This is a genomic window from Pseudomonas sp. VI4.1 (assembly GCF_002029345.1).
Taxonomy (GTDB): Bacteria; Pseudomonadota; Gammaproteobacteria; order Pseudomonadales; family Pseudomonadaceae; genus Aquipseudomonas.
The window spans coordinates 114,631-172,301 of sequence record NZ_MULM01000185.1; the positions used below are offsets into that span (position 1 = coordinate 114,631).

The following is a 57,671-nucleotide window of genomic DNA, read 5'->3' on the forward strand; positions in this document are numbered from 1 at the left end:
CCCAGTTGATCCAATAACCGGCCGGGATCTGCACCTCTTGATCAATGGCGCTGCTGGCTTCCTGAACAAACGAGCCGATATCTCGTCCACGCACGTTGGCGCTGACGATCACCAGACGCTTTCCGTTCTCACGACTGACCTGGTTCGGCCCAAGCACCAGATCAAGGGTCGCCACTTCTGAAAGGGCAATGAAACCAATCTGATCGGCATTGCCATTGAGCAGCGCCGGCACTGGAATCAGCAGCGTGGACAATCCCTCAACGTCCTTGCGCATGGCGTCGGATAAACGCACCACCATATCGAAGCGGCGGTCTCCCTCATACATCGTACCGGCCTGGCGGCCACCGACCGCCACCGCAATGGTGTCTTGTACGTCGCCAACATTCAGACCGTAACGTGCGACTTTGTCACGGTTGATGTTGATGGTCAGCACCGGCAGCCCCGTCGTCTGCTCGACTTTGACCTCGGAGGCGCCATCGACCTTCTGCATGGACGCGGCAATTTTCGCAGCGGTGCTGTTAAGCACCGCCATATCATCACCAAAAACCTTGACCGCCACATCACTGCGCACGCCTGAAATCAACTCGTTAAAACGTAGTTGAATAGGCTGCGAAAGCTCATAGTTGCTACCGGGCATAGCGGCCGCAGCTTTCTGGATCTCGGCTATCAACGCTTCCCGGGATTTATCCGGATCAGGCCATTGATCCTTCGGCTTGAGCATCACATAACTATCAGAGATGTTCGGTGGCATTGGATCGGAGGCAATTTCTGCGGTACCGGTACGAGCAAACATCCGCTCGACTTCAGGCACTTTTTCCAGCACAAGTTTTTCCAGGCGCTGCTGCATTTCCACCGATTGCGTCAGGCTGGTACCCGGTACTCGCAATGCTTGCAGGGCAAAATCCCCTTCGCTGAGACTCGGCACAAACTCACTGCCCATTCGACTAGCGAGTACGCCGCACACCGCGATGATGCCGAGTGCCATGGCGAATGCCAGCGATCGATGGCCCATGACCCAATCAAGCGCGGGTGCATACACCCGACGCGCCCCACGCATAATTACGTTCTCCTCTTCCTTGACCTTGCCAGTCACAAACATGGCAATTGCCGCAGGAACAAAGGTGACGGACAGCAGCATGGCGCCGAGCAAGGCAATCACGACGGTAAACGCCATAGGGTGGAACATTTTCCCTTCAACGCCGGTCAGGGCGAAAATTGGCAGGTAAACGACCATGATGATCAATTGGCCAAAAATCAGCGGTCGACGGGCTTCCTTGGCTGCTGCAAACACTTCATGAAAGCGTTCTGAGCGCGTGAGGATGCGTCCGTGGTGCTGCTGAGAATGAGCAAGACGCCTGATGGCGTTCTCGACAATCACCACCGCACCGTCGACGATGATGCCGAAGTCCAGTGCGCCAAGACTCATCAGATTGGCGCTGACTTTGTTGGTGAACATGCCGGTGAAGGTGAACAGCATGGCCAACGGAATGACCATCGCCGTAATCAGCGCAGCACGGATGTTGCCCAGGAACAGAAACAGAATCGCGATCACCAGGATCGCACCCTCAATCAGGTTCTTCTTGACCGTGGCAATCGCCTTGTCTACGAGGTTGGTACGGTCATAGACGGTGACCGCCACCACCCCTTTGGGCAGTGAACGATTGATTTGTTCCAGCTTGACGGCAACGGCCTGAGACACGGTACGGCTGTTCTCGCCGATCAGCATGAACACTGTGCCGAGTACGACTTCACGACCGTTTTCGGTAGCCGCGCCAGTGCGCATTTCACGGCCGATATCCACGGTCGCCACATTCTTTATGCGGATAGGAGTGCCATCGACGTTGGCCATCACAATATTGGCGATGTCGTCGGTGGTCGCCACTTGGCCGGGGGCACGGATCAGTAGTTGTTCGCCACTGCGCTCAATGTAGCCTGCGCCGACGTTGGCGTTGTTGCGTTCCAACGCTGTCACGAGGTCGGTCAGAGTAAGCTTGTAAGCCGCCAAGCGTTTTGGATCGGGAGCAATCTGGTACTCCTTGGCGAACCCGCCAATGGTGTTGATTTCGGCGACCCCAGGAACGTTGCGTAGCTGAGGTTTGATAATCCAGTCCTGGATCACCCTCAGGTCGGTCGGCGTATAGGGGCTGCCGTCCTCCTTGACGGCACCTTCCTCAGCCTCGACCGTCCACAGGTAAATCTCACCCAGGCCGGTAGAGATCGGCCCCATGACGGCTTCCACGCCCTCGGGCAGTTGTTCCTTGGCCACCTGCAATCGCTCATTGACCAATTGTCGGGCGAAAAACAGGTCAGTGCCTTCCTTGAAGATCACCGTGACTTGCGACAGGCCCGAGCGTGAGAGCGAACGCGTCTGCTCAAGAGCTGGCAGGCCTGCCATGGCGGTTTCGATGGGGAAAGTGATGCGCTGCTCGGTCTCCAGCGGCGAGAAACCTGCGGCACCGGTGTTGATTTGCACCTGAACGTTGGTGATGTCGGGTACGGCGTCGATCGGCAGTTGTTGGTAGCTGGCTATACCGAGCCGGCCATAAGGAGAACCGCGAGCAGCACGATGATGCGCTGCTCGATGGCAAATTGGATCAGGCGTTCGAACATGAGAACCTTCTCGTGGAAGTGGCGGATCAGTGGGCGTGTTCAGCCGAGGCTTTACCCAGTTCTGATTTCAGAATGAAGCTGCCGGCAGCAGCGACTTGAACACCGGGCTCCAGACCCTCTGTGATCTCGACCAAACCCGCCGCACGGCTACCTATTTCCACCGGTTGTGCCTTAAACCCGTCATCAGTTCGAACGAAAACGGTTGGCTTATCTTCAACCGTCTGAATCGCCGCTTCTGACACGGCGACTTTCGTCTGTCGAGTATCCGTGGCAACTAGCACGGTCACGAACAGCCCAGGGCGCCAGGCGCCTTGCGGGTTGGCCAGGGTCACACGGACCGTGGCGGTACGGGTCTGCTCGCCCAACAAGTTCCCAACATAGGCCACGGTGCCTGTGACTTCGGCGTTCAACTCCGGGGCACTGACCGTGACGGCCTTGCCCACCAGCACCTTGTTCAAATCCTTGGGAGAAACGCCGAAAGTTACCCAAACACGCGACAAGTCCGAGAGGGTGAAGGCATTGGTGGTTTCGCTGACTACCTCACCGAGACCCAAGTGTTTTTCGACCACGACGCCGTCGAACGGCGCACGTAACTCATATCGATTACCGCCGCTGGCCACCGAGCTACCACTGAGTACGCTGATTTTTTGACGGGCATTGATGAGGGCGATTTCAGCTTCTTGCAGCGCCTGTCGGGCCTGAAGAAAATCCTGCTCGGCGGAGATTTTGTCCTGCCATAACTGGCGCTCACGCTCGTAGGTGGTGCGCGCCAACTCCAGACGACGTTGCGCTGCGGCTTGCTCACTACGCTGATCAGAAATTTGTTGGCTGGCGATCACGGCCAATAGCTGACCTTTTTTCACCGGTTGGCCAAGATTGACATGTACTGACTCGACGACACCGGGCACCCGTGGCACCACATGCGCAGTGCGATCTTCATCGAAACGGATTTCTCCAGGAAAGGGTAATGAAAGGCTAATGCTCTGTGCCTTAGCTTCGACCAACTGGATGCCGGCCGAACTGATCTGCTCGTCGCTCAGTATCAGATGACCTTCTTCTGTCTCGCCTTCGGCATGTTCGCCTTCAGCTGACTCCTTTGCGGCACCCTCGTTGCCGTGCGCGTCATGATCGTCGTGGCCCTGTTCTTCTTGTGCCTGAGCCTCAGTGGACGGTGCTGACGTGCTACCCATCCAGAACGAACCGATTCCCATGCCTACCGTCAGGGTCAGTGCGGTGACGAGGATTTGTTTTTTATCCATGGAGACTCCCTGCGCAGCTCAGTGGGCAGTCACGTATTACCGTGGTACTGCGTGGTTGAGCAGCGAGAAAAAGTGTTAAATGAAATTCAAGGGGTACGAGTGAGCTGATCAACATCACCGAAAATTCGCTCGATTCGCACCCAGGCGTCTGTCGCCTCTGCAATGGCCTGAATGTATTGGGTGCGTGCGCTGATTAAAGTGCGCTGGGCATCGAGCACGTCCAGGAAATTGAATTTGCCCATTTCGAAACCTCGGGTGGCGGTGTCGACGGCACTTTGCGCAGCAGGCAGGATAGTTTGATTGAACGAGGTAACTTCAGTGTTCGCCGTCATCCACTGATCCAGAGTGGTTTGGATTTCTGTGCGCAGGCGCAACTCACTGGCATTGCGCAGATCACGGGCCTGATCAGTTCGGCGGGCGGCTGCAAGTACATTGCCCTGGTTACGATTGAACAACGGAATGGGCATCGACAGCCCCACGACATTCACCCGCTCGCGCTCCCTTTCATCGTATTGGCTGCCGACACTCACGGTGAGGTCCGGAATACGCTGAGCTTTCTCCAGGCCAAGAGAGGCTTCACGCTGATCGATTTGCAGCTTTGCCAACCGTAGTTCTGCGGTTTCACCAATGCGATTTAGCAGCAGTGAAGGGTCCGGCACCGTTGGCATCGACCGGCCTGAATCACCCACAGACGCAAATGCAGGCAAAGGTGCCCCCATGACCTGAGCGAGTTGTTGATAGGCATTTGCCTCGTCTCGCTCAGCTCGTCTCAGCTCGAGGCGCACTTGCGATATCTGAACCTGTGCTCGCGTACCTTCCACGGGAGATGACTTACCGCTATCGATACGCCCCCGAGCGACACGTAATCCTCGTTCGGCGAGCTCAAGGGATTGACGTGCCAAGAGCAACCTTTGCTGTGCGGTCGTTGAGTTGAAGAACGCCTGGATGACATCGGCACGCAAAACATTACGTTTGCGCTCCAGTTCAATTCCAGCCGCATCCTGGGCTCGGCTGGCAACGTCTATCCTGGCCCCGCGCTTGCCACCAAGCTCGATCGGCTGGTTGATCATCACCGTCGTAGTGCGTGAACTTCGTCGAGTATCTTCAGCCTCCCAGGACAGCTCAGGGTTAGGAATCAAGCCCGCTTGTTGTCGATCTCCTTGAGCGATACCAATTTCCCACTGTGCTGCCGCCAAGTCGGGATTGTTCGCAAAGGCCGTTTCCAGTGCTTGATCTATGGTTAGCGTCTGCGAAGACGAAACTGCGGCAAAACAGGTGCCAGCCAGTGAGAACACACCACTTAAGCCTACTACCAGTAAGGCCTTTTTTATGCTCATGGGTGCAGTTAACTTTCTATGCCGACGCAATTTCAAAATTCCTTTAACGCTAATATTCTCTATACATAAATGTAAAGTTTTCAACTTATCAGCAAGGTGACTGAAAAATTACAAATACGTTATCCGACGATCCGTCTGTGTTTTTTGCACTAACATAGGGAAATCAAAAATAGACGCATAAGGTCGGCAATATGACGAAACAAATCCAGAGCCGATATCTGCTGAGTAGCACTTGTCGGAGCTCAATAATTATGTGCGTCCATCGTTGTGGCTAAATTCAAGAGCTCTTTGTGCGACACATCGTCGCAAGATGCTGCTTTGATGGCTCAAGAGCGGGGCTTTTGCTTGACCCTATAGCAGCTACAGGCTTTAGAGTGATGATCAATAGCTAGCAGCTGCACAGTGAGGCCAGCAACAATTGAAGAGTGAAAAATTCGTTTTGTTTTTGTCAGAAGCCAATAAAAATAATACTTATTTTTCTGTATCAACTAATTATCTTTTTCTTATTAAAAATGGTGATATATCATGCGAATCCTTGTAGTTGAGGACGAGCTTAAAACTGCTGAATACTTGCATCAGGGGCTGACTGAAAGTGGCTATGTTGTTGACCGCGCAATTACTGGCTCGGATGGACTTCATCTGGCGCGTCAACATGTCTATGACTTGGTGATACTTGACGTTAATCTTCCAGAACTTGATGGTTGGGGTGTTCTTGAACGTCTGCGCCAAAGCAGTAATGCCCGGGTCATGATGTTGACGGCCCGAGGGCGCTTGGCGGACAAGATCCGCGGACTGGATTTAGGCGCCGATGACTATCTGGTAAAACCGTTTGAGTTTCCTGAGCTACTGGCACGGGTACGTACCCTGATGCGTCGCAGTGAGCACATTCCCGTCCAGCAGGTACTCAAGGTAGCCGATCTGGAGCTCGACCAAGGACGCCACCGTGCTTTTCGTGGTGATCAGCGCATAGATCTGACGACCAAGGAGTTTGCGCTTCTACACCTGCTGATGCGTCACACTGGCGAAGTGCTCTCCCGCACCCAAATCATTTCATTGGTCTGGGACATGAACTTTGACTGCGACACTAACGTTGTCGAGGTCTCAATTCGTAGATTGAGAGCCAAAATCGACGACCCCTTCGATAACAAATTGATCCACACCCTTCGCGGTGTTGGTTACGTATTGGAGGCACGCGAATGAAGCCGGCCAGCCTGTCAATGCGACTAGGTTTGACGGTGAGTATTCTGGGGGCGTTATTGGTAGTACTTTTGGCTATCTTGGCTTTTTTCGCGTTAACGCATGAGTTGGACAAGCTGGCGAAAAGCAGCCTGGGCCAGAAAATGCAGCAAATTGAACACAGCCTCTCACTTTACGAGGACACAGCCGACGTAAACTCAAACCCACACTCGCTGCTGGATCAAGTCATGGGGCATGACAATCTGAATCTGGCCATCTATGACCTGAAAAACCTCAGGACGCCCTTACTGAGATTCGGGGCTGGTTTGTTGGACCCGCGCTTTGAGTTGAAGGCTGCGAATGCTGCCTCCGACAAGATTTTATATTCCGCCACTTCCGATGGTGAGGGTCGACACTTCCTTACCGCGTCCAAGCTCATCCGATTAAAGAACGGTATGAGCGTTCCTATATTGCTGTCGATGGATTGCGCAAACGACGAAGCGCTGCTCAGCGCGTATCTTCGGTCGACGATTATTGCTCTACCACTTTTGCTGATACTCATCGGAATAAGTGCATGGGCCGTGGTGCAGCGAGGACTTTCTCCACTGAGAGAGTTCCGGAAGATCGCCGCCATGATCTCGGCTCAAGACCTCAGTCATCGACTCTCCGTGGTCAAAATGCCTCAGGAGCTCAGCGAGTTGGCTCATGGCATCAACTTTATGCTGCACCGACTCGACAGCGGTATTCAGCAGCTGTCGCAATTCTCCGATGACTTGGCTCACGAACTGCGATCCCCCATCACCAATTTGATGGGCAAGGCCCAGGTGACCCTTTCCCGAGAGCGACCGGCAGAAGAGTACAAAGCGGTGCTGGAGTCATGCACCGAAGAGTTGGGCCGTGTCACTCGAATTGTCTCGGATATGCTCTTCCTTGCTCAGGTCAGTCACCCAGCGGCGCTCGTCCCGTTTGAGACAATAACTTTAGAAGATGAAGCATTGAAGGTCATCGACCTGTTTTCACTGTCTGCGGAAGAGAAGCGGGTCAACCTGAGCGTCACCGGAAACGGCAAGACAATTGGCGACAGGTTGATGATTCAACGAGCAATATCAAACCTGTTGTCCAACGCGATACGCCACTGTCCAGCAGGACAATCCATTTCAATTGTTATCGAAAACCATGCCGAACAAGTCTCGCTCCTTGTAGGCAACCCAGGCCCTGGGATCGAGTCTCAGCATTTCGCGCACTTGTTCGACCGCTTTTATCGAGTTGATAACAGTCGCGCGCGCGCGGAAGGCGGTACCGGTCTTGGATTGGCTATTGTTCGATCGATCATGAGCCTCCATCAGGGAACGGCGGAGGTTCAAAGTGTGCCTGGCAGTATCACCGTTTTCAGACTGAGTTTTCCAAAACTCGACGGACAGACCACCTGGCAGCAGGCAAGAAAGGCTCAGGGGTAAATTTCTACATCAACCTTGCATAACCCGCACTCAATATCCTCCTGTACTGCTGGAAATGCTCCGGTGGTTTAGGGGCTTATTGTCCGCTGGGGTTTCAGCACATTGCGGCTGACCCTACCCCTGACATGGGTTGTTCGCGAGGAGTCTTTCTAGTGCTGCATACCTTCGTTTTCTTCGAGCCCGGCATGAAACTGCGAGTTCTCTAATTGAAGAGTCGTATGGCTAATATGGAATGTCTGGCTCATCAGTCGCGTCACCTCAGCCAATATATCCTGCTCGGTACGGGAGGAACGTTGGACGACAAGGTGTGCACTCATGACATTCTTGCCGCTGGTCAAAGCCCAGATATGCAGATCATGGATATCCTCAACGCCTTCAACCGCCCTGATTCTCGCCTCCACTTCAGCGATATCGATACCCTCTGGAACCCCCTGCAACAGGATGTTCATGCTTTCTTTAAGCAAAACCCAAGTTCTGGGTAGAACCCACAACCCGATAGCTGCGGCAACAATCGAGTCAACCCAAGTCCATCCGGTAAAGCGAATGATCAATGCTGCCCCTATCACGCCTATGGAGCCCAGCATGTCACTCCAAACCTCCAGGTACGCGCCTTTGACATTGAGGCTTTCGTCACTGGCAGACATCAGCAAGCGTATTGAGACAAGGTTCACAACTAGCCCTATCACTGCGACGATCAGCATGCCTGTCGATTGTATTTCTGTCGGAGTCTTAAACCGCTGGTAGGCCTCGTACAGGATGTACACTGCCACCATGAACAACAAAATCGCGTTGAAAGCAGCTGCTAGGATCTCAAATCGTGCATAGCCAAATGTCCGTTTTTTATCCGCAGCGCGCTTGGCGATCTGAATAGCGACCAATGAAATAGCCAGGGCAGTGGAATCGGTCAGCATGTGAGCTGCGTCGGATAACAACGCCAAGCTGCCGGTAATGAAAGCCCCAATGACCTCCGCGATCATAAAGCTTGTCGTTAACGCCAGAGCGATCCACAATTTTTTCTCGTGTCCTGCACGTGCTTGACCGTGACTATGACCAGCGCTCATATGTCTCTCCATGTGTGTAAGCGGATGTGACTACGACTCAGACGTCGCCGAGGGAGCACTCTTCGCTAAGAAGAGATGCCAGCTCTTGAGAAAGAGGCATCACCTGAAAAGCACTGACTCGGGCACGACCAGTATTCCCCGATGGCACCCATACTTTAGAAAATAGCAGTGCAGCGATGACACGTGGTATTTGTCCCAAGACCTCCCGAGGATCTTGTGCCCTGATGCCCACGTACAACATCAAGACGTGGGACTTTGCATGTAGCAAGGTGCGGCGTTGCGTAAGGATGTGGGTGCGTTCGAGCCAAGAGTAAGCGCGCCCATAATCTCGGGACCGAATCGCGATACGAGCCTCGTCGAAACCCTCAATAATTGCCCGGTGCAACATCTCTTTCATACTCAGCCTCCGGACTATTTTTTCAGCAAGCGCAGCCCATTCAGCACTACCAACAGGCTGACACCAACGTCTGCAAACACTGCCATCCACATGGTGGCCAAGCCCATCAAGGTGAACACCAGAAACACTGCCTTGACGCCCAGGGCGAAGAAAATATTCTGCTTGAGAATCGCAGCAGTCTGTCGTGACAGACGGACAAAGGCCGGGATCTTTCGCAGGTCATCATCCATCAGCGCGACGTCTGCCGTTTCAATGGCTGTTCCTGTACCCGCAGCAGCCATGGCGAAACCGATCTGCGATTTGGCCAAGGCCGGTGCGTCGTTGATCCCGTCACCGACCATGCCGACCACCTGGTTACGGTTCTGCAACTCACCAATGGCAGCCAGCTTGTCGGCGGGCAGCAAGTTTCCTCGCGGCTCATCAATTCCGACTCGTTGAGCAATGGCCTGCGCCGTGTGGGCGTTGTCCCCCGTGAGCATCATGGTTTTAATGCCCAGCTCGTGCAGTTCTTTAATCGCGGTCTGGCTGGAATCCCTCACTGTATCGGCCACGGCAAACAGCGCAAAGACCTGAGTGGTGCTGGTCAACGCCACCACGGTTTTGCCCTGACGCTCCAGCTGATTCAGTGAAGCCTCCAGCTGCGGCGTAGCGAGCCCCAGTTCATTGATCAGCCGATGGTTTCCAAGGTGATAGAGCTGCCCTTCAATCATGCCCTTCACCCCACGACCGGGAAGTGCCTCAAAGTTATCTACTTGCTTGAGCGTTGATGTGTACAGGGCCTCGTGCTTGGCTATCGCCTGCGAAACCGGGTGATCCGAGCGCGCACCGAGACTGGCGGCAATGATTTGCGGCGCGACGTATGAAGTCTCGGAGAGCGGGAGGTAATCGGTTTGCACCGGTTTGCCGTGGGTGATCGTCCCGGTTTTATCCAGCGCGACGAAGCTCAGCTTCGCGCCAATTTCCAGGTAGACGCCGCCCTTGACCAAAATCCCCTTGCGAGCCGCTGCCGCCAGACCGCTAACGATCGACACCGGCGTGGAAATGACCAGCGCACAAGGGCAGGCAACCACCAGAAGTACCAGGGCGCGATAGATCCAGTCAGTCCACAATCCCCCCATAAACAAGGGCGGGAACACAGCAATGGCGACGGCGAAGAAGAACACCGCTGGCGTATAAACCTTGGCGAACTGATCGACGAACCGCTGGGTCGGTGCCCGCGAACTTTGCGCTTCTTCAACCGCGTGAATGATTCGCGCCAGGGTCGTATGGCTGGCCTCGGCCGTCACCCGGTACTCGAAGGAGCCTGATTCATTGATGGATCCGGCATACACAGGATCATCGACCTCTTTCTCGATTGGCAGGCTCTCCCCCGTGATAGGTGCCTGGTTGACCGTAGAGTTGCCCGAAGTGACTTCGCCATCCAGGCCGATGCGTTCACCGGGGCGTACCCGCACCAGTGCGCCGATCTTGACCGTTTTCACGTCGACTTCCAGCCAGCTGCCATCCGGCTGGTGCACGGTGGCCCGATCCGGGGACAAGTCCATCAAGCCCTTGATCGCATTGCGTGCGCGATCCAGCGACTTTGCCTCGATCATTTCGGCAACGGTAAACAAAAACATGACCATCGCCGCTTCGGGCCACTGGCCAATCAATACGGCTCCCGTCACCGCGATGCTCATCAAAGCGTTGATGTTAAGGTTGAGGTGTTTAAGCGAGATCCAGCCTTTCTTGTAAGTCGTCGGCCCGCAGAGAGCGATGGCGAATAAGGCGACGACCGCTACTACCCATTCAGGGGCCGTATTGGTGAAGTGCAAGACTTCCGCGCCTACAGCTGCGACACCGGACAGCGCCAATGGCCACCAATAGTTTTTACGGTGTGGTGCATCCTGCACCCCGACTTGTGGCGTATTGGCGTCGGCCACCTTGCCATCATCGGTCAACGGTTCGGCGTGCATGCCCAGCGATGAAACGGCCGCCTCGATACCCCTGGTATCCGGCAGTGCGTGCCAGACCCCCAGAGTGCGATTCATCATGTTGAATTCCAGCTTCTGTATTCCCCTCATCTTGCCGAGCTTACCCTCGATCATCGTCTGCTCGGAGGGACAGCACATTTGCCCTATACGAAAACTGCTGAAGCGAGCGCTATTGCCGGCATCCGCTGGAGAAGCTTTTGCTGCACAAGCGCTTGCGCCTCCCGCGCCGGATGGCGGGCAGCAAGCGTCGGTAAAGAGATCGTTATCAACCGGGGCGGCAGATTTACTCGATTCAGCCAGGGTGTACAAGGTGGATGCCGGTGTTACGGCAGCACAGCTTGATTTGCTGCCATCCGCAGCAGGAGAGCAGCAACCGGCGCCTTCTGCCTTGGTTGGCTCCGGGCCGACGTCCAAGGTTTTCGCAGCGCAGCAACTGCCCTTGGGTGGGTTCTGGACTGCATTCGTATCGCCAGTCGTTGCGGCGGGTGTACAGCAACCTGTCAGCGCTTTCGGATCAAATGCCTTCACGCTGGCCTGACTTTCAGGTGTTTGCTTATCACCGCAACAACTTTTCATAAGGACACTCTCCACAAGTTATGGTGAAGAGTGAACACCCTATAGCCACTATAAGGTCAAGCGCATTATCGCGACTGCCAAACTTTTTTCAGCATTGCCGCTCGTGACTAGCGCGATTGGTTGATCTCGCTCCAAATCAGATCATAGAGCTGCTGGGCACCGAAGTTGGTCAGCGGCTTACCGTTGACGAAGAATGTCGGTGTCCCGCGTACGCCTACGGTTTTCGCATCGGCGGCATCCCGTTCAATAGTGGCTGTGATTTCTGGGGACACCATTTCTTCACGAGCCTTGGCCACGTCTAAGCCTGCTTGAGCAGCAGCGTCCCATGCGGCTGAAGCCTGTGCATCATCATGCCACTGCGGTTGGGCCTCTAGGACAGCTTCAAGTACCGGTGCAAATACGCCCTGTTTGCGTGCGGCCTCCAAAAGCCGGATGGCTTCTTCAGAACCTTTGTGAAGCTTCACATAACGCAGCACAAGACGAACGTCGGTTGGGTGCTGGGACATCATCTTTTTGACGATGGGATAGAAGGCACGACAGCTTTCACACGACGGGTCGAAAAATTCGACAATCGTCACCGGGGCGTTGGCAGGACCGAAGCTTGGCGAATTAAAGCGCTCCAGAGCGCTGTTTTCCGGCACGGGCGCGGTGGCCTGAGGCACAGTGGAGGCACGATCATAAAAAAATGCAGCGACTGCGAAGCCGACTACGGCAAGGACGCTGATGGCGATGACGACGGTGCGTCTGCTCATACGGTAAATCTCCGGCGGATAAGAACAAGAAGAACAATCAGGAGGCTGAATACGCCCAGCGATAATAATGGCAGCGGAACACCACTGAAGATGGTCATATCAGCGCCAGAGCAAGACGGGCCTGCTCCACAGGGTTTGATGGTTTCGGGGATCAATCCGAAATAAAGCAAGTTGTGATACAGCGCGATGAGCCAGCCCATAACGGCTAATGGCAATGCATAACGCCAGACGCCCGCGTCCGACATGCAGCAAGCAACACCCAGCACCAGAACGAGGGGAAACATGAATGCTCGTTGAAACCAACAAAGAACACAGGGCACTTGCCCCATGACTTCGCCGACGAACAACACGGCAAGCGTTGATACAAGGGCAAGCAGCCATGCGCAAAGTAGGAGTGTCCATACCCCGGATTGACGTGGTTGGTGTGTGGTTTCCATCGGATCAAAGCCCTTTATGTCGGGGTGGTATAGGCGCGCACGGATTTGCTTATCGCCTGAAGCGAGTAGAATGAAGGTTCTAGCGACTATAAGGTCAAGCGAAATGAGTGCGGCCACTTACACGGTCGGTGCCTTGGCGAAGGCGACCGATACCAAAGCAGTAACCATCCGCTATTACGAGCAGTCAGGACTGCTGCCTTCTGCCGGAAGATCACCTTCCGGCTACCGCTTCTACACGGATGAAGAGCGCAACCGGCTATTGTTCATTCGCCGCAGCCGCGCACTGGGTTTCAGCCTGGATGACATTCGTGAGTTGCTGGGCCTTGCTGATCGACGCGACGCTTCCTGCGCTGCGGTGGACGCAAAAGTCGAAGGGCAATTAGAGCAGGTTCGAATGCGTATTCGAGACCTAAAAGGTTTAGAAGCCGAACTGATACGACTGAGCGTTTGCTGTCAGGGTGGCGTGATTGAGCAATGTCGCATCATTGAGTCGCTGTCGAGTCGCAGTTAACTGACGAAGCTCTTCGTCAAAATGAAGACAGCAGAATGGCGGCATCTAGTGCCGTCCGAAATAGACCAAACGACTATTTCAGTGACTGGCGGGCCGAGGCAGGGCTATAGAAATCAAAGCGGCGAGTGCACGAATGCACTCGATATCCATAAGCACGCACCCAGCCCATACACCTGATAAATCCAACCGGAAAGCACTGTGCCTATCAACCGTCCCATGGCGTTCGACATGTAATAAAAACCCACATCCAGCGACACGCCATCTTTCGCGCCAGTGGTGAAAGTCATCCACGAGAAGCTGGGCATTCGCCACGGTGCGACAGCGATGTGGTCCGCATTGAAGCCAAATTTCGATGAGTACGTGTGGGTATAAGTGACTAGAACGGATAGAAACGTAGACAATAATTCTCCGGCGCAGAAAAGTGGATCAGGATCTACCGCTCTAAAGGGGATTTATGCTATCAGTATTGTGCGACTACTGGAGGCTCAGGTTGTAATGGCAGTAAAAGACCTGAGCAAGGATATAGACCTGGAACATTGATAAATATGTCAACAAGTATTTTATTCTTTCCCGCTTCAATGCCAGACGAAACACTCCAGTCTCGTATCTCAAGATACCACATGCTATCTGGAAACCGATCCGAGAATGAAACATTTAGGGATATCTTCGACACCGCTCCCTTTGCAATGCGAATCATCCCAAATAGGATTGATGATCTGGCTTCTCGCTTACCTGGAGACAAAGACCTCAATCTTAATGAGTTACTTCTTTTCAACACCATATTGCCTGTATACAAACCGTTTTTGGGCATATCAAAAGGCAATGATGAGCTCCGTGATGAAAGTATTATTTCTGCGGTAGCAAGAATTCCTCGAAGGGAAGTCAGCGCTCATAGCATGGCAAAAATATGTCTCTCATGTGTGCAAGATGACCTTATTGAAACAGGTCATTCGTTTTGGCACCGCGCGCACCATATACCTGGAGTAACAGCTTGTTGGCGACATGGAGAAGAGTTGCTTCAGGCTTGCCCAAAATGCTCGCATCCATTTTATCGTTCGAATAAATTACTACCCAGTCTCTCCGCTCAATGTGTCTGCGGATGGAGCCCATTAAGCTCACACTTACCCAAAACTGGGCTAGAACTCGAACAGAATTTTGCGCTATTTGCTAAGGAACTGCTTGATCGCAATCTCCCAGCAGTAAAAAGCGAAGTCTTGGCGGCATTTTATACCCGGCAAGCAAAAAAAATGGGTTTTACCCATGGGCAGTTCATGTCTCGTGCCAAATTATTTGAAAGTATCCAATCAACATTTGGACCTGAATTGTTGGCAAAAATCGATAACGCATATGCCGCAGGTAAGCATAATCAATGGATCCGAACTACGACAGTTAATGGCTTGCTCGATATGCCGATCACACGGCATCTCATCATGGCTTACCATTTATTTAAAACTGTGGATAGCTTTGAGAAAAAACTCGCAACTGAGTCATTACTCTTTAGTTGTAATAAAGGGCTACAGACACAACCAAAGGCCCCTTCGTTAAGCAAGCGAAAACTTCACCGCCAAAAAGTGACTCAGCTCATCGAGGCGAGACCTGGACTGAGCTTAGACTACTTGTGGGCCAATGCATATCAGGCGACGCTCTGGCTTATTGCTAACGATAAACCATGGCTTACGGAAATCCTTGCGAATGGCCCTGTAACAAAAGCAAAGACAGAGCAACACGCAGATCGTCGTGATGAAGAATATGCGAAGATCATCGCTGAACGGGTCGAAGAGCTCTATAATTTCAGCCAAAAACAGATTCGAGTTAATATAACCAACATGATTGCTTTATTGCCGAGTAGGGTTCCACCGAGCCCTGCAGATCGGAAAATTCTGTTTCCGCGCGTAGCTCAACAGTTGGAAATCCATCACGAATCTTCATGGCATTTTCACTTAAGAAGAGCCATTTGGGCTTTGTCGGAAATGTCCCGTTTAAAGCTCCCCCCTAATACATCCAGTCTACAATTATTGACCTCCGTACCTATCCAGGCTTGGAATGCATTAATCAATCATTTCGAGTGGGATCTAGAAAAATTTATGAGCACAGGTGTCAATCCCGAGTCACTACTTGCAACAACCAATGTTAGCCGACAGTGGAAAGGCCCTCCTGGTCACCATGGGCCTATGGGGGGTAGGTCTTATATTGCGATAAAATCAGGGAAGGAAGGTGCTCCAGACTATTTTTAACGGTAAGTGCAATAATTTATGCAAGAAATCGCTTACGCCATACGCCTGTGATTTGATTTCCAATCAATTAGGTCTAATGCACGCAGTTTTGTAGAGCCATGCTGTAGTGACCGGTTTACCTTCTCGCATTAATTGCTGTTCCGCCCATTGCAATCGGCGCTGATGAAAGTTGTCACGGCTCTCGCAAACTGACGTCAGTGCAGCCGCGCACATCGGAAGTTTCTTAAGCTGCTTCTCGAATCGAGCAATGGTATCTAGTTCTCGACCAATCCGGGTTTGAGTAATCCGAATCGGCTTGCCGGGCAGCGCGCGAAGACTTTCTGCACAATCAAAGATTTCGGATGCAAGGTAAGGGTCAAGCTGACGAAACGGACTATTCCGTCGCCGATTGCTTCCATGACGACTAAGCAGATTGCACCGCTGGGTAAGCCATGCCTGATCATGCCTGTATAGCCACATATAATCAGAACACTCATGAGCCAGACGATCTTGATACTGGCTCTCAAAACGATCCCGCCGTTGAGCAAGACATCTTTCAAATTTGCACTTTTTCCACCGCTCAGCACCCTGCTCGTGCGCTCGAATGCCGCGATAAACACTGGCAAGGGACATATCCAATTTTGATGCGATTTCTGTCGCTTCCATTCCTTTTTCCGCCCATGCCCAAATCGAATGATGAAAAGCAGTTTCAGTACCAGATTTACATTGCGCAGCTTGTTCGCAAGGTAGATAGGGAATCGGTAAAGGGAGTGGCGACGGAATTCCCATGGCCATCGCGTTTAGAGCAATGTCTTCCCTGATGAAAAGTTGGGTGACGTCTACGTTCAGCGCACTGGCAAGGAGGATGTACTTCAGAGGATGGTGAGTGCCTCGCGGTTTTCGCAGAAGCTTGGTCACCCAAGACGCAGGAGTTTCATTCGGATCGCTTGCAAGAATAGAGAATTCGCCGGTGGTTGGAAGACGGTGGAAATACGCGTCCATGTGTCGCGCCAGCGGCCCCAAACGCAGCCGACCATGATGGACCAGCTCCAGAGCTGCCGCACCGTCTAGAAGTAACTTTCGAACTCTGTTCGCAGACTGCGGGGACGCATTGGCCTGAAGCACCTCAAGTGAAAGTTGAGCAATCTCTAATAGCTCGCGGCGTCGATCTGTGGGGATTTCTAAGGGCAAAGCGCGCGATTGGACGGCATCGTCCTCGGGAAGCAAGAGCCTCTTCCTGCAACAAGTCAAACTGCGGTGATCCAGGACCACCAACGGCTCCACGTGATGAGGACAGATAAAGACGCCTGGAAGCTGGTGTACACGATGCCAATATGCGACCCCCATAATCGCATCGTCCTGATCTAAGCAGGTGGGGCAAAATCGAACTCTCGACGCATTTTCAAGGCGACTTGCGATCAACCCCAACCTGAGTTTGAGTCCTCCACCTCCCCGATGTGCCATCTGCTCTTGGGCATGTTGAAGCTGATGTACAGACAGGAAGGGCTGGTAGTACGGCAGGAGAGTGTGACGTTCAATTACTTGGGCTACGGACAAGCCGACACTGTGTGGCAATTCGTCCACGAGCTTAGCGAGGTGACAGGGAAAAGGGACATTCTCCGAAAAGCTCCCTTCCCACAGAGTATTGGCGAATATCTCGCTGCGTGCCCCTAAACCATAAAGCCGCACGTACCTGGACAAAACGCTGTGCAGCGTTTCGTCAGGGAAGGGCTCAGGAAAGAAATGAAAGCTGTGCTTCATTTCACATCCCCTATTGTTTACCCCTTGCGGTACAGCGGCGAAAACTCAAACAAGTCCTGATTCAGCCATCCTGCATTTTGCATTGCCCTTAGTGGGTCTTCGCTGCTGCTTATAGTTCGGGCCATTGATGTTTCAGTAACCACAGCAGCGGCGAGTGTGTTCGTCTTGGTGACGCTCTTCGCTGCATCAGGCGTGCTTGGTGGAATACTAGGCCTCTGCTTCTTGACACTGCGCAGCAATGCCAGACGATCCGGCCGTGGCACAAAGTCGAAAGCCATCATGTCAGCCAGCTGTTCGTCAATCGGAAGCAGATCTTCAAACTGACTCATCCGCTTTGGGTCGCGACTGCGCAACGCAGACAGCGCGGGCTTCAGTATCTGCATCTTGGAGTCGCTGACGCGCCTTATGTCTGCTGCCGTTATGCACTCCGAACCGCTTTGAATCACGTAGCGTTGTGTGAGCACAAGCAGCTTCACCAGAAAATCCGTTACACCCTGCGTATGGTCGTAGAGCGTATCGTAGATGTCGTCAGTCAAGTCAGCTCGCTGTTGGCACCATTGGTAGCTCCAAAGGTTCTCGACCAGCATTTTCCACTCGTCATCTTCCTTTTCAAATCGCTTGAATTCGATGATTCCAGCATCGCAGCAGCGGCGTGCGTTTCTCAACACACCTGAGAAAAGGCTGACCATCGAATTAGTGCCGATGAAGACGACCGGTATACCGATGTTATTTACTAGGTGCAGAAAGAAATTCAGCATGCTGTCTTTGCCGCCTGTCTTGGCAAAATGCAGATTCTGAATCTCATCGATGAGCAGCGCGCCAATGAAGAATGTACTCGCAACCTGGGCCATCAGCTGCAGCGAGTCATTAATGTTCCTGGCTCGAAACCGCTGATGGTAATCCTCATCGCCCAACGCTTTCCCAACAGCGATAAAGAACTCCTGACAGAACCCGGCAAGAGAACCGTCCCGAGGACAATCAAGCTTCAACCAAGTGATCTGTGTATGAACGAACTGTTTACCCTCGTAGCGTTCATGCCTGATGGTTTGGGGGTAAAGGCTGAGGATGGCCCATAATGCTGTCGATTTTCCGATGCCGCTCAGCCCAACCAAGCTGAATGTCTCCGCAGTCGATTTAAATCCATCATGGTACCGCTGAGCTCCAGAGAGCGAGTGAAGGTGCCTGACAGTCGCTGGTGAGGTCGGGTTGCGCCCCACATAGCCTCGCCGGATCAACAGTGAGATCAACGACTCAAGTTCCAAGTGAATCAGCATTGGCTGGATGACAGACCGCAAGCGATCGATGCAATGGATTCGCGTTGAGCGTTCCAGTGCCAGCTCCTCTGGAGTCGCTTCATATGGAAAATTAGCGATGAGCCCCATCGCCGCTTCATCCGAGAGGATTGGCGGCAATGCTTCGATGAGCGGGTTGCCTGCATACTCCGGAATCGGTTGCTTGGTGTAACAGGCAAAAATTTGGACGCCGTTCATGGCTTCTTACCTGGGCGAATTCGTTTGAGCATATCTATCACTTGGGCGCTGCGAGCACCGGCGTAATGCTCAGGAGGATCTTTAGGAGACTGCGGCGCATTTACACCGACGCTGCGGACGCCCTCCGGAACCTGAGCCTCTGCTCGTTCCCGGAAACGCTCCTCCGCCCGATTCTCACGAATATTGCCGATGTGCTCAGCTTTCGTTTTAGGAGCTGTCGCCTCGTTTTTCTCTTTCAAGGCAGTGTTTACCAAACCATCAATCTCATCGTTAAGAGAGATCCTACTCTCTAGCTCAAACCGTTTATGCGTCGGCGGAGTTTGACGATAGGCCTCGAGCATATCGTAGATTTCATCAGTGCGATAACTCGCATATTTTCGATCTGAATATCTTAAATCGCAGCGAACAAATTGTTTATCATCCCCTTGAATCCAAATGTGGTCCGCTGAGTTTGGATCGTACCAACATTGAATCGACCAGACACCTTGACTTCGCGCTTTTGCAAGCCAGTTCTTATCAACGACCATGTCGCTTATGTAATACATACCCTTGAACAACACACCTCCCTTTTGAACCGTCCCATTGTCCCTAGGGAGTAAATGTAGATAAATCAGGTCATCGGACCGATAATTAGGCTCAACAAAATCATTTTCCAATGCCCAGTTCCAAATGGACAAAGGGGTAGGTGCAACATTGTCAGCAACCATTTGCTTTGTGAGTCTTTTAGGCTGGCGATTGAATCTATTGTAATGCAGCACACACTTAATGATGATTTTGGTGAATTCTTTCATATTAAGGGTCGCGTCCAAGCGGTAATCCCGCTCACCTCTTTCTTTCTCCCGTGCTGCCACGCCACCGGGCAACCACCGGATGCCCGTCAAAGAGTTCAGGATGTTGAACCTGCTTTCCACCATCGACTTCCAATCTGGGCGATACGGCGGTGCGATACCCAGTTCGATGCCAAGGCCCATAGCAAGTCCCTCGGCTGCTGTCCCAAGCATTTCCCCCCGGTCGGCGAACACCTCGTGAGGTAGGTGGTGGCAGGGCCAATCAGCAGGTTCGATTGTGACGCCATTCAGAGCACAGAAGTCTTGCTTTGACGTAAAAGCATTGAAAAGCGCCTGGCGCGCACCGTTCCAGCTCGGACCTTCCAAACCGACATAGAGGCCGACAATCAGGCCAGAAAAGCTATCGATGACTACATAAATCACTGGACGCCCGATGAGCATGTGGCGAGAGTAACTGTTCACCAAGTAGACGTCGGCAATCGTCGCATCAATCTCAAACTGATGACATGGTCCGCGAAGCTTATCCTGGACGGCACCTGATAAAGGGCGACGGTCTTTCAACCATTTTTTTTCCCCCATCCGACCGCGTTCAGTCGCCACCACATCGAAGAATTTCTTGCCCTGATAATCGAACTGGCGAAAAGAAGGTATTTCTGTTGAAGGTAATAAACGTGAGCCAGCTTCAGGATTCTTAGAAAGATCCTTCTCTGTATAAAACTTGGCTAGCATTTTATGGTAAGCATCAGTTAGAGATGCTTCTTCATTGTCTACATAGAGCGCATAACCTACCTTGATGCAGCACTTATCCACAGGCTCCAAAAACTTGTTCCGCGGCAACTCAATTTCCTGAAATTTGGGTTTCCTGCCTGGGGGTCTCTCTGGATTGTACACTCGCTCGGACTTTCCGACGCTTGTGTAATTTTTCAGAAGAGCATTTCGTATTTGACCATTTATCCAGTACTTACATAGAAGCCGATAAATTTGTTTGCGATGTATCTTAAGCTCGACTGCGCGTGCTGCCACGAGCCGTACCAGTTCGTCGGAAAAATATACTTGACCCGGGACCTCAGAGATAATCAGCGGTGAAATAACATTCCATTTATTATCCCTATCTGACTTTTGTTTCTCGTCGAGAGACTCTTCTAGCACCAGTAAATATTCCGGTGTTTTTATCGTAGCAGTCTTCGTATCTCCAGCTAAAATAGATGCCTTTATTTGTTGCAATCCCAATATAAAGGGTAACCGAGGTGGATTTGCCGTCATCTCGATAAGGCAAACTGCGTCTTGCATCTCATCTAGCCACAAAACCCGAACCAAAGCAGCTATAGCTGAGTGCTCAGTTACAGGTTCCAAAACGTCATTGATTTTGATTTTCATAGTGCGCCCTCCGCAGTCTTCCGATAGGGAGATGTATCCTCGACTATTAGCAATTCTGGGAGAGGTAATCCCATCTGTAAAGGCGCACGTATCAAGTCGAGTTTAATACGCTTATGCCAGATCAAGTAATGATATAGAGCTCTTGAGTCCTGATACGAAATGAACAATTTCGTTGCAACTTTTTTCAAAACTTGAGCGGTGGTCCAAGGATAACCTTGAAATCCCCTTAGACTGAGGAGAAAGTCTATCACCACCGTAGGTTGTGTTAATGCACGAGGTATCTGGGCAAATTTTCGCAGTAAACCTAGATTTTGAACCAGCTCAACGGTAAAGCCAGCTTCCGTAACGATTGTCCAATCCACGCCTTGTGAATTCCAAAACTCCTTTTCGATCTCTAGCTTCTCGCGTGTCCTGTCGGCCCTTTCACCCACAAGATCGCTTTCGTATTTGACTGTGCGGGCTACAGTACCAAAGCTTCCATCTGGCTTTATGACCGTCAAGAGAAAATCCGTCGTCATCACATATGGAACTGAGCTCTTTGGGAAGTTGGGGTACTTCAAGCCCATCGCACTGGCCTGGGCCTGTGCGCTACCTCTTGGGAGCAAAGGGTATTGTTCACGGATGTCGACAACGTCTTCCGAAAATTCGCAGACTAAAAAGTAGCCGTATTCGAGATTAGAAAGTAGGTGGTGCAGACGATCGACCTTGATCCCTTGAACTTTTCGAGAATGTCCTTGAGAGGGTACATCCTGCACGCGTAGCCACGGGACGTAGCTGGCTCCAGCCCCTTGGCCGAATCCATTTGAAATGTGCCGATCAACGTCGGCTTCTGTGGCAAACCTGCGACCGCGCAACCCCGACCTCCTGCGCTCCCTGCCGCACTGCAAACCTTTCGTCTCGAAAATAGGTATAGGAAAAAATCTGCACCATCTCGAGATGGTGATCAGCGTTCTCCAGCTTACCCCTTGAGTGAAATGAAGCAGTGAATCTGGACAAATGGCGCTTTAAGAAAAAGAAAACCCCCTGAATTCAGGGGGTTAGCCATTGTGACAGACTATGTTGTTCGGAGACACACTATGTTGTCTGGAGACAAACTATGTTGTTCTCAACCAGCTAACGTGACCTGTGGATAACTTATTCCACCGTCACCGACTTCGCCAGGTTGCGCGGCTGGTCGACGTCAGTGCCTTTCAACACCGCCACGTAGTACGAGAGCAACTGCAGCGGAATGGTGTAGAGGATCGGCGACAGGATGTCGTGGATGTGCGGCATCTGCACGACGTGAGTGCCTTCGCCGTTGGTCATGCCGGCCTGCTCGTCCGCGAAGACGATCAGCTCGCCGCCACGGGCGCGAACTTCCTGGAGGTTGGACTTCAGCTTCTCCAGCAGTTCGTTGTTTGGCGCCACCGTCACCACTGGCATGTCGTTATCCACCAGCGCCAACGGACCGTGTTTCAGCTCGCCAGCGGGATAGGCTTCGGCGTGGATGTAGGAGATTTCCTTGAGCTTGAGGGCACCCTCCATCGCGACCGGGAATTGCGCGCCACGACCGAGGAACAACGTGTGGTTCTTCTCGGCGAACAGTTCGGCGATTTTTTCCACTGTGCTGTCCATCGCCAGGGCTTCACCCAGGCGGCTCGGCAGGCGACGCAGTTCTTCGACCAGGGTGGCTTCAACACCGTCGGCCAGCGTGCCGCGGACCTGGCCCAGGGACAGGGTCAGCAACAGCAAGCCGACCAACTGAGTGGTGAAGGCTTTAGTCGAGGCCACGCCGATTTCGCGACCGGCCTGAGTCAACAGCGTCAGGTCCGATTCACGTACCAACGAGCTGATACCGACGTTGCAGATCGCCAGGCTCGCCAGGTAGCCCAGCTCTTTGGCGTTACGCAGGGCGGCCAGGGTGTCGGCGGTTTCACCGGACTGGGAAATGGTCACGAACAGGGTGTCGTCCTGCACGACGACCTTGCGATAGCGGAATTCGCTGGCGACTTCGACCTGGCAAGGAATACCCGCCAGCTCTTCGAGCCAGTAACGGGCAACCATGCCGGCGTGGTAGCTGGTGCCGCACGCGACGATCTGCACGTTGCGCACTTTGGCGAACAGTTCGGCAGCCTGTGGGCCAAACGCCTGGACCAACACCTGGTTCTGACTCAGGCGACCTTCCAGGGTGCGCTGTACCACGGCCGGTTGCTCATGGATTTCCTTGAGCATGTAATGGCGGAATTCGCCCTTGTCGGCGGCTTCCGCCCCGTCACGATATTGCACGGATTCACGCTCGACGACTTGGCCGTCAACGTCCCAGATCTGCACGCTTTCGCGGCGAATTTCCGCGATATCGCCTTCTTCAAGGTACATGAAACGATCAGTGACCTGGCGCAGCGCCAATTGGTCGGAGGCGAGGAAGTTTTCCCCCATGCCCAAGCCGATCACCAACGGGCTGCCGCTACGGGCTGCGACCAGACGGTCCGGTTGCTTTGCACTGATCACCGCCAGGCCATAAGCGCCATGCAGCTCTTTGACAGTCGCCTTGAGGGCCACGGTCAGATCGCCCAGATCCTTGAGCTTGTGCTCCAGCAGGTGAGCGATGACTTCGGTGTCGGTGTCCGAGGTAAAGACGTAACCCAAATCTTTGAGTTGTTCGCGCAGCGCTTCGTGGTTCTCGATGATGCCATTGTGCACCACCGCCAGATCACCGGAGAAATGCGGGTGAGCGTTACGTTCGCAAGGCGCACCGTGAGTCGCCCAGCGAGTGTGGGCGATGCCCAGTCGACCGACCAGAGGTTCGCTTTCGAGGGCCTGTTCCAGCTCACTGACCTTACCCGGGCGACGCGTGCGCTCAAGCACTTCGTTGTTAGTGAAGACTGCTACACCCGCGCTGTCATAGCCGCGGTATTCCAGGCGTTTGAGGCCTTCGAGCAAAATGGCGGTAATGTTACGTTCTGCGACTGCACCAACAATTCCACACATGCTATTTCTCCTGACTGACAGCTGCGCAAATCAGCGCGATGCCGCGGGCCTGAATCTGATCCCGTGCCTCGAGCGGCAAGCGATCATCGGTAATTAGGGTATGGATGCTGCTCCATGGCAGCTCCAGGTTGGGAATCTTGCGGCCTATCTTGTCGGCTTCCACCATCACCACCACTTCACGGGCGACCTCGGCCATGACCCGGCTCAGTCCCAGCAGTTCGTTGAAGGTGGTGGTGCCGCGTACCAGGTCAATGCCATCGGCTCCGATGAACAACTGGTCGAAGTCGTAAGAGCGTAGTACCTGCTCGGCAACCTGCCCCTGAAAGGATTCGGAATGCGGGTCCCAGGTACCACCGGTCATCAACAGCACCGGCTCGTGTTCGAGTTCGCTCAAGGCATTGGCGACATGCAGCGAATTGGTCATCACCACCAGGCCCGGTTGTTGGCCGAGCTCCGGGATCATCGCCGCAGTCGTACTGCCACTGTCGATGATGATTCGCGCATGCTCACGAATCCGCATAACGGCTGCGCGAGCGATTGCCTGCTTGTATCTGGAAATCGGTTGACCGAGATCGGCCACCAGTTCCTGAGGCATGGTGACGGCGCCGCCGTAACGGCGCAGCAGCAACCCATTGCTTTCGAGCGCCGCCAGATCCTTGCGGATCGTAACTTCTGAGGTTTCGAAGCGTTTGGCCAGCTCATCCACACTGACTTCGCCCTGCTCATTAAGCAGCGCGAGGATGTTGTGACGGCGTTGAGGAGTATTGCGCTTCGACATAAGTTTCGATTCGAAAGATAACGGAAGCAATCAAAACCTATTGTCGAAACTTCGTCAAGCGGGAAGTGATAAAACGACCTGTGGATAACAGGCCTTGTGGATAAAATCACTGCGGGTAAGTCGGGTCGCCGTATCGCTCGTGCCTATCAAGTTAAAGTGTTCACACACGCTGTGGATAACCAGCGATGTGGATAACTCTAGGCGGCAGGAGCAAGCGGGCCGGTGGTCAGACTTGCCCGCGAGGACAATTTTATCCACTGTGGATAACTTAGCTCTTCTTCTTTTTCTCTGGCCGCTTCCAACCGTCGATGTTTTTCTGGCGCGCTCTACCCACAGCCAATTGTGAGTTATCCACATTCTGCGTAACGGTCGAACCGGCCGCCGTGGTTGCCCCGGATCCGATATCCACAGGCGCCACCAACGAGTTATTGGAACCGATGAACACATCTTCACCCAACACGGTCTTCCACTTATTGGCGCCGTCATAGTTGCAGGTAATGGTACCGGCGCCGATATTGGTGCGTGCACCGACCTCGGCATCGCCCAGGTAAGTCAAATGACCCGCCTTGGCGCCTTCACCCAGATGAGTATTTTTCAGCTCAACAAAGTTACCCACATGTGCCCGGGCCTCCAGTACCGTGCCTGGACGAATACGGGCGAACGGACCGGCATCGCTGCCTTCACCGAGCATAGCGCCTTCGATATGGCTGTTGGCCTTGATCACCACGCCTTTGCGCAGGGTACTGTCCTTGATCACGCAGTTCGGACCGATCACAACGTCGTCTTCAATGACGACCTTGCCTTCGAGAATCACGTTGATATCAATCAGCACATCACGACCCACGGTCACTTCACCGCGCACATCGAAACGTGCCGGGTCTCGCAACGTCACACCCTGAGCCATCAAGCGGCGACCCGCGCGCAATTGATAATGGCGCTCAAGCTCGGAGAGTTGCTTGCGATCGTTGGCGCCCTGCACTTCCATTGCATCGTGAGGCTGTTCGGTAGCCACCACTAGACCATCGCTGACCGCCATGGCGATCACGTCGGTGAGGTAGTACTCGCCCTGGGCATTGTTATTCGACAGACGGCTCATCCAGTCGCCCAGTTTTGCGAAAGGCAGGGCCAGGATGCCGGTGTTGCCTTCGCTGATCGCGCGTTCGGCTTCGTTGGCGTCTTTCTGCTCGACGATGGCCGTCACCTGGCCAGCGGCATCACGGACGATACGGCCGTAACCGGTAGGATCGTCCAGCTCGACAGTGAGCAAGCCCAGCTGTTGCGGCGCTACCTTGGTGAGCAGGCGCTGGAGGGTTTCGACCTCGATGAGCGGCACGTCACCGTAGAGAATCAGAACAGTGTCGGATTCGATGAACGGTACGGCCTGGGCCACGGCATGGCCGGTGCCGAGCTGTTTGTCCTGAAGGACAAAATTCAAATCATCGGCGGCCAGACGTTCACGCACCGCTTCAGCGCCATGGCCGATCACGACGTGGATACGCTGCGGATCAAGTTGCCGGGCGCTGTGGATAACATGGCCGAGCATCGAATTGCCTGCAATTGGATGCAGGACTTTTGGCAATGCCGAACGCATGCGCGTGCCTTGACCGGCAGCGAGGATAACGATTTCTAGGGACATGACTGGCTACCAATCCTGGGTGGTCAGCGGCTGCGACCAAGTTATGAATGTCGGAAAAGAAAAAAGGGTAGCCGAGGCTACCCTTTTTAATCAATCGCGCAACAAGCTATGGCCTTTTAGTGGCCGAACTTCTTGCGGATCTGCTGGACGGTGCGCAGCTGAGCTGCAGCCTCGGCCAGACGTGCGGCGGCAGAACCGTAATCGAATTCCGCGCCCCGCTCATGCAAGGCCTTCTCGGCAGCCTTTACGGCTTCCTGAGCGGAGGCTTCGTCCAGGTCGGCAGCACGTTGCACGGTGTCGGCAAGAACCTTGACCATGTTCGGCTGAACCTCGAGGAAACCGCCGGAGATGTAATACACCTCCTCTTCCCCGCCCTGCTTGATCAGGCGGATCGGGCCCGGCTTGAGATTAGTGATCAGCGGCGCGTGACCCAGGGCGATACCAAGATCACCCAGTGCACCGTGCGCAACCACCATCTCGACCAGGCCGGAGAAGATTTCCCCTTCCGCGCTGACGATATCGCAATGGACTGTCATAGCCATCTGATTGCCTCAACCTAAATTAGCGCCCGTTGCCGAGCGCCGGGATTACAGTTTCTTGGCTTTCTCGATCGCTTCTTCGATGCCGCCGACCATGTAGAACGCTTGTTCTGGCAGGTGGTCGTAGTCACCGTTGAGGATGCCTTTGAAGCCAGCAATGGTGTCTTTCAGGGAAACGTATTTACCCGAGGCACCGGTGAAGACTTCAGCCACGAAGAACGGCTGCGACAAGAAACGCTGGATCTTACGAGCACGGTTTACCAACTGCTTGTCGGCTTCCGACAGCTCGTCCATACCCAGGATCGCAATGATGTCCTTCAGTTCTTTGTAACGCTGCAGAACATACTGTACACCGCGAGCGGTGTCGTAGTGTTCCTGGCCGATCACGTTCGGGTCCAGCTGGCGCGAAGTCGAGTCGAGTGGATCGACCGCCGGGTAGATACCCAGGGAAGCGATGTCACGGGACAGAACGACGGTGGCGTCCAAGTGGGCGAAGGTGGTCGCTGGCGACGGGTCAGTCAAGTCATCCGCCGGTACGTATACCGCCTGGATCGAGGTGATCGAACCGTTTTTGGTCGAAGTGATACGCTCTTGCAGAGTACCCATCTCTTCGGCCAGGGTCGGCTGGTAACCTACTGCGGAAGGCATACGGCCCAGCAGTGCGGATACTTCAGTACCGGCCAGGGTGTAACGATAGATGTTGTCGACGAACAACAGAACGTCGTTACCTTCGTCACGGAACTTCTCGGCCATGGTCAGGCCGGTCAGTGCTACGCGCAGACGGTTACCCGGCGGCTCGTTCATCTGACCGTAAACCAGTGCCACTTTGTCCAGAACGTTGGAGTCCTTCATCTCGTGGTAGAAGTCGTTACCCTCACGAGTACGCTCACCCACACCGGCGAACACGGAATAACCGCTGTGCTCGATGGCGATGTTACGGATCAGTTCCATCATGTTTACGGTCTTGCCTACACCGGCACCACCGAACAGACCGACTTTACCACCCTTGGCGAACGGGCAAACCAGGTCGATAACCTTGATGCCGGTTTCCAGCAGGTCGTTGCCGCCCGCTTGTTCAGCGAAGGTTGGCGCAGGACGGTGAATGCCCCAGCGCTCTTCGGTGTCGATCGGGCCAGCTTCGTCGATCGGGTTACCGAGGACGTCCATGATCCGGCCCAGGGTCGCTTTACCGACCGGTACGGAGATGGCTGCGCCAGAGTCGGTGACTTCCAGACCGCGCTTCAAGCCTTCGGTGGAACCCATCGCAATGGTACGAACCACGCCGTCGCCCAGCTGCTGCTGAACTTCCAGGGTGGTTTCAGCCGCGCTTATAACTTTCAGCGCGTTGTAGATGCTCGGTACGCTGTCGCGTGGAAATTCCACGTCGATAACGGCGCCGATGATTTGAACGATACGTCCGCTACTCATAGCTGGATCCTCTGAATATTTGAACCGTTAAACCGCGGCAGCGCCGCCGACGATTTCCGAGATCTCTTGGGTGATCGCAGCCTGACGCGCCTTGTTGTAGACCAGCTGCAAATCGCTGATCAAATCACCGGCGTTGTCGGTAGCGTTCTTCATCGCGATCATCCGCGCAGCTTGTTCAGCCGCGTTGTTCTCGACCACCGCCTGGTAGACCTGCGACTCCACGTAACGGACCATCAAGCCGTCAAGCAGCTCTTTGGCGTCCGGTTCGTACAGATAATCCCAGTGGTGCTTGAGTTCCTTTTCCGGGGTCGCCACCAGTGGAATCAATTGCTCCACCGTAGGCAGCTGCGTCATGGTGTTGACGAACTTGTTGGACACCACGGACAGGCGATCAATACGGCCGTCCAGGTAGGCATCCAGCATCACCTTGACGCTGCCGATCAAGTCATTGATCGACGGCTCTTCACCCAGGTGGCTGATAGCTGCAACGACGTTACCGCCGAAGTTGCGGAAGAAAGCCGCACCCTTGCTACCCACTACACACAGATCGATCTCGACGCCGTTTTCGCGGTTTACCGCCATGTCCTTGACCAGGGCCTTGAACAGGTTGGTGTTCAAGCCACCACACAGACCACGGTCACTGCTCACCACAACATAACCGACACGCTTTACTTCACGGTCGAGCATGAACGGGTGGCGATATTCCGGGTTGGCGTTGGCCAGATGGCCAATAACCTGGCGGATGCGCTCCGCGTAAGGACGGCTAGCAGCCATGCGCATTTGTGCCTTGCGCATTTTACTGACCGCCACTTTTTCCATGGCGCTGGTAATCTTTTGCGTGCTTTTGATGCTCGCAATCTTACTGCGAATCTCTTTTGCGCCTGCCATGTAACACCTATCAGGTTAGCAAGCGGGAGCCTCGCGGCTCCCGCTGCGGCTTACCAGGTTTGGGTGGCCTTGAACTTCTCGATACCGGCTTTCATGCCAGCGTCGATTTCGTCATTGAAGTCACCCTTCACGTTGATCTTCGCCATCAAATCGGCGTGATCGCGGTTGAAGAAAGCAATCAGCGCTTGTTCGAAGCTGCCGATCTTGGCGATTTCAACGTCAGTCAGGAACCCACGCTCAGCGGCATACAGCGACAGCGCCATGTCAGCGATCGACATTGGTGCGTATTGCTTCTGCTTCATCAGCTCGGTAACGCGCTGACCATGCTCAAGTTGCTTACGGGTCGCTTCGTCCAGGTCAGAAGCGAACTGGGCGAATGCCGCCAGTTCACGGTACTGAGCCAGAGCGGTACGGATACCACCGGAGAGCTTCTTGATGATCTTGGTCTGAGCGGCACCACCCACACGGGATACCGAAACACCGGCGTTCACAGCAGGACGGATCCCGGAGTTGAACATGGCCGATTCCAGGAAGATCTGACCGTCGGTGATGGAAATCACGTTGGTCGGAACGAACGCGGAAACGTCGCCAGCCTGGGTTTCGATGATCGGCAGTGCGGTCAGGGAACCGGTTTTGCCGGTCACTGCGCCGTTGGTGAACTTCTCTACGTATTCTTCCGAAACGCGGGATGCGCGCTCCAGCAGACGGGAGTGGAGATAGAACACGTCGCCTGGGTAAGCTTCACGGCCTGGCGGACGGCGCAGCAGCAGGGAAATCTGGCGATAAGCCACTGCTTGCTTGGACAGATCGTCATAAACGATCAGCGCGTCTTCACCGCGGTCGCGGAAGAATTCACCCATGGTGCAACCGGAGTACGGTGCCAGGAATTGCAGTGCTGCAGATTCCGAAGCGCTCGCAGCCACGACGATGGTGTTAGCCAGTGCGCCGTTTTCTTCCAGCTTGCGAACCACGTTGGCGATGGTCGATTGTTTCTGACCGATCGCTACGTAGACGCAGAAAATGCCGCTGTTTTTCTGGTTGATGATCGCGTCGATCGCCAGAGCGGTTTTACCGATCTGACGGTCACCGATGATCAGCTCACGCTGGCCACGGCCGACAGGGATCATGGCATCGACAGCCTTGTAGCCAGTCTGTACAGGCTGGTCTACCGACTTACGCCAGATCACGCCTGGAGCAACTTTCTCGACCGCATCGGTCTCGGTGTTGTTCAGTGGACCTTTGCCGTCAACCGGGTTACCCAGTGCGTCGACTACGCGACCCAGCAGTTCCTTACCAACCGGAACTTCGAGGATGCGGCCGGTGCACTTGGCGCTCATGCCTTCAGCCAGAGACTGGTAGGAGCCCAATACAACGGCGCCTACGGAGTCTTGCTCCAGGTTGAGAGCCATACCGAAGACGCCGCCCGGAAACTCGATCATCTCGCCGTACATGACGTCGGCCAGACCGTGAATCCGCACGATACCGTCAGATACGCTGACGACAGTGCCTTCGTTACGGGCTTGGGAGGTCACATCGAGCTTGTCGATGCGGCCCTTGATAATTTCACTTATTTCGGAAGGATTGAGTTGCTGCATTGCTCTGCTGCCCCTTCAAACTCAAGATTTCAATGCTTCGGCAAGGCTCGCGAGTTTTCCGCGAACCGAGCCATCGATTACCAGGTCGCCGGCGCGGATGACAATGCCCCCGATAAGGGATTTGTCTTCCTCGACTTGCAGGCGCACTTCCCGGTTGAGTCGTGCACTGAGAACCTTGGCGAGTTTGTCTTGCTGTTCTTGGTTCAATGCAAAAGCACTGGTGACTTCAACGTCTACCGACTTCTCTTGTTCAGCCTTGTACAGGTCAAACAGAGCGGCAATCTCCGGCAATAGCGGGAGACGGTCGTTTTCGGCAACGACGTGAATGAAGTTCTGTGCCTTGGCATCAAACTTGTCGCCACACACGTCAATAAACGTGGTGGCCTTGTCTGCGCTCGTCAGTCGCGGGGCCTTGAGCACGCGCTGCATGGTGTCGTCTTGCGACACTGCTGCAGCCAGGCCGAGCATGGCTGACCAAGAGGCCAGTTGCTGGTGGGCCTGGGCGTGCTCGAAGGCTGCCTTAGCGTAAGGTCGGGCCAACGTGGTCAATTCTGCCATGATCGCCCTCGCTTAAATTTCAGCAGCCAGTTTGTTTACCAGCTCCGCGTGCGCGTTTTGATCGATTGTGGCACCCAGGATCTTCTCGGCGCCGCCAACGGCCAGAGCACCCAATTGGGCACGCAGCGCGTCTTTGACACTGTTCAGTTCCTGTTCGATCTCGGCCTGAGCCTGAACCTTCACACGGTCAGCGTCGATACGGGCTTTTTCAACAGCCTCTTCAACGATCTGGTTACCGCGTTTCTTGGCTTGCTCAATGATCTCGGCTGCCTGAGCTTTAGCTTCGCGCAGTTGTTGACCCGCTTTATCTTGGGCCAACTCCAGGTCGCGAGCTGCTCGGGCGGCAGCGTCCAGTCCATCCGCGATCTTCTTCTGACGTTCGTGCAAAGCCGCGATGACCGGAGGCCACACGAACTTCATGCAAAACAGTACAAAAATGAAGAACGCAACGGACTGGCCAATCAGGGTTGCATTAATGTTCACGCCAACACCTCGCTCGTTCGTTGCACATCACACCAATTACTCGAAGGTGAGTAATTAGCCAGCGAGTTGACCAACGAATGGGTTCGCGAAGGTGAAGAACAGAGCGATACCAACACCGATCATGGTTACGGCGTCGAGCAGACCGGCAACGATGAACATTTTGACTTGCAGCATTGGGACCATTTCTGGCTGACGCGCGGCGCCTTCCAGGAACTTGCCGCCCAACAGGCCGAAACCAATTGCGGTACCCAGTGCGCCCAGGCCGATCAACAGTGCAACAGCGATAGCGGTTAGACCAACTACAGTTTCCATCTTTCCTCCCGACTTTTACGTCGTATGGTTTAGGTTTTTTAGATTTTAAAGCGGTAAAACAAATCGTTTCATAGCCCTGTTCGGGCCCCCACCCGTTTTACCGGGTGGGACATCAGACCAGCCGAGACTGGTCTTAATGGTTCTCTTCGTGCGCCATCGACAGGTAGACGATGGTCAGCATCATGAAGATAAACGCCTGCAGGGTGATGATCAGGATGTGGAACACTGCCCACGCCCACTGCAGAACAATGCCCAGGCCGCTAAGCCAGAGCAGACCGCTGCCGAACATCACAGCAATCAGAATGAAGACCAGTTCGCCGGCGTACATGTTGCCGAACAGACGCAGTGCCAGCGAGATTGGCTTGGCGATCAGCGTCACGAACTCCAGCAGGAAGTTCACCGGGATCAGCAGGGCTTGAAGGAAAATATTCTTGCTGCCGAACGGGTGCAGGGTCAGTTCGCCGATGAAGCCGCCGATGCCCTTGACCTTGATGCTGTAGAAAATGATCAACGCGAACACCGACAGGGCCATGCCCAGGGTAGCGTTCGGGTCAGTGGTCGATACGGCACGGAACGGAATGTGCGCATCGCCAGTGATCAGGATGGCCAGCTGAGGAATCCAGTCGACCGGGATCAGGTCGACGGCGTTCATCAGGAAGACCCAGACGAAGATGGTCAGCGCCAGCGGTGCAATCACCGGGCTACGGCCATGGAAGCTGTCTTTCACGCTGCCATCGACGAATTCGACCAATACTTCAACGAAGTTCTGTAAAGCACCCGGTTGCCCCGACGTCGCCTTCTTTGCCGCCATGCGGAAAATCAGAACGAAGATCAGACCCAACGCGACCGACCAGCCGAGGGTATCGACGTGGAAAGCCCAGAAGCCCATTTCCTTGGCTTCTGCTGCGGTGTGGGCAAAACCCCAGCCGCCGTTAGGTAGCTGCCCGAAGGTCAGGTTCTGCAAGTGGTGCTGGATATAGCCCGAAGCGGTTGTCTCTGCCATGGTTGCCTCAAACGCCCTAAGGTCTCGAAAGTCTTGTTCTCATCAGCAGGGGCGCGAACCAGCTGACCAGTTGGGTCAACACGAAGACGCCGAATACAGCCAGCGGCGCCAATGGCTTCACACCTGCGAACGTCAATGCAAAGAGCACTGCCGTCAAAATCAGTTTGCCCGCCTCGCCGGCATAAAAAGACCGGACGATGGCTTGAGCTGCTCGGGCGCCGGAAAACCGAAATGCCCTGTGAGCGAAATAAACATTGGGCAGCAAGGCTATCAGGCCTCCGCAAAGTCCCGAGTACCCGGCTACGACTCCATGCCAGTACCAAAGCGCCAAAGCGGCCAGTACTAAAACGACAAATTGAGCCAACAAGACCGGAAAAACTGCCAGGCGATGGAATGGCAAGCGGTTTGGCGTGCGGCTCTCCATCGTTTTTGCTCCCCAATGATCGGCTGCCAGAATTCAATAACTTGGCATAATTTGTGCCGACAAAATGCGCGCAGAGTATAGGGGCGGTTCTGCCCCTATTCAACTGGCAGGTAGTGATTTCCACCTGCACGCTACATGAGGAAATGTTTCAGCGAATGTGTGCAAGCACACCTTGAAGCTCATCGAGGGAGTTGTACCCGATCACCAACTGCCCTTTACCCTTTTTCCCGTGGCGGATCTGCACCGCAGAGCCCAAGCGCTCGGCCAGACGCTGTTCCAGCCGGGCAATATCCGGGTCTTGCTTTACCGGTTCAGCAGGCTCCGGTTTGCCACTCAACCACTGGCGAACCAGTGCCTCGGTCTGGCGTACGGTCAGCCCTCGTGCGACAACGTGTCGCGCCCCTTCAACCTGTTGATTTTCCGGTAAACCGAGCAAAGCACGGGCATGACCCATTTCCAGGTCGCCGTGGGACAGCATGGTTTTGATGACTTCCGGCAACGCGATCAAGCGTAGCAGGTTGGCCACGGTTACGCGGGATTTGCCCACGGCTTCGGCCACTTGTTGCTGGGTCAGCTGGAATTCCTGCTGCAAACGCTGCAAGGCCACCGCTTCTTCGATCGGATTGAGGTCCTCGCGCTGGATGTTCTCGATCAGCGCCATGGCGATCGCGGTTTCATCCGGTACGTCGCGAACCATCGCCGGGATGGTTTCCTGGCCGGCTTGCTGACTGGCGCGCCAGCGACGTTCGCCGGCAATGATTTCGAAGCGACCGCTGCCGATCGGACGAACCACGATCGGCTGCATCACGCCCTGGGCCTTGATCGACTGTGCCAGCTCCTCCAGCGCCTGAGGATCCATGTCCCGCCGTGGCTGGTACTTGCCACGCTGGATCAGGTCCAGGGGCAGGTGCTGCAGCTCGCGTTGATCCGCCTGCACCGCTTGTTCTTCCAGCGAGCTGACAGTCGGACCACTCAGCAGTGCATCCAGTCCACGTCCGAGACCTCGTTTCTTGACGGCCATGGGGATTCCTTAAGTTGCCTGAGCGGCGGCGGTGCGTGAGTTTTTGCGTTGACGGCGAACCATCTCGCCCGCCAATGCCAGATAGGCAATCGCGCCCCGCGAAGTCTTGTCGTACACCAGCGCCGGCATGCCATAGCTCGGCGCTTCGGCCAGGCGAATGTTGCGCGGAATGACCGTGTCGTAGAGCTGCTCGCCGAAGTGCTCCTTGAGCTGCGCCGACACATCGTTCATCAGGCTCAGGCGCGGGTCGTACATGGTCCGCAGCAGGCCTTCGACTTTCAGGTTCGGGTTGAGCAGCTCGGCGATGCGCTTGATGTTATCCACAAGGTCGCTCAAGCCTTCGAGTGCGAAGTACTCGCACTGCATGGGGATAATTACCCCATCAGCGGCGACCAGTGCGTTCAAGGTCAGCATCGATAACGACGGCGGACAGTCGATCAGAATGTAATCGTAGTTTTCACGGATCGGCGCCAACGCGCTGCGCAGGCGACTCTCCTTCATCTGCATTTCCAGCAGAACCACTTCCGCGGCGGTCAGGTCGCGGTTGGCCGGCAACAGCTGGTAACCACCGTGCTCGGAGTAGTGCATGGCCTGAGCCAGATCACATTCGCCGATCAGCAGGTCGTAGACCGAATTTTCCAGGCCGTGTTTATCCACACCGCTACCCATGGTGGCGTTGCCCTGTGGATCGAGATCGATCAGCAACACCCGGCGCTTGGTAGCGACCAGGGAAGCTGCGAGGTTGATACAGGTGGTGGTTTTGCCCACACCACCCTTTTGGTTCGCAATCGCGAATACCTTAGCCATTCTTGCTTGTGTTCCCAATCATGCCGTGCGGCGCAGTATCAGCAGATGGCGTTGGCCTTGGCAACCAGGTACGGCCAGGGCGTGTTCGCTATCGAGGTGGAAGTCTGCCGGCAATGCTACCAGCTCATCAGCCGGATGAACGCCCTTCATTGCCAGCCAACGCGTATCGGTGTCGCCAAGGTGGCGAGTCCAGTTGCTGAAGTTCTCCATGCTGCTGAACGCCCGGGAGATGATCCCGTTGAAGGCTTGAGCAGGCTGAAATTCTTCGACGCGACTGTGGATAACTTGCAGGTTATCCAGTTTGAGTTCGAGTTTGACCTGGGTCAGGAAGCGGGTTTTCTTGCCATTGCTGTCCAGGCACGTCACTTGCGCCTCTGGAAACAGAATGGCCAGCGGAATACCGGGCATACCGCCGCCGCTGCCAACGTCCAGCCAGCGACCGCTTTCGACGAACGGCATCACGCTCAAACTGTCGAGCAGGTGACGGGAGACCATTTCGTCCGGATCGCGCACGGCGGTCAGGTTGTAGGCCTTGTTCCATTTTATCAACAGGGCCAGATAACCCAGCAGCTGGGCATGCTGAGTGTCGGATAACGTGACACCGAGCTGGCGAGCACCTGTGGATAACTCTTCTGCGTGTTGCGAGGTGACCGACGAACTCAAGCGCTTTGCTCCAACTGACGGCCAGCGCCGCGTTTTTTCAAATGAATCATCAACAGCGAAATCGCCGCCGGCGTGACACCCGGAATACGTGACGCCTGGCCCAGGGTCTCTGGACGGGTCGCACCGAGCTTGCCCTGGATCTCTTTGGAGAGACCGGAAATATTCGTGTAATCGATATCCACAGGAAGTTTGGTGTCTTCGCTGGCCCGCAGGCGTGCGATTTCATCCTGCTGGCGGTCGATGTAACCGGCGTATTTGGTCTTGATTTCGACCTGCTCGGCCACTTGTGGATCTTCTGCCCCGCCACCGGTCACGGCGATCAGACCCGCGTAGTCGATTTCCGGACGGCTCAGCAGGTTGAGCAAATTGTATTCGTGGGTCAGTGGCGTGCCGAATTTTTCGGAGATTGCATCGCCTTGTTCGGTGCCCGGGCGAACCCAGGTACTTTTCAAACGTTGTTCTTCCAGGGCAATGCTTTCGCGTTTGGTGCAGAACGCGGCCCAACGGGCGTCATCCACCAGCCCCAGTTCGCGACCTTTTTCGGTCAGGCGCAGGTCGGCGTTGTCTTCGCGCAGGATCAGGCGGTACTCGGCGCGGGAGGTAAACATCCGATACGGTTCCTGGGTACCCAGGGTAATCAGGTCGTCGACCAATACCCCGATGTACGCCTCGTCGCGACGCGGGCACCAGGCCTCTTTGCCCTGGGCACGCAAGGCGGCATTGGCCCCGGCCAGCAAACCCTGGGCGCCGGCTTCTTCGTAGCCGGTGGTGCCGTTGATTTGCCCGGCGAAGAACAGGCCGCCGATGACTTTGGTTTCCAGGTTGTACTTCAGGTCACGCGGGTCGAAGTAATCGTATTCGATGGCGTAACCCGGCCGCACGATGTGTGCGTTTTCCATGCCGCGGATCGATTGCACGATCTGCAACTGCACGTCGAACGGCAAGGATGTGGATATCCCGTTCGGGTACAACTCGTTGGTCGTCAGGCCTTCGGGTTCGATGAAGACCTGATGGCTTTCCTTGTCGGCAAAGCGATGAATCTTGTCTTCGATCGACGGGCAGTAGCGCGGGCCGATCCCTTCGATCACACCTGCATCGGAATACATCGGCGAACGGTCGAGGTTGGCGGCGATGATCTCGTGGGTGCGGGCGTTGGTGTGGGTAATCCAGCAACTGACCTGTTTCGGGTGCTGCTCTTTGGAGCCCATGAACGACATCACTGGAATCGGCGTATCGCCTGCTTGCTCGGTCATCACCGAGAAATCCACAGAGCGACCGTCGATGCGCGGCGGAGTACCGGTTTTCAGGCGACCCACGCGCAATGGCAATTCACGCAAACGGTGAGCCAGGGCAATCGATGGCGGATCACCGGCGCGACCGCCGGAAAAATTCTGCATGCCAATGTGGATAAGTCCACCGAGGAAGGTGCCGGTGGTCAACACCACGGAATCGGCGAGGAAACGCAGACCCATCTGGGTGACTACACCGCGCACTTGGTCCTGTTCGACGATCAGGTCATCGGCTGCTTGTTGAAATATCCACAGGTTCGCCTGGTTTTCCAGGGTTTCGCGGACAGCGGCCTTGTACAGAACCCGGTCGGCCTGAGCGCGAGTCGCTCGCACGGCCGGGCCTTTACGGCTGTTCAACACGCGAAATTGAATTCCACCCTTATCGGTAGCCATGGCCATCGCGCCGCCCAGGGCGTCGATTTCCTTGACCAGGTGGCTTTTGCCGATCCCGCCAATGGCCGGGTTGCAACTCATGGCACCGAGGGTTTCCACGTTATGCGTCAGCAACAGGGTTTTTGCCCCCATGCGTGCTGACGCCAGTGCTGCCTCGGTACCGGCATGACCGCCGCCGATGACGATCACTTCAAAACGGGAAGGGAAATCCACCACGCACCTCGTGCCTGCTTCAGTCAGGTAATCAGAAATAGTTTGAGCACAGGTTTTTGGACCTGGTCGGCAAGTATAGGGACTTCGCCCTTCCTAAAGAACCCTTTGCACAAAATTTAACCAGCTGTGGAAAAGTCGGCTTAACAGAAATTAAAAAGAAAGAAATTTATTAAATCTTTGTTTTTATGTTTATTTTTACTGAGGCACTTTTCTGTGGATAGATTTACACAGCCCTTTATATTCAACGTGTACAGAGAATCAAAACCCTGTGATCATGTGCTAATGAGGCCCTTGGATAACCGGTTTAAGCCTGTGGATGAAAGGGGTGGTTATCCACAGCGGTGGTTATTCGCAGTTTTCAGGCCCTGTTATCAACTGCCCTTAGTGGCAGTTATTCACAGGGCTTAATCCACAGAAATTCTCTGAATCAGCAAATCCCGGGCACGGAAAATCCGCTCAAGCAGAAAAAATCTGCTCGGCACTGGAAGAAAATTCACGAGAAAGGAAGAAACAGACAGGCTCGAATGGCCTGTCTGTGGGGCAACGCGTGTACACCGATCTGTTTCTGTAGGAGCTGGCTTGCCAGCGAAGGGGCAGTCACATTCAATATTGATTTGTCAGAAAGTCCGCCTTCGCTGGCAAGCCAGCTCCTACAAAGATCGTATTCTTTCCGTAGGTGATGGCCCCTATTTACCGATACAGAAGCTGGAAAAGATCCGTCCAAGCAGGTCATCGGAGCTGAACGCACCGGTGATTTCACCTAAAGCGTGCTGGGCCTGGCGCAGATCTTCGGCCAGCAGTTCACCGGCACCTGCCAACGTCAACTGCGCACGGCCGTGCTCGAGGGAAGCACTGGCATGGCGCAACGCTTCAAGGTGACGCCTGCGAGCGCTGAAGCTGCTCTCGGAGGTCTGTTCATAGCCCATGCAGGCCTTGAGATGATCACGCAGCAGTTCCAGGCCGTCGCCGGCAGATTTGGCGCTGAGGCTGATGGTGACGTGTCCATCCTCGCTGACTTCCATGGCAATGGCTTCGCCGGTCAGGTCTGCCTTGTTGCGGATCAACGTGACTTTCGCCGGGTCCGGACGGGTTTCCAGGAATTCAGGCCACAACGCGAATGGATCAAGTGCTTCGGGTGCGGTGGCGTCGACCACCAGCAATACGCGATCGGCTTCGCCAATGGCCTTCAATGCCCGCTCGACGCCGATTTTTTCCACATGATCATCGGTATCGCGCAAACCTGCGGTATCGACCACATGCAGCGGCATGCCATCGATGTGGATATGTTCGCGAAGAATGTCACGGGTCGTGCCGGCAATCTCGGTGACGATCGCCGCTTCACGACCGGCCAATGCATTCAGCAGGCTGGATTTCCCCGCATTCGGTCGTCCGGCAATCACCACCGTCATGCCGTCGCGCAACAATGCCCCCTGCCCGGCTTCACGCAATACGGTGGATAACTCATCACGTACCTTGTCGAGCATGCTCAGTACATGGCCATCGGCAAGGAAGTCGATTTCTTCCTCCGGGAAATCGATGGCCGCTTCGACATAGATCCGCAGGCCAATCAATTGCTCGGTGAGGTGATGCACACGTTCGGAAAATGCACCCTGCAAGGAGCGCAGGGCATTGCGTGCCGCTTGGGCCGAGCTCGCCTCGATCAAGTCGGCGATGGCTTCGGCCTGGGCCAGGTCGAGCTTGTCGTTGAGGAAGGCGCGTTCGCTGAATTCACCGGGTCGGGCCAGTCGGCAGCCCAGTTCCAGGCAACGCTTGAGCAGCATATCCAGAACAATCGGGCCGCCATGGCCTTGGAGTTCCAATACATCTTCGCCGGTGAACGAGTTCGGCCCCGGGAAATACAGGGCAATGCCTTGGTCCAGAACCTCATCGTTTTCACTGAGGAAGGGGCCGTAGTGGGCGAATCGCGGCTTGAGTTCACGCCCGCTGAAGGCCTTGGCCGCGACACTCGCCAGAGGCCCGGAAATACGGACGATGCCGACGCCGCCACGGCCTTGGGCGGTGGCGACGGCAGCGATGGTTTCACGAGGAACGCTCATAAACCGGTATCCAGACAAAAGTGACAGATAGCAAAACGCCCCACTAGGGGGCGTTTTGAGTGGTTAACCACAGAGCAAGTTACGCCTCGGCTTTTTTCATAGCCGCTTCGATCTTACGCGTGATGTACCACTGTTGGGCGATCGACAACACGTTGTTCACAACCCAGTACAGAACCAGACCCGCCGGGAACCACAGGAAGAAGAAGGTGAAGATGATTGGCATCAGCTTCATCACCTTGGCCTGCATCGGATCCGGAGGCGTCGGGTTCAACTGCTGCTGGATAAACATGGTGACACCCATGATGATCGGCAGAATGAAGAACGGATCCTTGATCGACAAGTCCGTAATCCACAGCATGAACGGCGCCTGGCGCATTTCAACGCTTTCCAGCAGAACCCAGTACAGCGAAAGGAAAACCGGCATCTGCACGAGGATTGGCAAGCAACCACCCAGCGGATTGATCTTCTCTTTCTTGTACAGCTCCATCATGGCTTGCGACATTTTCTGCCGGTCGTCGCCATGTTGCTCTTTCAGCGCAGCCAGTTTCGGCGCCACTGCACGCATGCGCGCCATGGATTTGTAGCTGGCAGCCGACAGCGGGAAGAAAATCCCCTTGATCAGCATGGTCAGGAAGATGATCGACCAGCCCCAGTTACCGACGATTGCGTGGATGTGTCCCAGCAACCAGAAGATTGGCTGGGCGATGAACCACAGAATGCCGTAGTCGACGGTCAGTTCCAGACCTGGGGACAACTCTTTGAGCACTGCCTGGCTTTTCGGGCCCGCGTACAGAACTGCACTGGTCTCGGCTTTTGCACCTGGCGCGACGCTCATTGCCGGGCCGGTATAACCGATGATGTAGTTGCCCTTACTGTCTTTACGGGTCTGGACGACGTTGTTTTCGCCCTTCGCCGGAATCCAGGCGGTAACGAAGTAGTGTTGCAACCAGGCAACCCAACCACCAGTGACCGTTTCCTTCAACTGCGCCTTGTCCATGTCCTTCATGGACACTTTCTTGTACGGCTCGTTACTTGTCCACAGGGCAGCGCCCAGGTAAGTCGCGGTACCGGTAGCGGTAGTGGAGGAAGGATCGCCGCTGGCGTCGCGCTTCAGTTGCGCGAACATCGCACCGGACCACGGCTGCGCGCTCTGGTTATCGATCAGGTAGGACACGGTGACGTCATACAGGCCACGTTTCAGGGTGAAACGCTTGATGTAATTGACGCCATCCTTGCTGAACTTCAGGTCCACGACCAATTGGTCCTGACCGTCAGCCAGTTGATAAGTCTTCTTCTCCGAGGAGTAGACCGGACGACCGGCCGGGCTTGCATCCGGGCCGTTGGTACCGATCAGGCCGCTTTGCGCCAGGTAAGTCAGTTCACCGCCGTTATCGAACAGCTGGAACGGAATTTCCGGATGGTCCTGACGGCGTGGATACAACGGCAATTTCAGCTGGGCAACATCGCCACCTTGTGGATCGACTGCCAGGTCGAGCACATCCGTTTTGATCTGGATGAGGTCTTTGCTTGCCGCTACTGGTGTTTCAGCAGGTGCAGTTGCACTGGTATCGCTTGGGGCGCGGGGGATGTCGTCACTGACGGAAGCATTTTTGCCAGTCGCCGTATCCGGTAGACCCGGTGCGGTAGTACTGGAAGCAACATTCTGAGTCGGCAGGGCAGCCTGGCCATAGTCCTGGTTCCATTTAAGAACCATAACGTAGGACACGATTGCCAGGGCGACGATCAGGATCGTGCGTTTGATATCCATGATTACTCGGCCATCGAAGAAGAACGGGAGGTAGGGATAGATGGAACCGGGTCATAACCACCGGGATTCCACGGATGACAGCGACCTAAACGACGAAAGGCCAGCCAGCCACCGCGCAGAAGGCCATGATTTTCTATGGCTTCATACGCGTAGCAGGAACAACTGGGGTAGAAACGACAGTGACTGGCCATCAGGGGACTAATGGCATAGCGATAAAACTGGATCGGAACGAGTGCCAGTTTACGCATCGGGACTGTCTACCCCTACAGTTTCGGTTTTGACTGCTGGTACCGGCGAGCTGCGTGCCAGACGCTTCCAGAGTTTGCCGAAATGCTGAATCAATTCGGGGTTTTCTACGTCACCCAAACCTTTGCGCGCGACGATTACGATGTCCCAGCCGACCAGTGAGTCCTGGTGCAGACGGAACGATTCGCGCATCAGACGTTTGAGGCGATTGCGCTCGACGGAGAGCTTTACGCTCTTTTTCCCGATAACCAACCCGAGACGGGGGTGATCAAGATCGTTGTTGCGCGCAAGGAGCAGGAGATTTTTCCCCGGAACCTTGCCGGTAGGGGAGTCAAAGACTGCCTTGAAATGCCGGGGGGTAAGCAGGCGCTTTTCCCGACTGAAGTCCTGACTCACCTCCAGTGCCGGATTATCAAACTGCCAGACGCGCACGACCTTTGGCGCGACGACGCGACAGGACGGCGCGACCGTTCTTGGTAGCCATGCGAGCACGGAAACCGTGGGTACGAGCGCGTTTGATGGTGCTTGGTTGGAAAGTACGTTTCATTGTCGTGTTACCTGATTCGTCCACAACGGGCCGGAATGGCCCCCGTTTTAAGAGACCGGGGATTCTAGAGAAAGCAAGCCTCTAGGTCAATTTCCAACCAGCGTTTCCTCATAAATAGATCTCCAGGGGTTTTGGCGGTGCCTGCCCTTCGCTAGATATAGAAATAAAGAAGGAAAGTATTTAAAGCTTTTCTGTAAAGCTTATAAAAGCTAGGGTCGCGATCATCTGTGGATAACTACCTCTAGCCCTTTAATTACGAGCTGTACAGAGAATGACAACTACCGTGGTAAACAGGGGGCAGCCTGTGCTGCGCTGTCGGATAACCTGTGGGTGAAAGGGCCTCTTATCCACAGGCTGGTTATCCACCGAGTTTCGCCCCCACTTGTGCAACGACCTTAGGATGGGTTATCCACAGGGCTTATGCACAGACCATTGGTCGACTTTTTCCCCTATAAAACCCGGATTCTTATTCGGCAGTGAATAACCTACGTGTGGATAAGTCGGCGTCTGGTCGCTACAATGGCCGCTTGTTTTTGCCTCACCGGCTTTCAACTTAGGGGATATCCGTGTCAGTGGAACTATGGCAGCAGTGCGTGGAGCTTTTGCGCGATGAGCTGCCTGCCCAACAATTCAACACTTGGATCCGTCCACTACAGGTCGAAGCCGAAGGCGACGAGTTGCGTGTCTACGCACCGAATCGTTTTGTTCTCGACTGGGTTAACGAAAAGTACCTGGGCCGGGTCCTCGAACTGCTGGATGAGCATGGCAATGGCATGGCGCCTGCGCTTTCCTTATTAATAGGCAGCAAACGCAGTTCGGCGCCACGTGCCGCCCCTAATGCGCCGCTGGCTGCCGCAGCGTCCCAGGCGCAGGCGGCTCAAGCGCCTGTCAGCGCACAGCCTCCCGCACCGGCAGCCATGCCGACCAAGCGATCGACGCAGAAACTTGCCGACGTCAGTGAAGAGCCGTCCCGCGACAGTTTCGACCCGATGGCGGGTGCGAGTTCTCAACAGGCCCCGGTGCGCTCCGAACAGCGCACGGTGCAGGTCGAAGGCGCGCTCAAGCACACCAGCTACCTGAACCGCACCTTCACCTTCGAGAACTTCGTCGAAGGCAAGTCCAACCAACTGGCCCGGGCCGCGGCCTGGCAGGTAGCGGACAACCCCAAGCACGGGTACAACCCGCTCTTCCTTTATGGTGGCGTTGGCCTGGGTAAAACCCACTTGATGCACGCTGTGGGTAACCACCTATTAAAGAAGAACCCGAATGCCAAGGTCGTGTACCTGCATTCCGAGCGTTTCGTGGCGGACATGGTCAAGGCCTTGCAGCTGAATGCGATCAACGAATTCAAGCGCTTCTACCGTTCGGTGGACGCGCTGTTGATCGATGACATTCAGTTCTTCGCCCGCAAGGAACGCTCCCAGGAAGAATTTTTCCACACCTTCAACGCCCTGCTTGAAGGTGGACAGCAGGTCATTCTTACCAGTGACCGCTATCCTAAAGAAATCGAAGGCCTCGAAGAGCGCCTCAAGTCTCGCTTCGGTTGGGGGCTGACGGTTGCCGTCGAGCCGCCGGAGCTGGAAACCCGCGTGGCGATCCTGATGAAAAAGGCCGACCAGGCCAAAGTCGATCTGCCACACGACGCGGCGTTCTTCATTGCCCAGCGTATTCGCTCCAACGTTCGTGAACTGGAAGGCGCGCTTAAACGCGTGATCGCCCACTCGCACTTCATGGGCCGCGACATCACCATCGAGCTGATTCGCGAATCCCTGAAAGACTTGTTGGCGCTGCAAGACAAACTGGTCTCTGTGGATAACATTCAGCGCACCGTCGCCGAGTACTACAAGATCAAGATTTCCGACCTGCTGTCCAAGCGTCGTTCACGCTCGGTCGCTCGTCCGCGTCAGGTTGCCATGGCGTTGTCCAAAGAGTTGACTAACCACAGCCTGCCGGAAATCGGCGATGTGTTTGGTGGCCGCGATCACACGACCGTTTTGCACGCCTGCCGCAAGATCAACGAACTCAAGGAATCCGACGCGGACATCCGCGAGGACTACAAGAACCTGCTGCGTACACTGACCACTTGATGAACACCAGCGCAGCTTATTAAGGCAAGGGACTAGACCATGCATTTCACCATTCAACGCGAAGCCCTGTTGAAACCCCTGCAACTGGTCGCAGGCGTCGTCGAGCGCCGACAGACCTTGCCGGTGCTCTCCAACGTGCTGCTGGTTGTCGAAGGCCAGCAACTGTCGCTGACCGGTACCGACCTGGAAGTCGAGCTGGTCGGTCGTGTACAACTCGAAGAACCTGCAGATCCGGGTTCCATCACGGTGCCTGCGCGCAAGCTGATGGACATCTGCAAAAGCTTGCCGAACGACGCGCTGATCGACATCAAGGTCGACGAGCAGAAGCTTGTGGTGAAGGCCGGCCGTAGCCGCTTTACCTTGTCGACGTTGCCGGCCAACGATTTCCCGACGGTGGAAGAAGGCCCTGGCTCGCTGACCTGCAGCCTGGAGCAAAGCAAATTGCGTCGTCTGATCGAGCGCACCAGCTTCGCCATGGCCCAGCAGGACGTGCGGTACTACCTGAACGGCATGCTGCTGGAAGTCTCTGCCGGCATCATCCGCGCCGTGGCAACAGACGGTCACCGTCTGGCCATGTGCTCGATGCAGGCTGATATCGGTCAGCCAGATCGCCACCAGGTCATCGTGCCGCGCAAGGGTATCCTTGAGCTGGCGCGCTTGCTGACTGAGCCGGACGGCATCGTCAGCATCGTCCTGGGTCAACACCACATCCGCGCCACCACCGGCGAGTTCACCTTCACCTCGAAACTGGTCGACGGTAAATTCCCCGATTACGAGCGAGTTCTGCCAAAAGGCGGCGACAAGCTGGTGCTGGGTGATCGTCAGGCCTTGCGTGAAGCCTTCAGCCGTACCGCAATTCTGTCCAACGAGAAATACCGTGGCATTCGCCTGCAGCTGGCTAATGGCCAGCTAAAAATCCAGGCCAATAACCCGGAACAGGAAGAAGCGGAAGAAGAAGTGGGCGTTGAGTACAACGGTGGCCCCCTGGAAATCGGCTTCAACGTGAGCTATCTGCTCGACGTGCTGGGCGTGATGACCACCGAGCAAGTTCGATTGATCCTGTCCGACTCCAACAGCAGCGCGCTGGTGCAAGAGTCCGACAACGACGACTCGGCCTACGTTGTCATGCCGATGCGTCTGTAATCATGCTCAGCAGAAGCTAGATGTCCTTAAGTCGCGTCTCGGTCACCGCGGTGCGCAATCTGCACCCGGTGACCTTCTCCCCCTCTCCCCGAATCAATATTCTTTACGGCGCCAACGGCAGCGGCAAAACCAGTGTTCTGGAAGCCATACATCTGCTGGGGCTTGCCCGTTCGTTTCGTAGCACCCGTCTATTGCCCATGATTCAATACGAGCAGTTGGCGTGCACGGTGTTTGGTCAGGTGGAATTGGCTGAGGGCGGGCACAGTGCGTTGGGAATATCTCGCGACCGCCAGGGTGAGTTCCAGATTCGCATCGACGGACAGAACGCCCGTAGCGCAGCGCAGCTGGCGGAGATCCTGCCGTTACAGCTGATCAACCCCGACAGCTTTCGGCTGTTGGAGGGGGCGCCGAAGATTCGGAGACAGTTTCTCGACTGGGGAGTGTTCCACGTGGAACCGCGCTTCATGTCCACCTGGCAGCGCTTGCAGAAGGCCTTGCGCCAGAGAAACTCTTGGCTGCGGCATGGTACACTTGACGCCGTTTCGCAAGCGGTTTGGGACAGGGAACTGTGCCAGGCTAGCGCTGAAATTGATGAATACCGCCGCGCTTACATCAAAGCCTTGAAACCAGTCTTTGAACAGACCTTGAGTGAACTGGTTGAGCTCGAGGGCTTAACGCTCAGCTATTACCGAGGTTGGGATAAAGACCGCGAGCTGAGTGCCGTGCTCGCCGGTTCCCTACAGCGGGATCAGCAAATGGGTCACACCCAGGCCGGACCACAACGCGCTGATTTGCGCCTTCGATTGGGCGCCCATAACGCCGCAGACATCTTGTCCCGCGGTCAGCAGAAGTTGGTGGTGTGTGCGTTGCGGATTGCCCAAGGACACTTGGTCAGCCAAGCCCGACGCGGTCAGTGTATTTATCTGGTGGATGACCTGCCGTCCGAACTGGACGAGCACCACCGTCGCGCGCTTTGCCGCTTGCTGGAAGACTTACGCTGCCAGGTCTTTATCACCTGTGTAGATCACGAATTATTGAGGGAAGGCTGGCAGACGGAAACGCCAGTCGCTTTGTTCCACGTGGAACAGGGCCGTATCACCCAGACCCACGACCATCGGGAGTGAAGGCATTGAGCGAAGAAAATACGTACGACTCAACGAGCATTAAAGTGCTGAAAGGCCTGGATGCCGTACGCAAACGTCCCGGTATGTACATTGGTGACACCGACGATGGCAGCGGTCTGCACCACATGGTCTTCGAGGTAGTCGACAACTCCATCGACGAAGCGCTCGCCGGTCACTGCGACGACATCAGCATCATTATTCACCCGGACGAATCCATCACCGTTCGCGACAACGGTCGTGGCATCCCGGTAGACGTCCACAAAGAAGAAGGCGTATCGGCAGCCGAGGTCATCATGACCGTGCTGCACGCCGGCGGTAAGTTCGACGACAACTCCTACAAAGTATCCGGCGGCCTGCACGGTGTGGGTGTGTCTGTTGTGAACGCCTTGTCCGAAGAGCTGGTGTTGACTGTTCGCCGCAGTGGCAAGATCTGGGAACAGACCTACATCCATGGTGTTCCGAAAGAGCCGATGAAAATCGTCGGCGAAAGCGAAACCACCGGTACCCAGATTCACTTCAAGCCATCCGACCTGACCTTCAAGAATATCCACTTCAGCTGGGACATCCTGGCCAAGCGGATTCGTGAACTGTCCTTCCTGAACTCCGGTGTCGGCATCGTCCTCAAGGACGAGCGCAGCGGCAAGGAAGAGTTGTTCAAGTACGAAGGCGGCCTGCGTGCGTTCGTTGAATATCTGAACACCAACAAGACCCCGGTCAACCAGGTGTTCCACTTCAACATCCAGCGTGAAGACGGCATCGGCGTGGAAATCGCCCTGCAGTGGAACGACAGCTTCAACGAGAACCTGTTGTGCTTCACCAACAACATTCCACAGCGCGATGGCGGTACTCACCTGGTGGGTTTCCGTTCGGCCCTGACGCGTAACCTGAACACCTACATCGAAGCGGAAGGTCTGGCGAAGAAGCACAAAGTCGCGACCACTGGCGACGATGCCCGTGAAGGCCTGACCGCGATCATTTCGGTGAAAGTGCCGGATCCGAAGTTCAGCTCTCAGACCAAAGACAAGCTGGTTTCTTCCGAAGTGAAGACCGCGGTCGAACAGGAAATGGGCAAGTACTTCTCCGACTTCCTGCTGGAAAACCCGAACGAAGCCAAGCTGGTCGTCGGCAAGATGATCGACGCGGCACGGGCTCGTGAAGCGGCGCGTAAAGCCCGTGAGATGACCCGTCGCAAAGGTGCGCTGGATATTGCCGGCTTGCCGGGCAAACTGGCTGACTGCCAGGAAAAAGACCCTGCCCTTTCCGAACTGTACCTCGTGGAAGGTGACTCTGCTGGCGGCTCCGCCAAGCAGGGACGCAACCGTAGAACCCAGGCCATCCTGCCGTTGAAAGGCAAGATCCTGAACGTCGAGAAGGCACGCTTCGACAAGATGATCTCTTCGCAGGAAGTGGGCACCTTGATCACCGCGCTGGGCTGCGGCATTGGCCGTGACGAGTACAACATCGACAAGCTGCGCTACCACAACATCATCATCATGACCGATGCTGACGTCGACGGTTCGCACATCCGTACCCTGCTGCTGACCTTCTTCTTCCGTCAGTTGCCGGAGCTGATCGAGCGCGGCTACATCTACATCGCACAGCCGCCGCTGTACAAGGTCAAGAAAGGCAAGCAAGAGCAATACATCAAAGACGACGACGCCATGGAAGAGTACATGACGCAGTCGGCCCTGGAAGATGCAAGCCTGCACCTGAACGACGAAGCCCCGGGGATCTCCGGTGAAGCGCTCGAGCGTCTGGTAAATGACTTCCGCCTGGTGATGAAGACCCTCAAGCGTCTGTCGCGCCTGTACCCACAGGAACTGACCGAGCACTTCATCTACTTGCCTGCAGTGAGCATGGAGCAACTGTCCGATCACGCCGCCATGCAGGATTGGTTGGCCCAGTACGAAGTTCGCCTGCGCACCGTCGAGAAGTCCGGCCTGGTTTACAAAGCCAGCCTGCGTGAAGACCGTGAACGTAACGTCTGGCTGCCTGAGGTCGAACTGATCTCCCACGGCCTGTCGAACTACGTCACGTTCAACCGCGACTTCTTCGGCAGTAACGATTACAAGACGGTTGTTTCGCTGGGCGCTCAACTGAGCACCTTGTTGGACGACGGCGCGTATATCCAGCGTGGCGAGCGCAAGAAGCCGGTCACCGAGTTCAAGGAAGCACTTGAATGGCTGATGACTGAAAGCACCAAGCGTCACACCATCCAGCGATACAAAGGTCTGGGTGAAATGAACCCGGATCAGCTGTGGGAAACCACCATGGACCCAAGCCAGCGCCGGATGCTTAGAGTCACCATCGAAGACGCCATTGGCGCGGATCAGATCTTCAACACCTTGATGGGTGATGCGGTCGAGCCACGTCGTGACTTCATCGAAAGCAACGCCCTGGCGGTATCCAACCTGGATTTCTGATCCAGCGCTTGTCAAAAAAAGGCCACCGTTCACGCGTTGGCCTTTTTTTTTTACTCGCTTGCCGCCCCCACACTCTCCAACCGATACCCATACCCATAAATCGTCAGCAGTTGCCAACCGCGATCAGCCGTCAGGCCAAGCTTGTTGCGCAGGCGATAAATGTGGGTATCCAGCGGTCGAGACGACACCATCTCTTCATGGGTCCAGAACCGCTCATACAGATACTCCCGGGACAGCGGCCGTCCCAGGTTACTGAACAGGCAACGCGCCAGCCGGTATTCCCGCTCGGTCATTCCGATCGCTTTGCCGGCGCGGTTTACAGTCAACTCGGCATCATCGAACACCAGGTCATTGAAACTCAGCACTTCGGTCGCTGCCGCACGTTGCTGGCTATGCCGGCGCAACACTGCCGCCACCCTGGCTTTCAGTTCATTGGGTCGAAACGGCTTGCTGACGTAATCGTCGGCGCCCGCATTCAACGCCTGGACGATATCGCTTTCAGCATCGCGGCTGGTCAGCATGATCGCGGCGGGCGGTGCGTCCATGTGCTCGCGGGTCCAGCGTAGCAGCGACAGGCCACTGAAACCTGGCAACTGCCAGTCGAGGATCAGCAGGTCGAATGTTTCCCGTCGCAATTGACGTAACAGGTCCTCTCCCTGCTCGAAGCTGTGCAATGACCAGGCAGGCTCACCTGGTTCGGCCATCTGCCGCAAAGTCTGTTCCACCCTGCGCAGTTCTGCCGGTTCGTCATCCAGTATCGCGACACGCATGTACGTTATTCCTTTGGCGGCCAGCATGTTATCTGACAATACACGTTCGGTTGGAGAGTGAAAGTAAGCAGGTCCGCTATGATTCTTCAAGCGCCCTCCTCCGGGAACTGTGACCCATGAACGAAATTCCCTACAACTCTCACGACAGTATTGCCTATGAATCATGAGCGACGCCGGGAAAGTCGCGAGCCGACTCAAGTCCAAAGGTTGTTTCGGCAATTGGTCCGGGAATGGCTGTGGATAAGCTTGCTTTTGTTACCCCTGACGGGCCTTCTTTCTTTCAATGCCGAGACCAGCCAACGAGACGGCTCGGGTGTGTGGGGCGCGTTGTTGTCTATTTGCCTGGTCGCCTGTGTCCTGGGTCTGTTATTGCTTCGGCCAAGGCTGGCGCTCTGGTTGACCTTGGTGGGCATGGGGTGTGCGCTGCTGGCGAGCGTAGGGTTGGCGAAACTGGGCTGGTGGTGGTCCCCTGCAGCGAGTCTGTTGGGCATGCTGTTCGGTTACCTGATCTGGAACTGGCGGCGCTTGAGTGTGGTACTGACCTATTTTGGCTGGGAACTGGAGCGGCTGGACAGCGAGCCGAAGGTCTTTCCTGAGCGCCGTCGTGCACAATTTCCGACTGACGACCCTTTGCAAGGTCAGATCATGGCGCTGGAGCAAGCGATGGGGCGAACCCGTGATACCCGTCGTTTTATCGCTGATGGCCTGGAGTATTTGCCTGTCGCCACCTTGATCAGTGATCCCCATGGCCGGATTTTGCTGGGTAACCGTAATGCCCGGGATCTGTTTGGCACAGATCTGGTGGGCGATGACGTGCTGGAGCAATTGGCCAGGCTGGGTTATCCGGAACTGGTGGAAGGCCCTCGGCCATTCTTATCGACTTTGCCGCTGGTGGAGTTCAGGGACGTCAAAGAACGCAGTCTGCGTCTGGAGCGCGCTGCGTTGCTGCCAGTGGACGGGGAAACGCCTATCGGCTGGTTATTGAGCCTGACCGACCTCAGCGTTGAGCGTGATGCCGAGGAGCAGCGTGGCGTACTGTTGCGCTTCTTGTCCCATGATCTGCGGGCGCCCCACTCGGCAATTCTCGCCCTGCTCGACGTCCACCGACATCAAGCCGTCGGCGACACCCAGCTGTTCGATCAGATCGAGTGCCAGGTGCGTCGAGCCCTGGAATTGACTGACGGTTTCGTCCAACTGGCCAAGGCCGAGTCAGAGGCGTATCAGTTTCAGCCGAGCCTGTTTGCGATGATGGTGCTGGATGTCTTCGATCAAACGTTGACCATTGCACAGTTGAAGCAGATCGAAATGGTCCATCACCTGGATGAGGTTGCGCAGGAAAGCTTGATCATGGCCGATCAGGCGCTGCTGACTCGAGCCTTGTTCAATCTGCTGGAAAACGCCATCAAGTACAGCGGCCCCGGCACTCGAATCATTGTGCAAGTCAACTGCGCCGAAGGCTGGCTGACGTGCGAGATCATCGATCAAGGCAAAGGCATTGCCGCAGAGGAATTGCCCGAACTGTTCAGCCAGTATCGGCGACTTTCTTCAGCTCACGGCATCGATGGCGTAGGTTTGGGGCTGTCGATGGTGAAGGCGGTGATGGATCGACATGGCGCAAGGATTGAGTGCCAAAGTGTGGTGGATCAAGGCACTCGCTTCAGGCTGCATTTCCCTTTGCTCAGGGATTGAAATACTGCTATTTCCGGCATAAAAAAACCGGCTATATCAGCCGGCTTTTTTGCGCCCAAAAAAAACTTATGCACCTTTTTCGGCGTTTTATGTGTTTATGAAATATGTATATAAATCATAAAGCTACAAGCCAAATACGGCACTTGTAAGCAAAACGATACACAGGTTATCCACAGAATCTCAGACTGCCATTTGATCACTGGCCGCCGGGGTGTGGGGGGCTGGTGGAATTGAGCCCATTTCCCGCTGCATCTGCTCGTTCCAGGCCTGGACCCGATCGTTCAGCTCGGCAATGGCGCGCGGGCCGCTGCCGTCAGCGTACATGGGTTCACCGATGATCACGGTGATGACGCCCGGCTTCTTCGCCCAACCGGTTTTCGGCCAGTATTTGCCTGCATTGTGCGCAATCGGCAGCACCGGCAGCGCAGCATTGACCGCCAAAGCGGTGCCACCGCGGGAGAATTTTCCGATGGTGCCGTAAGGAACCCGCGTCCCTTCCGGGAAGATCAGTACCCACACGCCATCTTTGAGCAATTCATCGCCCTTCTTCGCCACGTGCTTGAGCGCAGCTTTAGGATTGCCGCGGTCGATGGCAATCGGTCGCAGCATGGCCATCGCCCAACCGAAGAACGGAACGTAAAGCAGTTCACGCTTGAGCACTTGGCTCAGTGGCTCGAAGTAGGCCGAGAGAAAGAAGGTCTCCCAGGTGCTCTGGTGATTGGATTGAATCACGCAGGGCTGGTCAGGCACGTTCTCTGCGCCTTTGATTTCATGGCTGATGCCCAGAAAGACTTTGCTCAGCCACAAGGCGCAGCGGCACCAGTAGACATTGATAAAGCGATAGCGCGCCTTGAACGGGAGAAAAGGTGCGATAAAAAAGCTCAGGCTGCACCAGAGCAAAGAGCTGGTGCCCAGCAGCAGGTAAAAGAGGAAAGTTCTGATGGCCTGCAGTATCGACATGGCGACGTTTACCGTGCGGGCATTGCCCGTCTATATCAGCGCACTCCTGATCAATCCTTGGCCAGGAATATCAAAAGCGCTCAATTGTGGATAAGTTCTGCGGCAATCGCCGCCAGATCGTCAAAAATCAAGGTGCCCACCGGCAGGGTCTTGCCCAGAGTCTTTTCGCCTTTTCCGGTCTTTACCAAAACTGGCTGAGAATCGACGGCTTTGGCGGCTTCCAGGTCACCGAGAGTATCGCCGACGAACCATAGATTGGTCAGCGCTACGTTGTAATGCGCGGCGATGGTTTTCAACATCCCCGGTTGTGGTTTGCGGCAATCGCAACCGTCGTCCGGCCCGTGCGGGCAGTAGACGATCAGCCCGACTTCCCCACCCTGCTCCGCCACCAGCGAGCGCAAGCGCTCGTGCATGGCGTCCAGGGTGGCGATGTCGTAATAGCCGCGAGCGATGCCCGACTGGTTGGTGGCCACGGCCACCGTCCAGCCGGCTTTGCTCAACTGCGCGATGGCTTCGATTGAACCGGGGAGTGGAATCCACTCCTCCACCGACTTGATGTAAGCGTCGGAGTCGTAATTGATCACCCCGTCCCGATCGAGAATCAGCAGTTTCAACAGCAATCCCTCAGCCCAGCAGTGAAATGTCGGCGACACCGAGGAACAGCCCACGCAAACGCGCCAGCAACGCATAGCGGTTGGCGCGCACTTTGGCGTCGTCGGCATTGACCATCACGGCTTCGAAGAACGCATCCACCGGCTCGCGCAAGGCCGCCAGGCGTGCCAGGGATTCGCTGTACTGACGCGCAGCAGCCATCGGCTGGACAGCCTGGTCCGCCTGCTGGATCGCCGAATACAGGGAGAACTCGTTGGCGTTGTCGAAGTACTTGGCTTCTACGACCGAAGGTATAGAACCCTCTACCTTGCTCAGCAGGTTCGAAACGCGCTTGTTCACCGCGGCCAGGGCAGCGGCTTGCGGCAATTTGCGGAACGCCTCTACCGCTTGGACGCGCTGATCGAAGTCCAGCGCCGAGCCCGGTTTCAGGGCACGCACCGACAGGTAAGTCCCGACATCGACACCCTCGTCTTCGTAACGGGCACGCAGACGGTCGAAGATGAACTCCAGTACCGAGTCGTTCAGGCCGGCAGCCTTGACCTTGGTACCGAACGCATTCACGGCAAACGCTACGGCGTCGTTCAAATCGAGGTCGAGCTTCTTGTCGATCAGGATGCGCAACACACCCAGGGCGGCACGACGCAAGGCGTACGGGTCTTTGCTACCGGTTGGCAGCATGCCGATGCCGAAAATGCCCACCAGCGTGTCGAGCTTGTCAGCGATGGCCACGGCCGCACCGGTCAGGGTCGTCGGCAGCTCTGCACCGGCACCGCGCGGCATGTACTGCTCGTTCAGCGCCAGGGCGACTTCTTCCGGCTCGCCGTCGTTGAGGGCGTAGTAATAACCGGCGACACCTTGCATCTCCGGGAACTCACCGACCATTTCGGTCGCCAGGTCGCACTTGGACAGCAGGCCGGCACGGGAGGCCCAGGCTGCGTTGCCGCCAATGCGCTGCGCGATGAAGGCGGCCAGTTTGGAAACACGCTCGGCCTTGTCGTAGACGCTGCCGAGTTTTTCCTGGAACACCACGTTTTGCAGGCGCAGGTTGAAGTCTTCGAGTTTCTGCTTCTTGTCTTGCTTGAAGAAGAATTCGGCGTCGGTCAGGCGTGGGCGAACCACTTTCTCGTTACCGGCGATGATTTGTTGCGGGTCTTTGCTTTCGATGTTGGCCACGGTAATGAAACGTGGCAGCAACTTGCCGTCGGCGTCCAGCAGGCAGAAGTACTTCTGGTTGTCCTGCATGGTGGTGATCAGGGCTTCTTGCGGTACGTCGAGGAAACGTTCCTCGAACGAGCACACCAGCGGCACCGGCCATTCCACCAGCGCAGTCACTTCGTCGAGCAGGCCCGGTGGAACGATCGCCTTGCCTTCCTGCATCGTCGCCAACTCTTCGGTGCGCTTGCTGATCAGCTCGCGACGTTCGTTGGAGTCGGCCAGTACATAAGCGGCACGCAGGTCGCTCAGGTAGTTGGCTGGCGAGGTGATGCGCACGCTTTCCGGGTGATGGAAGCGATGACCACGGGAATCACGGCCGGCTTTCTGGGCGAGGATGGTGCAGTCGATGACCTGGTCACCGAGCAGCATCACCAGCCACTGGGTCGGACGCACGAACTCTTCCTTGCGGGCGCCCCAGCGCATGCGCTTTGGAATCGGCAGGTCGTTCAGGGAGTCTTCGACGATGGTCGGCAGCAGGCTCGCGGTCGGTTTGCCGGCGATGCTCTGGCTGTAGCGCAGTTTCGGGCCGCTCTGATCGATTTCGCTCAGGTCGACGCCGCACTTCTTGGCGAAACCCAATGCCGCTTGAGTCGGATTGCCTTCGGCATCGAACGCGGCCTGGCGTGGCGGGCCGTCGAGGTTGATGCTGCGATCCGGCTGGTGGGTGGCCAGCGAGGTGATCAGCACAGCCAGGCGGCGCGGTGCGGCGTAGACGGTTTTGGTCTCGTAGTTCAGGCCCGCGGCTTGCAGGCCCTTGTCGATACCGGCGAGGAACGCGTCGGCCAGGGTGTTCAGGGCTTTGGGTGGCAGTTCTTCGGTGCCCAGTTCAACCAGAAAATCTTGCGCACTCATTGTGCAGCCTCCAGCTTGGCCAGTACTTCATCACGCAGGTCCGGGGTCGCCATCGGGAAGCCCAGCTTGGCGCGAGCCAGCAGGTAGGCTTGCGCAACGGAACGCGCCAGGGTGCGTACACGCAGGATGTATTGCTGACGTGCGGTCACCGAGATCGCCCGGCGCGCATCCAGCAGGTTGAAGGTGTGGGAGGCCTTCAACACCATTTCGTAGCTCGGCAACGGCAGCGGCTGCTCGAGTTCGATCAGGCGCTTGGCTTCGCTTTCGTAGAAATCGAACAGCTCGAACAGCTTCTCGACGTTGGCGTGTTCGAAGTTGTAGGTCGACTGCTCCACTTCGTTCTGGTGGAACACGTCGCCGTAGGTCACTTTGCCCATCGGACCGTCAGCCCAGACCAGGTCGTAGACCGAGTCCACGCCTTGCAGGTACATGGCCAGGCGCTCAAGACCGTAGGTGATCTCGCCGGTCACCGGGTAGCACTCGATGCCGCCCGCCTGCTGGAAGTACGTGAACTGCGTCACTTCCATGCCGTTGAGCCAGACTTCCCAGCCCAGACCCCAGGCGCCCAACGTCGGCGATTCCCAGTTGTCTTCGACAAAACGGATGTCGTGGACCAACGGGTCCAGGCCGACATGCTTGAGGGAGCCCAGGTACAGTTCCTGGAAGTTGTCCGGGTTCGGCTTCAGGACTACCTGGAACTGATAGTAGTGCTGCAGACGGTTCGGGTTTTCGCCGTAGCGGCCGTCAGTCGGGCGACGACTGGGCTGCACATAAGCGGCGTTCCAGGTTTCCGGGCCGATGGCGCGCAGGAACGTGGCAGTGTGGAAAGTGCCGGCGCCTACTTCCATATCGTAGGGCTGAAGTACCACGCAACCTTGCTCGGCCCAGTATTGCTGGAGGGCGAGGATCAAGTCTTGGAAGGTACGCACGGCTGGCGTAGGCTGGCTCACGAAATTCACCTGTTTCTTGGGCTGCGATTTAAAGAGCGGGAGTATACCCGATTCGGTCCTGCGCACGCCCCCTGGAGCCTTATGCCACGCTGCTTTTGGTGTTCCGAAGATCCGCTGTACATGGCTTATCACGATCAGGAGTGGGGTACGCCGCTACGCGATGCGCAGGGATTATTCGAGTTGCTTTTGCTCGAAGGGTTCCAGGCCGGCCTGTCCTGGATCACGGTACTGCGTAAACGCGAGCGTTATCGCGAGGTATTATTCGGCTTCGACGTCCAGCGCGTGGCGCAGATGAGCGACGCCGAGATCGATCAATTGATGCTCGATCCGGGGATCATCCGCAATCGCCTCAAACTCAACGCAGCCCGGCGCAATGCCCAGGCCTGGCTGGCGCTGGAGGACCCGGTGGCGTTTCTCTGGTCGTTCGTCGGTGGCCAGCCTGTGATCAATCATTTCAAGGATCGAACCGAGGTGCCGGCCGTGACGCCGACCGCCGTGGAAATGAGCAAAGGCCTGAAAAAGGCCGGTTTCACCTTCGTCGGCCCGACCATTTGTTATGCATTGATGCAGGCTTCGGGCATGGTCATGGACCATACCCGGGATTGCGATCGCTACGCGACTCTGGTGAACGGCGGTTAGAATGGCCGCCTCGCGCACAGCACAAGATCAGGAGTGACCTGTGGAAAAGTTTAAAGGCGCCATGCTGGTAGGCGCTCTGCGGCTGTTTGCCCTGCTCCCGTGGCGGGCCGTGCAGGCCGTCGGCGCGGCCATTGGCTGGGTCATGTGGAAAACCCCCAACCGTTCCCGCGACGTGGTGCGGATCAATCTTGCCAAGTGCTTCCCCGACATGGATCCGGCTGAACGGGAGCGCCTGGTCGGCCAGAGCCTGAAAGACATCGGCAAGTCCCTGACCGAAAGTGCCTGCGCCTGGATCTGGCCGGCGCAGCGCTCGATCGATCTGGTACGCGAAGTCGAGGGGCTCGACGTATTGAAGGACGCCCTCGCCTCCGGCAAAGGCGTCGTCGGTATCACCAGCCATCTGGGCAATTGGGAGGT

General features: G+C 55.6%; 48 protein-coding genes and 2 pseudogenes (2 of these 50 only partly in view). 11 read left to right on the forward strand and 39 right to left on the reverse strand.

Annotation, left to right across the window (positions count from 1 at the left end):
- From BZ163_RS33835 to BZ163_RS33845, 3 genes and pseudogenes are all read right to left on the reverse strand, one after another.
- Positions 1–2,610, reverse strand: a pseudogene (locus BZ163_RS33835) (CusA/CzcA family heavy metal efflux RND transporter); it reaches 557 nt to the left of the window's first position.
- A 26-nt stretch (positions 2,611–2,636) separates the two neighbouring features.
- The gene (locus tag BZ163_RS33840) at positions 2,637–3,869 is read right to left on the reverse strand and encodes an efflux RND transporter periplasmic adaptor subunit (protein ID WP_128874581.1); all 1,233 of its coding nucleotides are present in this window, start codon (positions 3,867–3,869) and stop codon (positions 2,637–2,639) included.
- Between the two features lie 86 nt (positions 3,870–3,955).
- Complete coding sequence (locus tag BZ163_RS33845) at positions 3,956–5,206, reverse strand: TolC family protein (protein ID WP_143511045.1); 1,251 nt, start codon at positions 5,204–5,206, stop codon at positions 3,956–3,958.
- A 525-nt stretch (positions 5,207–5,731) separates the two neighbouring features.
- Here BZ163_RS33845 and BZ163_RS33850 point away from each other — a divergent pair.
- Positions 5,732–6,406 carry a heavy metal response regulator transcription factor gene (locus BZ163_RS33850; RefSeq protein WP_128874582.1) on the forward strand — a complete coding sequence of 225 codons (675 nt, stop codon included), beginning with the start codon at positions 5,732–5,734 and terminating at the stop codon, positions 6,404–6,406.
- Positions 6,403–7,839, forward strand: coding sequence for a heavy metal sensor histidine kinase (locus BZ163_RS33855; RefSeq protein ID WP_128874583.1), 1,437 nt, complete (start codon positions 6,403–6,405; stop codon positions 7,837–7,839). The genes BZ163_RS33850 and BZ163_RS33855 overlap by 4 nt, the downstream gene beginning before the upstream one ends.
- A gap of 149 nt (positions 7,840–7,988) precedes the next feature.
- Here the strand turns inward: BZ163_RS33855 and BZ163_RS33860 are convergent, their stop codons facing one another.
- From BZ163_RS33860 to BZ163_RS33880, 5 genes are all read right to left on the reverse strand, one after another.
- Positions 7,989–8,900: a cation diffusion facilitator family transporter gene (locus BZ163_RS33860; RefSeq protein WP_128874584.1), complete on the reverse strand. Its 912-nt coding sequence runs from the start codon at positions 8,898–8,900 to the stop codon at positions 7,989–7,991.
- A 37-nt stretch (positions 8,901–8,937) separates the two neighbouring features.
- Positions 8,938–9,297: a DUF3703 domain-containing protein gene (locus tag BZ163_RS33865; protein WP_128874585.1), complete on the reverse strand. Its 360-nt coding sequence runs from the start codon at positions 9,295–9,297 to the stop codon at positions 8,938–8,940.
- A 14-nt stretch (positions 9,298–9,311) separates the two neighbouring features.
- Positions 9,312–11,408, reverse strand: a complete 2,097-nt coding sequence (locus BZ163_RS33870) for a heavy metal translocating P-type ATPase (RefSeq protein WP_128874715.1) — start codon at positions 11,406–11,408, stop codon at positions 9,312–9,314.
- A gap of 545 nt (positions 11,409–11,953) precedes the next feature.
- On the reverse strand, positions 11,954–12,598 hold the full coding sequence (locus tag BZ163_RS33875) for a thioredoxin domain-containing protein (RefSeq protein WP_128874586.1): 645 nt from the start codon (positions 12,596–12,598) through the stop codon (positions 11,954–11,956).
- Positions 12,595–13,035, reverse strand: a complete 441-nt coding sequence (locus BZ163_RS33880) for a disulfide bond formation protein B (protein WP_128874716.1) — start codon at positions 13,033–13,035, stop codon at positions 12,595–12,597. The genes BZ163_RS33875 and BZ163_RS33880 overlap by 4 nt, the downstream gene beginning before the upstream one ends.
- 103 nt (positions 13,036–13,138) lie before the next feature.
- On the opposite strand from BZ163_RS33880, the gene BZ163_RS33885 reads away from it, so the two are divergent.
- Positions 13,139–13,546 carry a helix-turn-helix domain-containing protein gene (locus tag BZ163_RS33885; protein ID WP_128874587.1) on the forward strand — a complete coding sequence of 136 codons (408 nt, stop codon included), beginning with the start codon at positions 13,139–13,141 and terminating at the stop codon, positions 13,544–13,546.
- A 78-nt stretch (positions 13,547–13,624) separates the two neighbouring features.
- On the opposite strand, the pseudogene BZ163_RS33890 reads toward BZ163_RS33885, so the two are convergent.
- Positions 13,625–13,812, reverse strand: a pseudogene (locus BZ163_RS33890) (MFS transporter); the annotation flags it as partial.
- 279 nt (positions 13,813–14,091) lie between these two features.
- Here BZ163_RS33890 and BZ163_RS33895 point away from each other — a divergent pair.
- Positions 14,092–15,780 carry a TniQ family protein gene (locus tag BZ163_RS33895; RefSeq protein ID WP_128874588.1) on the forward strand — a complete coding sequence of 563 codons (1,689 nt, stop codon included), beginning with the start codon at positions 14,092–14,094 and terminating at the stop codon, positions 15,778–15,780.
- A gap of 63 nt (positions 15,781–15,843) precedes the next feature.
- On the opposite strand, the gene BZ163_RS33900 is transcribed toward BZ163_RS33895, so the two are convergent.
- From BZ163_RS33900 to rpmH, 25 genes are all read right to left on the reverse strand, one after another.
- On the reverse strand, positions 15,844–17,520 hold the full coding sequence (locus BZ163_RS33900; protein WP_128874589.1) for a TnsD family Tn7-like transposition protein: 1,677 nt from the start codon (positions 17,518–17,520) through the stop codon (positions 15,844–15,846).
- 17 nt (positions 17,521–17,537) lie between these two features.
- Positions 17,538–19,010 carry an ATP-binding protein gene (locus BZ163_RS33905; RefSeq protein WP_128874590.1) on the reverse strand — a complete coding sequence of 491 codons (1,473 nt, stop codon included), beginning with the start codon at positions 19,008–19,010 and terminating at the stop codon, positions 17,538–17,540.
- Positions 19,007–21,175 (reverse strand): Mu transposase C-terminal domain-containing protein, encoded by a 2,169-nt coding sequence (locus BZ163_RS33910; protein WP_128874591.1) that lies wholly within the window; start codon positions 21,173–21,175, stop codon positions 19,007–19,009. The genes BZ163_RS33905 and BZ163_RS33910 overlap by 4 nt, the downstream gene beginning before the upstream one ends.
- A complete protein-coding gene (locus BZ163_RS33915) occupies positions 21,172–22,029 on the reverse strand; it encodes a TnsA endonuclease N-terminal domain-containing protein (protein ID WP_128874592.1) in 858 nt (285 codons plus the stop codon). The genes BZ163_RS33910 and BZ163_RS33915 overlap by 4 nt, the downstream gene beginning before the upstream one ends.
- Before the next feature lie 280 nt (positions 22,030–22,309).
- Entirely contained in the window at positions 22,310–24,142 is a 1,833-nt protein-coding gene (gene glmS / locus BZ163_RS33920) for a glutamine--fructose-6-phosphate transaminase (isomerizing) (protein WP_128874593.1), read from the reverse strand.
- 1 nt (position 24,143) lies between these two features.
- Positions 24,144–24,920, reverse strand: a complete 777-nt coding sequence (locus tag BZ163_RS33925) for a DeoR/GlpR family DNA-binding transcription regulator (RefSeq protein ID WP_128874594.1) — start codon at positions 24,918–24,920, stop codon at positions 24,144–24,146.
- Positions 24,921–25,188: 268 nt separating this feature from the next.
- Positions 25,189–26,556, reverse strand: a complete 1,368-nt coding sequence (gene glmU, locus BZ163_RS33930; protein ID WP_128874595.1) for a bifunctional UDP-N-acetylglucosamine diphosphorylase/glucosamine-1-phosphate N-acetyltransferase GlmU — start codon at positions 26,554–26,556, stop codon at positions 25,189–25,191.
- Between the two features lie 116 nt (positions 26,557–26,672).
- Positions 26,673–27,098 carry a F0F1 ATP synthase subunit epsilon gene (locus tag BZ163_RS33935; RefSeq protein ID WP_010465460.1) on the reverse strand — a complete coding sequence of 142 codons (426 nt, stop codon included), beginning with the start codon at positions 27,096–27,098 and terminating at the stop codon, positions 26,673–26,675.
- Positions 27,099–27,143: 45 nt separating this feature from the next.
- Positions 27,144–28,523, reverse strand: a complete 1,380-nt coding sequence (gene atpD, locus BZ163_RS33940; protein WP_128874596.1) for a F0F1 ATP synthase subunit beta — start codon at positions 28,521–28,523, stop codon at positions 27,144–27,146.
- A gap of 27 nt (positions 28,524–28,550) precedes the next feature.
- Positions 28,551–29,411: a F0F1 ATP synthase subunit gamma gene (atpG, locus tag BZ163_RS33945; RefSeq protein WP_064680521.1), complete on the reverse strand. Its 861-nt coding sequence runs from the start codon at positions 29,409–29,411 to the stop codon at positions 28,551–28,553.
- Between the two features lie 50 nt (positions 29,412–29,461).
- Positions 29,462–31,006, reverse strand: coding sequence for a F0F1 ATP synthase subunit alpha (gene atpA, locus BZ163_RS33950; RefSeq protein ID WP_008155713.1), 1,545 nt, complete (start codon positions 31,004–31,006; stop codon positions 29,462–29,464).
- A gap of 21 nt (positions 31,007–31,027) precedes the next feature.
- Positions 31,028–31,564: a F0F1 ATP synthase subunit delta gene (locus tag BZ163_RS33955; protein ID WP_128874597.1), complete on the reverse strand. Its 537-nt coding sequence runs from the start codon at positions 31,562–31,564 to the stop codon at positions 31,028–31,030.
- Between the two features lie 12 nt (positions 31,565–31,576).
- Positions 31,577–32,047, reverse strand: a complete 471-nt coding sequence (locus tag BZ163_RS33960) for a F0F1 ATP synthase subunit B (RefSeq protein ID WP_008027535.1) — start codon at positions 32,045–32,047, stop codon at positions 31,577–31,579.
- A 54-nt stretch (positions 32,048–32,101) separates the two neighbouring features.
- Positions 32,102–32,359 carry a F0F1 ATP synthase subunit C gene (gene atpE, locus BZ163_RS33965; RefSeq protein WP_002555987.1) on the reverse strand — a complete coding sequence of 86 codons (258 nt, stop codon included), beginning with the start codon at positions 32,357–32,359 and terminating at the stop codon, positions 32,102–32,104.
- A gap of 133 nt (positions 32,360–32,492) precedes the next feature.
- Positions 32,493–33,362, reverse strand: a complete 870-nt coding sequence (atpB, locus tag BZ163_RS33970) for a F0F1 ATP synthase subunit A (protein WP_128874598.1) — start codon at positions 33,360–33,362, stop codon at positions 32,493–32,495.
- Between the two features lie 16 nt (positions 33,363–33,378).
- On the reverse strand, positions 33,379–33,786 hold the full coding sequence (locus tag BZ163_RS33975) for a F0F1 ATP synthase subunit I (protein WP_007948092.1): 408 nt from the start codon (positions 33,784–33,786) through the stop codon (positions 33,379–33,381).
- 148 nt (positions 33,787–33,934) lie between these two features.
- Entirely contained in the window at positions 33,935–34,807 is an 873-nt protein-coding gene (locus tag BZ163_RS33980) for a ParB/RepB/Spo0J family partition protein (RefSeq protein ID WP_128874599.1), read from the reverse strand.
- A gap of 9 nt (positions 34,808–34,816) precedes the next feature.
- Positions 34,817–35,614 carry a ParA family protein gene (locus tag BZ163_RS33985; RefSeq protein WP_128874600.1) on the reverse strand — a complete coding sequence of 266 codons (798 nt, stop codon included), beginning with the start codon at positions 35,612–35,614 and terminating at the stop codon, positions 34,817–34,819.
- 18 nt (positions 35,615–35,632) lie between these two features.
- Positions 35,633–36,277 (reverse strand): 16S rRNA (guanine(527)-N(7))-methyltransferase RsmG, encoded by a 645-nt coding sequence (gene rsmG / locus BZ163_RS33990; protein ID WP_128874601.1) that lies wholly within the window; start codon positions 36,275–36,277, stop codon positions 35,633–35,635.
- Positions 36,274–38,172: a tRNA uridine-5-carboxymethylaminomethyl(34) synthesis enzyme MnmG gene (gene mnmG / locus BZ163_RS33995; protein WP_128874602.1), complete on the reverse strand. Its 1,899-nt coding sequence runs from the start codon at positions 38,170–38,172 to the stop codon at positions 36,274–36,276. The genes rsmG and mnmG overlap by 4 nt, the downstream gene beginning before the upstream one ends.
- A 686-nt stretch (positions 38,173–38,858) precedes the next feature.
- Positions 38,859–40,229 carry a tRNA uridine-5-carboxymethylaminomethyl(34) synthesis GTPase MnmE gene (gene mnmE, locus BZ163_RS34000; protein ID WP_128874603.1) on the reverse strand — a complete coding sequence of 457 codons (1,371 nt, stop codon included), beginning with the start codon at positions 40,227–40,229 and terminating at the stop codon, positions 38,859–38,861.
- Between the two features lie 79 nt (positions 40,230–40,308).
- The gene (gene yidC, locus BZ163_RS34005) at positions 40,309–41,997 is read right to left on the reverse strand and encodes a membrane protein insertase YidC (protein WP_128874604.1); all 1,689 of its coding nucleotides are present in this window, start codon (positions 41,995–41,997) and stop codon (positions 40,309–40,311) included.
- Between the two features lie 2 nt (positions 41,998–41,999).
- Positions 42,000–42,245, reverse strand: coding sequence for a membrane protein insertion efficiency factor YidD (gene yidD / locus BZ163_RS34010; RefSeq protein ID WP_074872215.1), 246 nt, complete (start codon positions 42,243–42,245; stop codon positions 42,000–42,002).
- Complete coding sequence (gene rnpA, locus BZ163_RS34015; protein ID WP_197678881.1) at positions 42,238–42,639, reverse strand: ribonuclease P protein component; 402 nt, start codon at positions 42,637–42,639, stop codon at positions 42,238–42,240. The genes yidD and rnpA overlap by 8 nt, the downstream gene beginning before the upstream one ends.
- A 16-nt stretch (positions 42,640–42,655) precedes the next feature.
- On the reverse strand, positions 42,656–42,790 hold the full coding sequence (gene rpmH / locus BZ163_RS34020) for a 50S ribosomal protein L34 (RefSeq protein WP_003213577.1): 135 nt from the start codon (positions 42,788–42,790) through the stop codon (positions 42,656–42,658).
- Positions 42,791–43,356: 566 nt separating this feature from the next.
- Here rpmH and dnaA point away from each other — a divergent pair.
- The 4 genes from dnaA to gyrB are packed head-to-tail and all read left to right on the forward strand — an operon-like array spanning position 43,357 to position 49,567.
- Complete coding sequence (gene dnaA / locus BZ163_RS34025) at positions 43,357–44,877, forward strand: chromosomal replication initiator protein DnaA (RefSeq protein WP_128874606.1); 1,521 nt, start codon at positions 43,357–43,359, stop codon at positions 44,875–44,877.
- Between the two features lie 39 nt (positions 44,878–44,916).
- On the forward strand, positions 44,917–46,020 hold the full coding sequence (gene dnaN / locus BZ163_RS34030; RefSeq protein ID WP_064680536.1) for a DNA polymerase III subunit beta: 1,104 nt from the start codon (positions 44,917–44,919) through the stop codon (positions 46,018–46,020).
- A gap of 20 nt (positions 46,021–46,040) precedes the next feature.
- Complete coding sequence (recF, locus tag BZ163_RS34035) at positions 46,041–47,144, forward strand: DNA replication/repair protein RecF (RefSeq protein ID WP_128874607.1); 1,104 nt, start codon at positions 46,041–46,043, stop codon at positions 47,142–47,144.
- Between the two features lie 5 nt (positions 47,145–47,149).
- The gene (gene gyrB, locus BZ163_RS34040) at positions 47,150–49,567 is read left to right on the forward strand and encodes a DNA topoisomerase (ATP-hydrolyzing) subunit B (RefSeq protein ID WP_128874608.1); all 2,418 of its coding nucleotides are present in this window, start codon (positions 47,150–47,152) and stop codon (positions 49,565–49,567) included.
- Positions 49,568–49,617: 50 nt separating this feature from the next.
- Here the strand turns inward: gyrB and BZ163_RS34045 are convergent, their stop codons facing one another.
- Positions 49,618–50,337 (reverse strand): response regulator transcription factor, encoded by a 720-nt coding sequence (locus tag BZ163_RS34045; protein WP_128874609.1) that lies wholly within the window; start codon positions 50,335–50,337, stop codon positions 49,618–49,620.
- A gap of 156 nt (positions 50,338–50,493) precedes the next feature.
- Here BZ163_RS34045 and BZ163_RS34050 point away from each other — a divergent pair, with 156 nt between their 5' ends.
- A complete protein-coding gene (locus BZ163_RS34050) occupies positions 50,494–52,026 on the forward strand; it encodes a sensor histidine kinase KdpD (protein ID WP_128874610.1) in 1,533 nt (510 codons plus the stop codon).
- Between the two features lie 180 nt (positions 52,027–52,206).
- Here BZ163_RS34050 and BZ163_RS34055 read toward each other — a convergent pair whose 3' ends face one another.
- The 4 genes from BZ163_RS34055 to glyQ all read right to left on the reverse strand — a co-directional run bounded on the left by BZ163_RS34055 (position 52,207) and on the right by glyQ (position 56,615).
- A complete protein-coding gene (locus BZ163_RS34055) occupies positions 52,207–52,986 on the reverse strand; it encodes a 1-acyl-sn-glycerol-3-phosphate acyltransferase (RefSeq protein WP_128874611.1) in 780 nt (259 codons plus the stop codon).
- An 80-nt stretch (positions 52,987–53,066) separates the two neighbouring features.
- The gene (gene gmhB, locus BZ163_RS34060) at positions 53,067–53,606 is read right to left on the reverse strand and encodes a D-glycero-beta-D-manno-heptose 1,7-bisphosphate 7-phosphatase (RefSeq protein WP_168187441.1); all 540 of its coding nucleotides are present in this window, start codon (positions 53,604–53,606) and stop codon (positions 53,067–53,069) included.
- 4 nt (positions 53,607–53,610) lie between these two features.
- On the reverse strand, positions 53,611–55,665 hold the full coding sequence (gene glyS / locus BZ163_RS34065) for a glycine--tRNA ligase subunit beta (protein WP_128874613.1): 2,055 nt from the start codon (positions 55,663–55,665) through the stop codon (positions 53,611–53,613).
- Complete coding sequence (gene glyQ / locus BZ163_RS34070) at positions 55,662–56,615, reverse strand: glycine--tRNA ligase subunit alpha (protein WP_064680830.1); 954 nt, start codon at positions 56,613–56,615, stop codon at positions 55,662–55,664. Before glyQ ends, glyS begins: the two co-directional genes overlap by 4 nt.
- Positions 56,616–56,696: 81 nt before the next feature.
- Here glyQ and tag point away from each other — a divergent pair, with 81 nt between their 5' ends.
- Both tag and BZ163_RS34080 read left to right on the forward strand, forming a co-directional pair.
- On the forward strand, positions 56,697–57,254 hold the full coding sequence (gene tag / locus BZ163_RS34075; RefSeq protein WP_128874614.1) for a DNA-3-methyladenine glycosylase I: 558 nt from the start codon (positions 56,697–56,699) through the stop codon (positions 57,252–57,254).
- 40 nt (positions 57,255–57,294) lie between these two features.
- Positions 57,295–57,671: the 5' portion of a lysophospholipid acyltransferase gene (locus BZ163_RS34080; protein ID WP_128874615.1), read on the forward strand. Its footprint extends 511 nt past the window's final position; only the first 377 of its 888 coding nucleotides appear in the window; it begins with the start codon at positions 57,295–57,297; its stop codon lies off the right edge, out of view.

Coding starts and splice junctions, on each gene's coding strand:
- atpA (WP_008155713.1), bottom strand. CDS start 31,006: ATGCAGCAACTCAATCCTTCCGAAATAAGTGAAATTATCAAGGGCCGC.
- BZ163_RS33910 (WP_128874591.1), bottom strand. CDS start 21,175: ATGAAAATCAAAATCAATGACGTTTTGGAACCTGTAACTGAGCACTCA.
- BZ163_RS34045 (WP_128874609.1), bottom strand. CDS start 50,337: ATGCGTGTCGCGATACTGGATGACGAACCGGCAGAACTGCGCAGGGTG.
- glmU (WP_128874595.1), bottom strand. CDS start 26,556: ATGTCCCTAGAAATCGTTATCCTCGCTGCCGGTCAAGGCACGCGCATG.
- BZ163_RS33895 (WP_128874588.1), top strand. CDS start 14,092: ATGTCAACAAGTATTTTATTCTTTCCCGCTTCAATGCCAGACGAAACA.
- BZ163_RS33840 (WP_128874581.1), bottom strand. CDS start 3,869: ATGGATAAAAAACAAATCCTCGTCACCGCACTGACCCTGACGGTAGGC.
- BZ163_RS33870 (WP_128874715.1), bottom strand. CDS start 11,408: ATGTGCTGTCCCTCCGAGCAGACGATGATCGAGGGTAAGCTCGGCAAG.
- atpG (WP_064680521.1), bottom strand. CDS start 29,411: ATGGCAGGCGCAAAAGAGATTCGCAGTAAGATTGCGAGCATCAAAAGC.
- glyS (WP_128874613.1), bottom strand. CDS start 55,665: ATGAGTGCGCAAGATTTTCTGGTTGAACTGGGCACCGAAGAACTGCCA.
- BZ163_RS33935 (WP_010465460.1), bottom strand. CDS start 27,098: ATGGCTATGACAGTCCATTGCGATATCGTCAGCGCGGAAGGGGAAATC.
- BZ163_RS33975 (WP_007948092.1), bottom strand. CDS start 33,786: ATGGAGAGCCGCACGCCAAACCGCTTGCCATTCCATCGCCTGGCAGTT.
- BZ163_RS33925 (WP_128874594.1), bottom strand. CDS start 24,920: ATGTCGAAGCGCAATACTCCTCAACGCCGTCACAACATCCTCGCGCTG.
- BZ163_RS33845 (WP_143511045.1), bottom strand. CDS start 5,206: ATGAGCATAAAAAAGGCCTTACTGGTAGTAGGCTTAAGTGGTGTGTTC.
- yidC (WP_128874604.1), bottom strand. CDS start 41,997: ATGGATATCAAACGCACGATCCTGATCGTCGCCCTGGCAATCGTGTCC.
- rpmH (WP_003213577.1), bottom strand. CDS start 42,790: ATGAAACGTACTTTCCAACCAAGCACCATCAAACGCGCTCGTACCCAC.
- BZ163_RS33855 (WP_128874583.1), top strand. CDS start 6,403: ATGAAGCCGGCCAGCCTGTCAATGCGACTAGGTTTGACGGTGAGTATT.
- BZ163_RS34055 (WP_128874611.1), bottom strand. CDS start 52,986: ATGTCGATACTGCAGGCCATCAGAACTTTCCTCTTTTACCTGCTGCTG.
- atpD (WP_128874596.1), bottom strand. CDS start 28,523: ATGAGTAGCGGACGTATCGTTCAAATCATCGGCGCCGTTATCGACGTG.
- atpE (WP_002555987.1), bottom strand. CDS start 32,359: ATGGAAACTGTAGTTGGTCTAACCGCTATCGCTGTTGCACTGTTGATC.
- BZ163_RS33850 (WP_128874582.1), top strand. CDS start 5,732: ATGCGAATCCTTGTAGTTGAGGACGAGCTTAAAACTGCTGAATACTTG.
- atpB (WP_128874598.1), bottom strand. CDS start 33,362: ATGGCAGAGACAACCGCTTCGGGCTATATCCAGCACCACTTGCAGAAC.
- BZ163_RS33885 (WP_128874587.1), top strand. CDS start 13,139: ATGAGTGCGGCCACTTACACGGTCGGTGCCTTGGCGAAGGCGACCGAT.
- tag (WP_128874614.1), top strand. CDS start 56,697: ATGCCACGCTGCTTTTGGTGTTCCGAAGATCCGCTGTACATGGCTTAT.
- BZ163_RS33880 (WP_128874716.1), bottom strand. CDS start 13,035: ATGGAAACCACACACCAACCACGTCAATCCGGGGTATGGACACTCCTA.
- BZ163_RS33980 (WP_128874599.1), bottom strand. CDS start 34,807: ATGGCCGTCAAGAAACGAGGTCTCGGACGTGGACTGGATGCACTGCTG.
- BZ163_RS33905 (WP_128874590.1), bottom strand. CDS start 19,010: ATGAACGGCGTCCAAATTTTTGCCTGTTACACCAAGCAACCGATTCCG.
- BZ163_RS33860 (WP_128874584.1), bottom strand. CDS start 8,900: ATGAGCGCTGGTCATAGTCACGGTCAAGCACGTGCAGGACACGAGAAA.
- mnmE (WP_128874603.1), bottom strand. CDS start 40,229: ATGAGCGTTCCTCGTGAAACCATCGCTGCCGTCGCCACCGCCCAAGGC.
- BZ163_RS33865 (WP_128874585.1), bottom strand. CDS start 9,297: ATGAAAGAGATGTTGCACCGGGCAATTATTGAGGGTTTCGACGAGGCT.
- BZ163_RS33985 (WP_128874600.1), bottom strand. CDS start 35,614: ATGGCTAAGGTATTCGCGATTGCGAACCAAAAGGGTGGTGTGGGCAAA.
- BZ163_RS33900 (WP_128874589.1), bottom strand. CDS start 17,520: ATGAAGCACAGCTTTCATTTCTTTCCTGAGCCCTTCCCTGACGAAACG.
- recF (WP_128874607.1), top strand. CDS start 46,041: ATGTCCTTAAGTCGCGTCTCGGTCACCGCGGTGCGCAATCTGCACCCG.
- dnaN (WP_064680536.1), top strand. CDS start 44,917: ATGCATTTCACCATTCAACGCGAAGCCCTGTTGAAACCCCTGCAACTG.
- BZ163_RS33955 (WP_128874597.1), bottom strand. CDS start 31,564: ATGGCAGAATTGACCACGTTGGCCCGACCTTACGCTAAGGCAGCCTTC.
- glmS (WP_128874593.1), bottom strand. CDS start 24,142: ATGTGTGGAATTGTTGGTGCAGTCGCAGAACGTAACATTACCGCCATT.
- BZ163_RS33875 (WP_128874586.1), bottom strand. CDS start 12,598: ATGAGCAGACGCACCGTCGTCATCGCCATCAGCGTCCTTGCCGTAGTC.
- yidD (WP_074872215.1), bottom strand. CDS start 42,245: ATGCGTAAACTGGCACTCGTTCCGATCCAGTTTTATCGCTATGCCATT.
- BZ163_RS34050 (WP_128874610.1), top strand. CDS start 50,494: ATGAATCATGAGCGACGCCGGGAAAGTCGCGAGCCGACTCAAGTCCAA.